The sequence below is a fragment of the Neolewinella aurantiaca genome, assembly GCF_008014675.1.
Lineage (GTDB): Bacteria > Bacteroidota > Bacteroidia > Chitinophagales > Saprospiraceae > Neolewinella > Neolewinella aurantiaca.
The window spans coordinates 1-57,413 of record NZ_VOXD01000002.1 but is presented as its reverse complement, the minus strand read 5'-3'; the positions used below and the strand labels follow the sequence as shown (position 1 = coordinate 57,413).

At 52.4% G+C, this 57,413-nt stretch carries 51 protein-coding genes (1 of these 51 running past the window's edge); 19 read left to right on the top strand and 32 right to left on the bottom strand.

The features are described from left to right. Together FUA23_RS01465 and porD are read left to right on the top strand one after the other, a co-directional pair. Window positions 1–373: the final stretch of a bifunctional phosphopantothenoylcysteine decarboxylase/phosphopantothenate synthase gene (locus tag FUA23_RS01465; protein WP_147928932.1), read on the top strand. 902 nt of this gene lie to the left of the window's left edge; 373 of the gene's 1,275 nt are visible here — the last part of the coding sequence; its start codon lies off the left edge, out of view; it ends in the stop codon at window positions 371–373. Window positions 374–449: 76 nt separating this feature from the next. Continuing rightward, window positions 450–1,448 carry a type IX secretion system protein PorD gene (gene porD / locus FUA23_RS01460; RefSeq protein WP_147928931.1) on the top strand — a complete coding sequence of 333 codons (999 nt, stop codon included), beginning with the start codon at window positions 450–452 and terminating at the stop codon, window positions 1,446–1,448. On the opposite strand, the gene FUA23_RS01455 is transcribed toward porD, so the two are convergent. From FUA23_RS01455 to FUA23_RS01445, 3 genes are all read right to left on the bottom strand, one after another. Next, on the bottom strand, window positions 1,417–2,463 hold the full coding sequence (locus FUA23_RS01455; RefSeq protein ID WP_147928930.1) for a DNA topoisomerase IB: 1,047 nt from the start codon (window positions 2,461–2,463) through the stop codon (window positions 1,417–1,419). The genes porD and FUA23_RS01455 overlap by 32 nt on opposite strands. Window positions 2,464–2,571: 108 nt before the next feature. Then, window positions 2,572–2,823: a hypothetical protein gene (locus FUA23_RS01450; protein WP_147928929.1), complete on the bottom strand. Its 252-nt coding sequence runs from the start codon at window positions 2,821–2,823 to the stop codon at window positions 2,572–2,574. 95 nt (window positions 2,824–2,918) lie between these two features. Beyond that, complete coding sequence (locus FUA23_RS01445) at window positions 2,919–3,500, bottom strand: sigma-70 family RNA polymerase sigma factor (protein ID WP_147928928.1); 582 nt, start codon at window positions 3,498–3,500, stop codon at window positions 2,919–2,921. 434 nt (window positions 3,501–3,934) lie between these two features. On the opposite strand from FUA23_RS01445, the gene FUA23_RS01440 reads away from it, so the two are divergent. After that, window positions 3,935–5,005: an aldo/keto reductase gene (locus FUA23_RS01440; protein WP_246143983.1), complete on the top strand. Its 1,071-nt coding sequence runs from the start codon at window positions 3,935–3,937 to the stop codon at window positions 5,003–5,005. 166 nt (window positions 5,006–5,171) lie between these two features. Continuing rightward, complete coding sequence (locus FUA23_RS01435; protein ID WP_147928926.1) at window positions 5,172–6,389, top strand: hypothetical protein; 1,218 nt, start codon at window positions 5,172–5,174, stop codon at window positions 6,387–6,389. Window positions 6,390–6,407: 18 nt separating this feature from the next. Here FUA23_RS01435 and radA read toward each other — a convergent pair whose 3' ends face one another. Further along, a complete protein-coding gene (gene radA / locus FUA23_RS01430) occupies window positions 6,408–7,823 on the bottom strand; it encodes a DNA repair protein RadA (protein WP_147928925.1) in 1,416 nt (471 codons plus the stop codon). A gap of 63 nt (window positions 7,824–7,886) precedes the next feature. Then, window positions 7,887–8,243 carry a helix-turn-helix transcriptional regulator gene (locus FUA23_RS01425; protein WP_147928924.1) on the bottom strand — a complete coding sequence of 119 codons (357 nt, stop codon included), beginning with the start codon at window positions 8,241–8,243 and terminating at the stop codon, window positions 7,887–7,889. A 156-nt stretch (window positions 8,244–8,399) separates the two neighbouring features. On the opposite strand from FUA23_RS01425, the gene FUA23_RS01420 reads away from it, so the two are divergent. Then, on the top strand, window positions 8,400–8,882 hold the full coding sequence (locus tag FUA23_RS01420) for a GNAT family N-acetyltransferase (protein ID WP_147928923.1): 483 nt from the start codon (window positions 8,400–8,402) through the stop codon (window positions 8,880–8,882). 14 nt (window positions 8,883–8,896) lie between these two features. Here the strand turns inward: FUA23_RS01420 and FUA23_RS01415 are convergent, their stop codons facing one another. Continuing rightward, window positions 8,897–9,631 (bottom strand): SH3 domain-containing protein, encoded by a 735-nt coding sequence (locus tag FUA23_RS01415; protein ID WP_147928922.1) that lies wholly within the window; start codon window positions 9,629–9,631, stop codon window positions 8,897–8,899. Between the two features lie 239 nt (window positions 9,632–9,870). Between FUA23_RS01415 and FUA23_RS01410 the strand changes: the two genes are divergently transcribed. Beyond that, on the top strand, window positions 9,871–11,097 hold the full coding sequence (locus FUA23_RS01410; protein WP_147928921.1) for an ABC transporter permease: 1,227 nt from the start codon (window positions 9,871–9,873) through the stop codon (window positions 11,095–11,097). Between the two features lie 17 nt (window positions 11,098–11,114). On the opposite strand, the gene FUA23_RS01405 is transcribed toward FUA23_RS01410, so the two are convergent. Continuing rightward, entirely contained in the window at window positions 11,115–12,614 is a 1,500-nt protein-coding gene (locus tag FUA23_RS01405; protein ID WP_246143980.1) for an exonuclease domain-containing protein, read from the bottom strand. Between the two features lie 24 nt (window positions 12,615–12,638). Between FUA23_RS01405 and FUA23_RS01400 the strand changes: the two genes are divergently transcribed. Next, window positions 12,639–13,892 (top strand): exo-beta-N-acetylmuramidase NamZ family protein, encoded by a 1,254-nt coding sequence (locus tag FUA23_RS01400; protein ID WP_147928920.1) that lies wholly within the window; start codon window positions 12,639–12,641, stop codon window positions 13,890–13,892. Between the two features lie 230 nt (window positions 13,893–14,122). Beyond that, window positions 14,123–14,692, top strand: a complete 570-nt coding sequence (locus FUA23_RS01395; RefSeq protein ID WP_147928919.1) for a hypothetical protein — start codon at window positions 14,123–14,125, stop codon at window positions 14,690–14,692. Between the two features lie 23 nt (window positions 14,693–14,715). Here FUA23_RS01395 and FUA23_RS01390 read toward each other — a convergent pair whose 3' ends face one another. The 8 genes from FUA23_RS01390 to yihA all read right to left on the bottom strand — a co-directional run bounded on the left by FUA23_RS01390 (window position 14,716) and on the right by yihA (window position 25,593). Continuing rightward, window positions 14,716–16,038: an ABC transporter permease gene (locus FUA23_RS01390; protein WP_147928918.1), complete on the bottom strand. Its 1,323-nt coding sequence runs from the start codon at window positions 16,036–16,038 to the stop codon at window positions 14,716–14,718. 175 nt (window positions 16,039–16,213) lie between these two features. Further along, on the bottom strand, window positions 16,214–16,378 hold the full coding sequence (locus FUA23_RS01385; RefSeq protein ID WP_147928917.1) for a DUF1328 domain-containing protein: 165 nt from the start codon (window positions 16,376–16,378) through the stop codon (window positions 16,214–16,216). Between the two features lie 84 nt (window positions 16,379–16,462). Next, the gene (locus tag FUA23_RS01380; RefSeq protein ID WP_147928916.1) at window positions 16,463–16,786 is read right to left on the bottom strand and encodes an RNA polymerase sigma factor; all 324 of its coding nucleotides are present in this window, start codon (window positions 16,784–16,786) and stop codon (window positions 16,463–16,465) included. Between the two features lie 194 nt (window positions 16,787–16,980). Next, window positions 16,981–19,476 (bottom strand): FtsK/SpoIIIE family DNA translocase, encoded by a 2,496-nt coding sequence (locus FUA23_RS01375; protein WP_147928915.1) that lies wholly within the window; start codon window positions 19,474–19,476, stop codon window positions 16,981–16,983. 245 nt (window positions 19,477–19,721) lie between these two features. After that, entirely contained in the window at window positions 19,722–22,052 is a 2,331-nt protein-coding gene (locus FUA23_RS01370; RefSeq protein WP_147928914.1) for a TonB-dependent receptor, read from the bottom strand. Between the two features lie 679 nt (window positions 22,053–22,731). Next, the gene (locus FUA23_RS01365; protein WP_147928913.1) at window positions 22,732–23,532 is read right to left on the bottom strand and encodes an ABC transporter ATP-binding protein; all 801 of its coding nucleotides are present in this window, start codon (window positions 23,530–23,532) and stop codon (window positions 22,732–22,734) included. Between the two features lie 69 nt (window positions 23,533–23,601). Then, the gene (locus FUA23_RS01360; RefSeq protein ID WP_187270843.1) at window positions 23,602–24,744 is read right to left on the bottom strand and encodes an ABC transporter permease; all 1,143 of its coding nucleotides are present in this window, start codon (window positions 24,742–24,744) and stop codon (window positions 23,602–23,604) included. Between the two features lie 234 nt (window positions 24,745–24,978). Beyond that, window positions 24,979–25,593 carry a ribosome biogenesis GTP-binding protein YihA/YsxC gene (yihA, locus tag FUA23_RS01355; RefSeq protein WP_147929092.1) on the bottom strand — a complete coding sequence of 205 codons (615 nt, stop codon included), beginning with the start codon at window positions 25,591–25,593 and terminating at the stop codon, window positions 24,979–24,981. A 298-nt stretch (window positions 25,594–25,891) separates the two neighbouring features. Here yihA and FUA23_RS01350 point away from each other — a divergent pair, with 298 nt between their 5' ends. Both FUA23_RS01350 and FUA23_RS01345 read left to right on the top strand, forming a co-directional pair. Continuing rightward, window positions 25,892–26,296, top strand: a complete 405-nt coding sequence (locus tag FUA23_RS01350; protein WP_147928911.1) for a DUF805 domain-containing protein — start codon at window positions 25,892–25,894, stop codon at window positions 26,294–26,296. A 242-nt stretch (window positions 26,297–26,538) separates the two neighbouring features. Further along, window positions 26,539–27,333 carry a glucosaminidase domain-containing protein gene (locus tag FUA23_RS01345; RefSeq protein WP_147928910.1) on the top strand — a complete coding sequence of 265 codons (795 nt, stop codon included), beginning with the start codon at window positions 26,539–26,541 and terminating at the stop codon, window positions 27,331–27,333. A gap of 277 nt (window positions 27,334–27,610) precedes the next feature. Here the strand turns inward: FUA23_RS01345 and FUA23_RS01340 are convergent, their stop codons facing one another. After that, window positions 27,611–29,632 carry a peptidylprolyl isomerase gene (locus FUA23_RS01340; RefSeq protein WP_147928909.1) on the bottom strand — a complete coding sequence of 674 codons (2,022 nt, stop codon included), beginning with the start codon at window positions 29,630–29,632 and terminating at the stop codon, window positions 27,611–27,613. A gap of 226 nt (window positions 29,633–29,858) precedes the next feature. Between FUA23_RS01340 and FUA23_RS01335 the strand changes: the two genes are divergently transcribed. The 3 genes from FUA23_RS01335 (at window position 29,859) to FUA23_RS01325 (ending at window position 32,431) form a co-directional block, all read left to right on the top strand. Continuing rightward, window positions 29,859–30,242: a YkvA family protein gene (locus tag FUA23_RS01335; RefSeq protein ID WP_147928908.1), complete on the top strand. Its 384-nt coding sequence runs from the start codon at window positions 29,859–29,861 to the stop codon at window positions 30,240–30,242. A 141-nt stretch (window positions 30,243–30,383) separates the two neighbouring features. Then, window positions 30,384–31,661 carry a Pycsar system effector family protein gene (locus FUA23_RS01330; protein ID WP_147928907.1) on the top strand — a complete coding sequence of 426 codons (1,278 nt, stop codon included), beginning with the start codon at window positions 30,384–30,386 and terminating at the stop codon, window positions 31,659–31,661. A gap of 302 nt (window positions 31,662–31,963) precedes the next feature. Beyond that, window positions 31,964–32,431: a nuclear transport factor 2 family protein gene (locus FUA23_RS01325; RefSeq protein WP_147928906.1), complete on the top strand. Its 468-nt coding sequence runs from the start codon at window positions 31,964–31,966 to the stop codon at window positions 32,429–32,431. A 102-nt stretch (window positions 32,432–32,533) separates the two neighbouring features. Here FUA23_RS01325 and porQ read toward each other — a convergent pair whose 3' ends face one another. Continuing rightward, complete coding sequence (porQ, locus tag FUA23_RS01320) at window positions 32,534–33,586, bottom strand: type IX secretion system protein PorQ (protein WP_147928905.1); 1,053 nt, start codon at window positions 33,584–33,586, stop codon at window positions 32,534–32,536. Window positions 33,587–33,753: 167 nt separating this feature from the next. Next, window positions 33,754–34,404 carry a toxin-antitoxin system YwqK family antitoxin gene (locus tag FUA23_RS01315; protein WP_147928904.1) on the bottom strand — a complete coding sequence of 217 codons (651 nt, stop codon included), beginning with the start codon at window positions 34,402–34,404 and terminating at the stop codon, window positions 33,754–33,756. Between the two features lie 31 nt (window positions 34,405–34,435). Between FUA23_RS01315 and FUA23_RS01310 the strand changes: the two genes are divergently transcribed. Together FUA23_RS01310 and FUA23_RS01305 are read left to right on the top strand one after the other, a co-directional pair. Then, a complete protein-coding gene (locus FUA23_RS01310; RefSeq protein WP_147928903.1) occupies window positions 34,436–35,149 on the top strand; it encodes a hypothetical protein in 714 nt (237 codons plus the stop codon). A gap of 110 nt (window positions 35,150–35,259) precedes the next feature. Further along, on the top strand, window positions 35,260–35,820 hold the full coding sequence (locus tag FUA23_RS01305) for an FKBP-type peptidyl-prolyl cis-trans isomerase (protein WP_147928902.1): 561 nt from the start codon (window positions 35,260–35,262) through the stop codon (window positions 35,818–35,820). Between the two features lie 58 nt (window positions 35,821–35,878). Here FUA23_RS01305 and FUA23_RS01300 read toward each other — a convergent pair whose 3' ends face one another. The 10 genes from FUA23_RS01300 to FUA23_RS01255 form a co-directional block, all read right to left on the bottom strand. Continuing rightward, the gene (locus FUA23_RS01300) at window positions 35,879–36,322 is read right to left on the bottom strand and encodes a GNAT family N-acetyltransferase (protein WP_147928901.1); all 444 of its coding nucleotides are present in this window, start codon (window positions 36,320–36,322) and stop codon (window positions 35,879–35,881) included. Then, the gene (gene rsmA, locus FUA23_RS01295) at window positions 36,300–37,103 is read right to left on the bottom strand and encodes a 16S rRNA (adenine(1518)-N(6)/adenine(1519)-N(6))-dimethyltransferase RsmA (RefSeq protein WP_147928900.1); all 804 of its coding nucleotides are present in this window, start codon (window positions 37,101–37,103) and stop codon (window positions 36,300–36,302) included. The genes FUA23_RS01300 and rsmA overlap by 23 nt, the downstream gene beginning before the upstream one ends. A 97-nt stretch (window positions 37,104–37,200) precedes the next feature. Then, window positions 37,201–38,400, bottom strand: a complete 1,200-nt coding sequence (locus tag FUA23_RS01290; protein ID WP_147928899.1) for a M20 metallopeptidase family protein — start codon at window positions 38,398–38,400, stop codon at window positions 37,201–37,203. 163 nt (window positions 38,401–38,563) lie between these two features. After that, window positions 38,564–39,562 carry a class 1 fructose-bisphosphatase gene (gene fbp / locus FUA23_RS01285; RefSeq protein WP_147928898.1) on the bottom strand — a complete coding sequence of 333 codons (999 nt, stop codon included), beginning with the start codon at window positions 39,560–39,562 and terminating at the stop codon, window positions 38,564–38,566. A 61-nt stretch (window positions 39,563–39,623) separates the two neighbouring features. Next, window positions 39,624–40,595, bottom strand: a complete 972-nt coding sequence (gene rfaD, locus FUA23_RS01280; RefSeq protein ID WP_147928897.1) for an ADP-glyceromanno-heptose 6-epimerase — start codon at window positions 40,593–40,595, stop codon at window positions 39,624–39,626. 189 nt (window positions 40,596–40,784) lie between these two features. Further along, on the bottom strand, window positions 40,785–41,582 hold the full coding sequence (epsC, locus tag FUA23_RS01275; RefSeq protein WP_147928896.1) for a serine O-acetyltransferase EpsC: 798 nt from the start codon (window positions 41,580–41,582) through the stop codon (window positions 40,785–40,787). Between the two features lie 150 nt (window positions 41,583–41,732). Further along, entirely contained in the window at window positions 41,733–42,242 is a 510-nt protein-coding gene (locus tag FUA23_RS01270) for an RNA polymerase sigma factor (RefSeq protein ID WP_147928895.1), read from the bottom strand. A 218-nt stretch (window positions 42,243–42,460) separates the two neighbouring features. Continuing rightward, window positions 42,461–42,991: a DUF4920 domain-containing protein gene (locus tag FUA23_RS01265; RefSeq protein WP_147928894.1), complete on the bottom strand. Its 531-nt coding sequence runs from the start codon at window positions 42,989–42,991 to the stop codon at window positions 42,461–42,463. Window positions 42,992–43,033: 42 nt separating this feature from the next. Further along, on the bottom strand, window positions 43,034–43,414 hold the full coding sequence (locus FUA23_RS01260; protein ID WP_246143976.1) for a hypothetical protein: 381 nt from the start codon (window positions 43,412–43,414) through the stop codon (window positions 43,034–43,036). A gap of 310 nt (window positions 43,415–43,724) precedes the next feature. After that, complete coding sequence (locus FUA23_RS01255; RefSeq protein WP_187270842.1) at window positions 43,725–45,764, bottom strand: OmpA family protein; 2,040 nt, start codon at window positions 45,762–45,764, stop codon at window positions 43,725–43,727. Between the two features lie 522 nt (window positions 45,765–46,286). Between FUA23_RS01255 and FUA23_RS23240 the strand changes: the two genes are divergently transcribed. The 3 genes from FUA23_RS23240 to FUA23_RS01240 all read left to right on the top strand — a co-directional run bounded on the left by FUA23_RS23240 (window position 46,287) and on the right by FUA23_RS01240 (window position 49,594). Then, window positions 46,287–47,219, top strand: a complete 933-nt coding sequence (locus tag FUA23_RS23240) for a hypothetical protein (protein WP_147928891.1) — start codon at window positions 46,287–46,289, stop codon at window positions 47,217–47,219. A 179-nt stretch (window positions 47,220–47,398) separates the two neighbouring features. After that, on the top strand, window positions 47,399–48,148 hold the full coding sequence (locus tag FUA23_RS01245; protein ID WP_147928890.1) for a phosphatase PAP2 family protein: 750 nt from the start codon (window positions 47,399–47,401) through the stop codon (window positions 48,146–48,148). 114 nt (window positions 48,149–48,262) lie between these two features. Continuing rightward, a complete protein-coding gene (locus FUA23_RS01240; protein WP_147928889.1) occupies window positions 48,263–49,594 on the top strand; it encodes an APC family permease in 1,332 nt (443 codons plus the stop codon). Window positions 49,595–49,698: 104 nt separating this feature from the next. Here the strand turns inward: FUA23_RS01240 and FUA23_RS01235 are convergent, their stop codons facing one another. Beyond that, on the bottom strand, window positions 49,699–52,833 hold the full coding sequence (locus tag FUA23_RS01235; RefSeq protein WP_147928888.1) for a PD40 domain-containing protein: 3,135 nt from the start codon (window positions 52,831–52,833) through the stop codon (window positions 49,699–49,701). Window positions 52,834–53,277: 444 nt separating this feature from the next. On the opposite strand from FUA23_RS01235, the gene FUA23_RS01230 reads away from it, so the two are divergent. Beyond that, window positions 53,278–55,053, top strand: coding sequence for a glycoside hydrolase family 15 protein (locus FUA23_RS01230; protein WP_147928887.1), 1,776 nt, complete (start codon window positions 53,278–53,280; stop codon window positions 55,051–55,053). A 123-nt stretch (window positions 55,054–55,176) separates the two neighbouring features. Here FUA23_RS01230 and rpsO read toward each other — a convergent pair whose 3' ends face one another. The 3 genes from rpsO to FUA23_RS01215 all read right to left on the bottom strand — a co-directional run bounded on the left by rpsO (window position 55,177) and on the right by FUA23_RS01215 (window position 57,202). Continuing rightward, window positions 55,177–55,452 (bottom strand): 30S ribosomal protein S15, encoded by a 276-nt coding sequence (rpsO, locus tag FUA23_RS01225; protein ID WP_147928886.1) that lies wholly within the window; start codon window positions 55,450–55,452, stop codon window positions 55,177–55,179. A gap of 120 nt (window positions 55,453–55,572) precedes the next feature. Further along, window positions 55,573–56,571, bottom strand: coding sequence for a sugar phosphate nucleotidyltransferase (locus FUA23_RS01220; RefSeq protein ID WP_147928885.1), 999 nt, complete (start codon window positions 56,569–56,571; stop codon window positions 55,573–55,575). Window positions 56,572–56,896: 325 nt separating this feature from the next. Then, complete coding sequence (locus FUA23_RS01215) at window positions 56,897–57,202, bottom strand: hypothetical protein (protein WP_147928884.1); 306 nt, start codon at window positions 57,200–57,202, stop codon at window positions 56,897–56,899. Window positions 57,203–57,413: the final 211 nt, after the last annotated feature.

The window sequence follows — 57,413 nt, the reverse complement described above, 5'->3', positions numbered from 1 at the left end:
GGCTGCGGTAGCAGACTACCGCCCCTCACGGACCGAAGCGGGCAAGATCAAGAAAAAGGATGGTCCGCTGACGGTAAAACTCGTCCGCAACCCAGACATCGCTGCTGAGCTCGGGCAGGAGAAAAAACCACACCAGAGACTCGTCGGCTTTGCGCTCGAGACCGAAAACGGCCTTGAAAACGCCAGAGGCAAGTTGAAAAGGAAAAATTTCGACTTTATCGTGCTGAACTCCCCCAACGATAAAGGGGCAGCCTTTGGCCACACAACCAACAAGATTCAGTTGGTAACAAACAATAAGGTGACCGACTTTGAGTTAAAAACTAAGGCCGCCGTAGCGCACGACATTTTAGATGCGCTGGTGCAAGAGTTATGAGTAACCGGTTGGCCTGGTCTGTAATTGACAAAAGACTTCACAACCCGCTGCTCGCAACCGATAATTGACAACCGACATGAATAAACATTTCTCCCTACTTTGCTCCTTCGTCCTCTTCCTTTGCACCTGCGTCAGCGCCCAGAGTGAAATTCTATGGACGATCAATATGAACACCGATCAGATTTTACAAACCGACAAGCGGGTTTTCAACGCACTAGAAAAAGACCTGATCACCTTCCTCAACAACCAGGTATGGACCGAAGACCGGTTTGAGCCCGAGGAGCGCATCGAAGCTACTTTATTCTTCACGATCAGCGAGCAGACCGAAAAATCCGCCAAAGGAGACGGCGCCCAGGTGGCTATCCCCGACGCCTACAAAGCGACGGTTGCCATCCAGAGCCTGCGCCCGGTTTACAACACCGGTGAAAAGACTCCGATCCTGAACACTCTCGATAAATTTGTGGAGTTCAGCTACAGTCAGGGCGAAGGAATACAGTACTCCGACCAGAACTACCTGAGTGACCTCGGGTCTGTTTTCGCTTTTTACAGCTACATCATTCTGGGCCTCGACTACGATAGCTTCAGCCCGCTGGGCGGAGACGCTTTTTTCCAAAAAGCCCAGGAGCTTTACAACCGCCTGCCCACCAATATCACCAACGACACCAACAACGGCTGGAGTGCGAACGGTAAGCAGCGCAACCGTTACTTCCTGCTGGAGAACATCACCAGCCCCCGAATGCTGCCGCTGCGCCGGGCTTATTACGCTTATCACCGGACGGGACTTGACCTGATGAGCCAGGACCTGGTTGCCGGGCGCAATAACGTGACCCTTGCCATCGAAGACGCCCAGAAGGCCAATCAGGCCTACCCGCAAACAGTCTACGCTCAGGCTTTTGTCGATGCAAAGCGTGACGAAATAATTGAGATTTACAAGGGAGCTACCGCGGTAGAGCAGAACGCTGTGATCCAGTCGATGTCGCGTCTGGACCCATCCAAGTCAAGTGCATACCGTAGCATCAGAAGCCGGGCTGTGCCCGGCCGCGCTACTTCGCGGAGCACAGGGAGAAGGCAATAATTTCTTCCAGGTCAAACTCCCCTGAGAAACGCTCTTCGTCTTTTGAACTGACCGATTCCGGACCAGGAACGTTGCCATCGATGATGGCCGCCATCACCGCCGGATGGATGTAGTATTTGCGGCAAACAGAGACCGTATTCCCCAGAAATTCGGCTACCCGTTCAGTTACCCTAAGGTCCGGCCTTTCAGGTACTTTACCGCCGTTTTCTTCCCGGAGCTCCCAGTATTCCCGTACTGCAGAAGAAGTTGCTGCCCAGGTACGAAAGAACTTACTGCTAAAATCTGGTCCGACCAGCTCTTTGATCATTTCGTTCACATCCCGGCTGTCGAGGTCTTTCATCTTGCCATCTGCATCCCGGTAGCGGAAAATTTTATAGCCCGGTAGTTCACTCATATTGTGCACCAGCCGTACCAGGGTTTTATCAGCGAGATCGACCGAGCGTTCGATGTTACTCTTTCCGGTATAATCGAAGTGGAGACCATCCTCATCGGTTTCGACGTGTTTGCGGCGCAGGGTGGTCAGGCCGGTGGTTCCGTTCTTTCGTTGATAGGAGGCGTTGCCAACGCGCATCCCGGTTTCGTCCAGGAGGGCTACGGCGATAGCCGAGACCCGGCGGTGGCTCCATTGCTGGCTCCGGTCGGTGATGATGGTCCGGATTCCCTGCCGGGCGGCAGGAAGCAACTCCGCAAACCCGACCAGTTGGCTGAATTTATTCAATTGCTGGTAGGCCATCCAGTCGGGATGGTAACGGTACTGTTTACGATCTGCATCGTCCCTGCCGGTACTGAGCAGGTGTCCGTTTTCGAGGGGGCAAATCCACACTTCCCTCCATGCGGGAGGGATAGCGAGTGCCTTGAGGCGGTCGCGGATGAGTTTGTCTCTGATCCGTGATCCGTCTTCCCGGAAGTAGCTGAATCCGCGCCCGCAACGTCTTCGTGTCCAACCGGGCTTATCGTCGGACACGTAAACCAAATTAGGCACATTATTGAACGTGGATTGGCGTAGGGCATCCATATCAGGACAGTTTTTATCCTAATAAAAACCAGCAAAAAAAGGTTGTCGGATTTCGCATCTTTTTTCCGACCCTCAGTAGGGTGGCGCCTGGATTTCAGGCTGCGTGCGTTACGCTTTTTGCGCGTCGATTTCTGCTAACCTCGCCTGAATGTTGGCCAATAAGTCAACGGGGGCAGCGAGAGGTTTGAGGTTACGCTTCAGGAAAACCTGATAAGCGTCGAGGTTTTTAATTTCTTCGGTATTCGGGTCTATGGATAGGTCAAGACATTCTCCTGTCGGCCCTGCGGGTTGTCTGTCGGCGACCTCTGGGAGTTGGTGGTTCCGATTCTGGTTTGACTTACGACTGTTTGAAAATGACATTTTTTGATGACTTGAATGAAGAAATTAGAAGTTATAAAGTTAAAAATGCCACCCCGTGAAGCTGGTTCGCGGGGTGGCATTGGGTGGTTGCGTAATTATGCCCCCAGGTTTCGCGTGTTGACAATCCCGTAGGTGTCTTCAGCGTAAGCGGACAGGCATTTGATGAGTGCCAGGCGGGCACGACGGATGGTGGACTTTACAGTATTCAGTTTGAGGTCCATCGCCTTGGCGATTTCTTTTTCGCTGAAGTCGTAGAGATCCGCCATGATGATAATGGCCCGGTTGTTGTCTTTGAGCAAGGCCATTGCTTTGACGATCTCGTCGGAGAAGTCCGATTCCATGGCACCGGCGATGCGGAGGTCGGTAAATCCGGCCATTGAGTGCGTTTCATCGCGCTGGTTGTAAGCTACGCGCTCATCAAGTTCCCTTTCACCACGACGTGACTTTTTACGGTAGTCGTTAATGAACAGGTTTTTGGCGAGGCGAAATAGCCATGCCCGGGCGTTGGTTCCGGATTCGTACTGATCGATTTTCACATAAGCCCGCACGAATGTTTCCTGGGTAAGGTCAGCCGCGTCGGCACCATTACCACACATTCGGTAGAGGAAGTTGTAAACGATCTGGTAGTGCTCCTGCATTTCCAGTTTGAAGATACGCTCGCGGTTATCGAGTGCCATAGATTGCCCCTTTCGGGGGTTTGTGCCGGCTTGACGGAGTTTCACGGATATCCGCCTCCCGGCTATGCCCTTTTCTCAGGCGAACTGAGTGAGGGCATGGTTTACGGTTGATGTTGTTTCATGGGGTAAATGCCATAGCTCCGGACGAAAGTTGCAGTTCAGAGAAAAAAAGAAAACTTTTTTTCTCTGAAGGTCAATTGCTGGAAATAAATCCGCATCCTACCCTAACAAATATAGCCACAGACTAAGGGCTTTCAGGGGCGGGAACGCAGGTGCCGGGGGAAGGTTAAAAAGCACAGGTAGCTTTAGCAGCGTTGGTTTGTAAAACGTTGTTTGCACCTGCGTCTGCGCCGCCTCCATATGTGTGAGAAGCGGAAAAAAAGTCGGGAGGATTGAACATTGTTCCCGTCCACGGGTACCCTCCAACGACAGCATTGTCAACCACAAACGAGCAAAACCTGATGCGGTACAATAAATTCGGAACCACCAACTTCGACATTTCTAAAGTAACCCTGGGCACCATGACCTGGGGAAAGCAAAACACCGAAGCCGAGGGCCACGCCCAAATGGATTATGCGGTAGAGCGGGGCATAAATGCTTTCGATACCGCCGAACTTTACGCCATCCCGAGTAAGCCCGAAACCTGGGGTAAGACGGAAAGCATCATTGGCACCTGGTTTAGAGCTACAGGAAAAAGGAAGGATATTTTTCTGGCCAGCAAGGTTGCGGGGCCGGCAGAATTTGCAAAACATATCCGTAACGGTAATCTTGGTTTCAGCCCGTCTCAAATAGACGAGGCATTGGGCCAGAGCCTGGACCGTCTGCAAACAGACTATCTGGACCTCTACCAGCTACACTGGCCGGAGCGAAAAGTAAATTTCTTCGGCAAACGCGGAGTGCAGTCCATCAAAAACGATCAGTGGGAGGACAACTTCCTTGATATTCTCACGAAAATGGACAGCCTGATCAAAGCCGGCACCATCAAACATTGGGGCGTGAGCAACGAAACGCCCTGGGGCCTGATGCGTATTCTCCAGCTTGCCGACGCAAACGGCCTCCCCCGCCCCGTAAGCATTCAAAACCCTTACAGTTTACTGTCCCGTGGCTTCGAAGTCGGCCTGGCGGAAGTTTGTCTCCGGGAGAACATCGCGGGTTTTCCTTACAGCCCCCTCGGCATGGGCCGCCTGACGGGCAAATACCTGGACGGAACGGCGCGCCCAGGTGCGCGGCTGAACATCTTCCCGCAATACACCCGCTACGGCAACGACAATGCGCTAGCGGCTACGGAGGCCTACGCGGCCGTCGCTAAAAAGCACGGCCTGAACATGACTCAAATGTCGTTGGCCTTTGTTAACGATCAGGATTTCAATCACAGTAACATCTTCGGTGCCACCAGTCTGGATCAGCTTAAAACTAATATCGACAGTGTCGACCTTATGCTGACCGACGAGGTGCTAAACGATTTGGAAGAAGTACAGAAACAGTGGCCTAACCCGAGTGTATAGGGCATAGGCCAGACTGGAAAATTACAAGAAATGTGATACCTGACGGCCGCTACCTTGTGCCTCGTCACCGGTTTTCGAGGATTAACCGCAATGGATTCAATTTTCCGGAGAACGTCAATACATTGGAAGAAAGAGTTTAATTTAGCCGGACATTTAACTTAAACCCATGTCCTCCAAACTCAATATTGAACGCGGCTCCGGAGAGTTACTCATATCCTATTCATGGCGTACTCCGGTGATGTGGTTTCTCCTTTTTTTCTGCATCATTTGGAACGGAATCTGTTTATTCACTCTCTTTGCCGGAGCGGGATTTTTTGTTGTATTCCACGTTATTGCAGGTTTATTCATTACCTGGTGGACGCTTACCCGGTTTATCAACAAGACCATAATCACCGTTGACCGGCAGAAGTTACTGATAAAGAATGGTCCGGTCCCCTGGCCGTTTGCGAAAGACAAGAACGTTCCGGCGCGGGCGCTGGTGCAGTTATTCGTTGCTAAAAGCAATGTGTCGCAAAACAAGCAGTCAACCTACAAGTTGATGGCCAGGCTAGATACAGGTACTGAAGTGAAGCTGATCGATGCTGAGCCCGACAAAGCGCTCCTTCTTGACCTGGAACGGACTATTGAGGCTTACCTGGACATCACGAACGACACCAGTTTAGACCTCAAGGGCCACGGTAATTTTGAAGGCCTCGACCTCAATGAATTAAGAGAGCAAATGAATAAGCTGGAGCCCATAAAAAAGTGGCTACCTAAAAGTATTACCAATAAGATGGAGGAAGCTGCGGCACGGCTTGAAGCAGAAGAGCGCCGTAATGAGTCTGGCTCACCGCAGCTCCCCCGTGAAGAAGACTGGGACGTAACGCTGACTCCCGGCAGCCGTATCGCCCGGCCACTACAAGGGTCAGAGCACGACTTTGTATTTCCGTTCTATCGCCTGCAGCAAGGCGAACCAGTGAAGTATTCAGGTAAGCCTTACCGAATGGGGCGTTCGGCCCAGATCGACTGGGACGACGAGCACATCTCTCAAGCCCGCCAAATGGAAATTGTTCCGGTCAGCGGAGGAGAACCGCTTCATTTCTACGCCCAGATCGAGCGCAACCGTTGGAGCTACTTCGAAGAGCGACGCCTGGACGACGAAGAGGTTGAGATACTTGGCTTCGTTGCCGAAAAGCACCCGCTTCGATTTGAAAACGGCCGTGATCGCTACTACCCCCGAGATGGGCAGAACGGCGTCCGTTTTATGAGTGGAACCGGACGGCAGGTAGAACAATTCATTTACTTCACTACCTCTTCGAGCACCCAGTTCCGCGCCCTGAAACCGGAAGGCAGGGGTTGGGAAGTTTACGTAATGGAAGTTGTGGACGCAGGGAATTTCGAGTAGAGCCCCATTATCCATGCATCAGGCGAAGAGGGCTTCGTACAGCTCCCGTACCGTAGCGAGGGTAATGATCCGGATGCCGTACCGATCAGGGTCAAGGCCTTTGGTGTTGTACTTCGAGACATAAATACGTTTGAAGCCGAGCCGGTCGGACTCCTGAATCCGTTGTTCGATGCGGGTTACGGCGCGAATTTCTCCGCTGAGACCAACTTCACCGGCGAAGCAGACATCGGGCGGCACCGTGACATCCATTGCACTAGAGAGTAAAGCTGAAATGATGGACAGATCGATGGCCGGGTCGTCGACCTTGAGGCCACCAGCGATGTTGAGGAAAACGTCCTGATTACCCAGTGGCAACCCGGCTCTTTTCTCGAGCACGGCCAGCAGCATGTTCAGTCGTTTGGCATCGTAGCCCGTAGACGTTCGTTGGGGGTTTCCGTAGACAGCTGCGCTGACGAGGCCTTGTACCTCGACCAGCATTGGCCGCATCCCCTCCACGGTGGCGCAAACGGCAGATCCGGACAGGTCTTCATCCCGTTCGGAGAGAAGCAACTCGCTGGGATTAGATACTTCGCGGAGGCCGGTAGTTTCCATTTGATAGATGCCCAGTTCGTCGGTAGAGCCGAAACGGTTCTTTAAGGTACGGAGGATTCGGTAGGTGTAGTTGCGGTCGCCTTCGAACTGAAGGACGGCATCGACGATGTGTTCCAGAAGTTTTGGACCGGCGATGGAGCCTTCTTTGGTAATGTGCCCGATCAGGAAAGTAGGGATCCCCGACTCCTTGGCAAAGCGCTGAAGCTCCGAGGCGCATTCTCTCACCTGGCTAACCGTACCAGCCATACTGTCTACGTGGGGGCTGGCGAGGGTTTGAATCGAGTCGATGATGAGAAGTTCCGGCTTTATGTCGGCGGCGTGTTGGAGTAGTTTGCTCGTGTTGGTTTCGGTGAGGAGGTAACACTGGCGTTTGTCTCCGCCGAGGCGATCGGCCCGCATTTTGATCTGTTGTTCGGATTCCTCGCCGGAGACGTAGAGAACCTTACGGCCGAGTTTGAGGGCCAGTTGCAGAAGCAGGGTGGATTTACCGATTCCGGGTTGTCCGCCAAAAAGAACGATACTGCCGGGGACGATGCCACCGCCAAGTACGCGGTTGAGCTCCCGATCAGGCGATTCGAGACGTTTCACATCTCCGGCCACTACATTTTCCAGTTGGATTGGCCGGGGGCCTTTGCCCACCATAGCGGCGAGCGTAGCGCCGCCGGGTGGTGATGCGTTTACCGAGCGCCAATCGGTTTTGGAATCGAGGCGCTCGTTTTTAGTCTTGACTATTTTTTCTTCGACGAGAGTATTCCATTCCTTACAGGACTGGCACTGGCCCATCCATTTGGGGGATTCCGCTCCGCAGGAGCGGCAGAAGAAGGTTGTTTTTGTTTTGGCCATTTTTTGATTTGTCGACTTGTTGACATGTCGATAAGTCGACATGTCGATATATCCGAGTTGAGATTAAACAATAGAAGCATCCTCTTCCGGCACCATACGAACGACCCGGCTGTCTTTGCGCAATAATCTGCGGGTCGCCAAAATACAATCATTGTACAGTTCAGTGTTCAGTCGATACCCTGTCGTCCCGTCCGGCAAGCTTGCCGGACGCACGAAATCCAATCGTTTGATGATTTTGAGGTGGCAATTTACCGAAGACTCCGCCAGGGGAATGTCGGCGATCAGATCAAGGTAACACATTGAGCCACCACGGATTAATCTTTGCATCATCCGGAAGCGTGCCGGATGCGCAAGTGCCATACTAAGCTGACTTCCTAACTGCTCATCGTCTTCAAATAAATAGGCTTTAGAACGGGCCATTTGTTGTTGTTTTAATCCTGCTGTTTAAATCCATCACAATTATAAACATAAAGTTTTAAATTAAAAAATATTACAACGATTCCCTCCCCTATTTCAGCGACAATGCTTCTTCAACCTTACTTTGCACCTGCGTCCGCGCCGCCCAAACAATTCCCCATGCAGTTAACCTACCTACCGGTCCATTTCCAAAACCTGACCACCAGTCAACTCTACCAACTCCTTCGCCTCCGCGCCGAGGTATTTGTAGTTGAGCAGAACTGCGTCTATCAGGACCTCGACGATAAAGACCAACAAGCCATTCACCTTCTTGGCCTCACGGAAGACGGCCGCCTGGCCGCCTACACGCGGATTCTGGAAAAAGGTATCTCTTACGATGACTACGCCAGCATCGGCAGGGTAATTACGGCCCCTTTTGCCCGTGGTACCGGTTTGGGCCGACCATTAATGCAGGAGTCATTGCGGGTTTTGTTTCGTTACTACGGAGCACAAACCGTTAAAATAAGTGCCCAGGCTCACCTGGATAAATATTACGGTAGTATCGGTTTTAAAGGAATCGGCGACGTTTACGACGAGGACGGCATTCCGCACCGGGCAATGCTCTATACTCCTCTTCCCGACTCCGGTAAAAGTGCTGGTTAAAAAGCGGGGACTCGTCAACACCCACCCTCCGAAGTGATCACCAGAACAGCTCCTATCCGGCGAATCTCAATACGTCCTAACTCGTCTTCAAACAAGAGGTGGTCATCGCCTTTACTGCTCAACACCGCCGGATCTATCCCGATGTTCTCCTCATTCCTATACTCCTCCATGGCTCCGGACAGCTGATAGAACTCATCAGCAATCAGGTAACCATGGCTCAAGCTGGTCAGTGGAATAACGATAGTCGTTGCACCCCATCCTTCTCCTCTTTCTTCCGTCCTGCTGATGCCGTTGCGGTAACGATAGAGACTCTGGTAACCGCCAAAATCAGGTAACCGGACATCGTTCAACAACGTATCCGGAGTGCCACCGATATCTTCGAGCCATTCCTCGACAGACGGGCTCTTTCGCTGAGGCACCAGGAAACGGACAAGGTACCCTCCGTACATCCAGCCCTTTTCTCCATTCCATTCCACTTCCAGGTAGTTGGCCGACATTGACCACGGTTTAGATTGCACTTCAGGGCCGATCGACAAGGCACGCAATACCTCAACCTCTGCATGCTCGCCTTCCTCTCCCGTCAACCGAACGGCAGCTCCGTAAGGGATAACCCCTGTTTTTTCTGCCCCGGCCCTCCCCTCTGCCCGTAAGGTCAGCCCTGATTTTGCCCAGACGTATCGTAATTCCGTTTGTCCGGTGGCAGAAAAAGCAAAAAGAATAAAGCACGAAAATAAGATTACTGAGCGCATGAGTTCCTTGTTTCGTACAAATGTAGCGCCCCGGCAAGCAGTCCCGACGGAACGTCTCGCATTCGATACCTGTTGAATAGTATCCGCTGCCACCATGACCGTTTCTGCTGAGCGAACCGGAAAGGTTTAAGTCGGAGAACATATGCCGTCCATCGAAAAAAGTAGTTTTAAAGCGCCCTGTACGTCAGTTTGTGCCTGTTGATTCCATCACGGGCTTCCCGGCCCCGTAAAACCGCGCCATGTTCTCCGCCTTCTCCGACGTCTTCAGCAATCTACGTACTAACTTTTTCCAGACCTTCCTCTCTGTACTCGGCATCATCATCGGGGTAGGCGCTCTTGTCGCAATGCTGTCAATGATTGATGGTTTGGAACTCTACGCGAAGGAAATGATCGCCGAAAAGAGTTCGCTGGAAAACCTGGTCGTAAAAGCAAACACCGGTACCAGAATCGATGGGATTTATACCGAAAGAGACACCGCAGTTCGGCTCGATGCTGCTATCGTCGACCAACTTCTCGACAGTCTTCCCTATAAGGCTGAAGGCCAGCTCACCTTCAATACTTCTTCCGTCGGTTATACACCAGACAGCACTAAAATCGGTTTACGCATCCAGGCGTTTAGCCTCCCCGTCCTCAATCCGCTACCGGACAGTGCGCTCTTACACGGGCGCTTGATTTCCGACAATGAGGTAACCAGTGGCGCGCGCCTTCTGCTAGCTTCCGAGAACGTAGCCCGTCGCGTGGTGGGAAAAGACGGCACAACGGCCGACGCCATCGGTCAACACCTCCACTTTTTTGGCGATTCGCTGGAAATCGCAGGAATTATCAAATCCGACGATGAAGAGAATTTCAGCATTGCATTCCCCCTGGCCGCAATGGCCGGCATGACGAAAGCTCCAACACCTGATCCTGTTCTGAACATCGCCCTCGCCGACGTCAACGATGTACTCGACGCCGAAGAATTCACCAATGCATGGTTCCGGAATCGCTATCCGGCCATCGACAAACCGGTAGAGACCTCGACCTACACGGGCTATCTCGAACAGCTTGCTCAGGGAATCTCTGTATTCCGCTGGGTGATGGGCTTCATCATTGGTATCGCCGTAGTGGTAGGAGGCGTTGGGGTTATGAATGTTCTCCTGATGTCGATTGCAGAACGCACTCCTGAAATCGGCGTTCGGAAGGCCGTTGGAGCGAACCGCCGTGACATAATCGGTCAGTTCCTGTCCGAGTCGATCGCGATTTCGGCCATCGGCAGTTTTTTCGGCGTTTTGCTCGGGATGGCCGTAGCCTTCATTGCAGCCCCCATCCTTAATATGATCGTAGACGAGCTGGAGTTCCGGGTAGTCTTTTCCTTCAACACCATCCTTGTGGTCTCTGTGGTAGCCTTACTGATTGGCGTAGTTTTTGGGACCTACCCCGCCAAAAAAGCAGCCGGCCTCGACCCGGTAGAAGCCATTCGCCGGTAAACAAGCTCCCGCCGGAGCTACACCAGACTTTTACGCTTGCCGGTTGCAAGATCAACCATCCGCCCTCCTTTATCGGACACATAGCGTTGAATAATCCGGGCAGTATCCGGATGAGATTCCAGCCATTTTACCCGGTCTACAATTTCTTCAACTCCCAGCGATTCAGTTTTGGAAACGTAGCCATAGCCTCTGTACTTTCCTTCCTGAACTAAGATCACGGCTTCTTCATCGTGGGTTCGCCCACGATCAAAGAGCAGAAAATCGTAATCGAATACATTACGAAGGTGCAGCCGGGCTTCCTCCGCCCGCATATTGTAGTCTTCGGGAGACTCTTCGTTACAACAGGCACCCCGGCACTGTTTCAAGTGATAGTAAAAGCAAATCTTCCCTGAGTTTTGCTTGGTGAAGATGCCGCAAAGATCGAGGTGTTTCCGGACAAAGTTGAGTCGCCCCTTAGCGCGCGTTAGCGTGGGAAACTCACTTATCACATCCTCCTCCTTTCTCACCTGAGCGGTGTTTTTCACGATGTCGAAACACCGGTAGCCCTTTTCGTTCAGCTTCGAGATAATGACGTAAGCAAACTTATTCCGTCGTTGCGCCCGGTTGATGCTTGGCTGCAAACGCTTTATCTCCTCGCTCTCGTGCAAAAGCGCCACCAGCTCTGAGCCGGTGAGTTCATACGTGATATCCGCAACCGTACGGGCGATCAGAGCTCCTTTGCTCGTCCGGTCGTTGAAGTGCTGAGAGACCCGGCTGCGGATGTTTACACTCTTGCCGACGTAGATCACTTTCCCGTCCTTATCGTGGAAGTAATAAACGCCACACTCCTCGGGCAGGCCCATGATCTGGTCCAGTTTCATGTTCTGAGGAAGCCTCGTTGCCGAGATGCCACGGTTTACCAGCGTCTGAACGTCTGTGTCGGATTCCGGGCCAGCAAGGCAGAATTTCAACAGTTCCGTAGTGGCCGTTGCGTCCGCAAGCGCACGGTGATGGTTATCCAGCCGGATACCGAAATGCTTCACCAGATTACCAAGACTGTAGGACTTAAGACCAGGATAGGTCTTACGGGTCAGCCGTACGGTACAGAGTTGTTTGCGGGTAAAAGTGTACCCCAAACGCCGGAACTCCTCCTTCACGAAATCGTAGTCGAAACGGCTGTTGTGGGCAACAAAAATCCGGTCTTCGGTTAATTCGATGATCCGTTTGGCTACTTCTTCGAACTTAGGAGCGCTCTTCACCATTTCCTGAGTGATTCCCGTTAGTTCCACGATTCCGGCAGGAATCCAGGTTTCGGGGTTGATCAGGGTTTCGTAAGTTTCGATTACCTTTTCGCCGTCGAAGATCACAATACCGATTTCGGTTATACGACAACGGCTGGCTTTGCCTCCCGTTGTTTCTACGTCTATAATCGCGTATTCTTTCTGCTTCATGTCTTGAGTGAAAATCTGTGCTCCCCGCAGGAAGAGAAGGTATAACCAGGCGAGTGAGCCGGGGCTGAATCCCGTTTCAATCGACAAATCCCCCACTAAATTACTAATGCAATGGCCAAGGTACTAATAATTTCTGTTTTTCTAATTTTATTTACCTCAAATTGTAGCAACAACACCGTTTCGGATACGGCGAGAACGCAGGTGCAAAGCGAACGTATCGAAGAGCAAAGCGATTTGAATACTGCTCCTTCCGAGTTCCGCGAGGCTCGTCCCGCTGCCTTCCACACAAAGTCTTACGTCCCCCGACTTAACAGGAAACGTGTCGCTCTGGTAGTCAACCAAACCTCGACCATCGGAGACGTTCACCTTGTCGACAGTCTCCAGCGCCTCGGCCTGGACCTGAAGAAGATATTTGCTCCTGAGCACGGTTTCCGGGGCGCAGCCGACGCCGGAGCCACCATAAAAGACGGCATCGACCAACAATCCGGCCTGCCCATTAAGTCGCTCTACGGCAAGAACAAAAAACCCTCCGCTCAGGACCTGGCCAACATCGACGTAATCGTCTTCGACATTCAGGACGTAGGTGCGCGCTTCTACACCTACATTTCCACTCTTTTCTACGTAATGGAAGCCGCCGCTACCCACAATAAAGAGGTGATGGTGCTGGACCGCCCTAACCCGAACGGCCACCTGATCGACGGGCCTGTCCTGAAACCGGAGTTCAGCAGTTTTGTGGGCATTGCTCCCATTCCCGTTGCTCACGGCCTTACGGTAGGTGAATTCGCCAGAATGGTGAACGGTGAAGGCTGGCTTCCGGAAGGGAAACAAGCCAGGCTGACCGTAATCCCGATGCAAAACTACAGCCACGAGCTCGCTTACGAACTCCCCGTTGCGCCGTCCCCCAACCTGCCCAACGCCCGTAGCATTTACCTCTACCCCAGCCTGTGCTTCTTCGAAGGAACTGCCGTCTCCGTTGGCCGTGGCACCTATAAGCAGTTTCAGTTGTACGGCCACCCTTCGTTTACCGCCGGAGACATACGCTTCACCCCTACCCCCGGCCCGGGCAGTGCCAGCCCTAAACTTGAAGGAAAGCTTTGTCGTGGTTTCGATCTTACTCTGCTCTCTCCTCACCTCGTCCGTCGTCCGGCCCTTCAGTTGGATTACCTGGTCGATGCCTACCGCGACCTCGACAATCAGGGTGTGGAGTTTTTCACCCGCCCCGATTTTTTCGACCTCCTGGCCGGAACCGATGAGCTCCGCCAGCGCATCATCGCCGGAGATTCCGCCGAAGCCATCCGGGCCGGATGGGCCGCAGAACTGGCCGATTACCGACTGCTGCGCAGTCGGTACACCCTTTACCCATAGGGGGGCTACTTCGCTCTTCAGCGTCTACCAAACTTCATTGTGGAGCCTGGCCGTATAGCCTCACTCCGCACCTGCGGCCGCGCCCGTTTCTTAAATATTTTCACGATAAGGCCAATGCTCCGTTAAACCGGCGTTAAGCTTGGCTCCGGAGGACCTTCCTGCTAGGAAGCCAACGGAACGACGTCTACTTTAGTGACACATTAATACACCTCATCCAAAAAGAAACCCGCATGAAGACCCTGTTCACCACCCTCTCCCTTTTATTTACACTCTGCCTGTTCGCGCAGGAAGAAATCGCTCCCACACCAGAAGCATCGATCACCAGCCTGCAAGCCAACCTTGGTACCATTCATCTGGTCCACGAAAGAAAGATATCTTCAAAATCGACGGTCCGGCTCGAAATCGGTGCCCGACAAAGGTTCCGTTACTCCTCTCCGGAGGTATCTCCGAATTACTACGGCCTGCAGCCGGTATTTGGCCTGAGCGGGCGCCATTACTACAACCTGGCCAAACGGGCAGAGCGTGGCCAAAACACGGCAAACAACAGCGGAAATTTTGTAGGTCTGACCGCTCAGTACCGTCCCGACTTCTTCCTTTACAACACCAATTCCAGCATCACGACCAACGATCACTTTAGCGCCAACGCGCACTGGGGTCTTCGCCGCCAACTCGGGCGGCGCTTCGACTTTGAATTGACCGCAGGAGTAAATCTCCGTCCGGGAAGTCGGCTCGTTGGGCGACGGTCTATCTTAGGCACGAGCCGGCCCAGCATCAACTGGCGCATCGGTTACCGCTTCTAGCGGTAGTGTACCTGCAGTTTGATTTACTTGAACCGGATTGCTTTCACCGGATCAATTCGTGTTACCAGGTAAGACGGAACGACCAAAAAGACGAGCGTAATCAGGAAGGTCCCCAAATTGAGCCCGATCACGGTCATCCAGTCTACATCTATCGGTGCCACGGAAAGGTAGTAAGACTCTTCGTCGAGCTTTACGAGTTCGAACGTTTTTTGCACCCAGCAGAGCGCAAGGCCGATAGCATTACCCAGTAGTAGCCCAACGATGATAATAAAAGCGGCGTAGTAGAGGAAAATCTGCCGGATGCTCCAGTTGTTCTGCCCCAGTGCTTTTAGGGTTCCGATCATGTTTGTCCGCTCCAGAATGAGGATCAGCAGAGCGGTCATCATATTGATAATGGCTACGATGACCATCAGGGTAAGAATCAACGCCCAGTTATAGTCCTGAATGTCCAACCAGCTGAAGAGCGTATGGATTTTCTTTCTGATGCTTTCACCGTACAGGTCCTGTGGCAGGACCTGGTAGTGGATATAACCGCTTATCGCTTCAAGGTCATCGAGATTATCGATCGTAACCTCAAAACCGCCGACCTGATCTTCTTCCCAGCCAAGCAACGCACGCGGTTGTTTGATGTCTACCAGCGCAAACTGCCGGTCGTATTCCTCGAGGCCCGTTTTGTAAATTCCCGTAACCGTGAATTTGCGGGGCCGTTCTTTCAGCGACCGGTCGATGAACGTGAAATCGACCCGATCTCCCAGGCCGACCTGCATGCGGTTAGCGGTGATGCTGCTGATGATGATTCCTCGGCTCGTGCTGTCGGGAGTAACCTCTAAACGTTCACCTTCAATCAGGTAGCGCCCGAAGTTTTCCCAATCGTAGTCTTCTGCGATTCCTTTCAGGATCAGTGCTTCCTGCACCGGCAGCCGTTCCCCTTCTTTGTATACCGAAGCAACGCCCGGCAATACGATGAACTGCTGAATATGATCGATTCCACCTTTAGTTGTGGTTGCTTCTCCACCCTTTTCGCCAAGGCCGCCGCTGTAAGCCTCAAGGGTAATCTGGCCGGTAGTATCCAGGCTGGGATAGAAATCCTGCTTATTGGAAATCGGATAGTTGTAACTGTCCAGTATCCGGTAGCTGGCAGCATCAGCGGTGATATGGATATGCCCCCAAAAGCCAAATATTTTGTCAGAAATCTCTGACTTGAAACCGAAAATGAGTGCGCTGGCCAGCACCATCGTCGCCATTGAAATAGCAACGGCTGCTACCGCGATGCCAATGATGGTTCGGGAGATCGACTTAGTGCCGCCTTTAGCGACGTTACGGGCAAGAAATAGGGGTAAGTTCATACTGAAGTGTAAACTTACGATGTTGAATCGGTATTGTCCGTTTGCCGCGCGGTAAAGCCCGCCTACCAATAAAAAAAGCCTTCCGGCAACCATCGCTGTTTGTATTGAGCGGAAGGCACCGAAAGGCTTTGTATGGTAGAATCTTCAGGCAACGCCCGAGATCGTTTTCTGTGGGTTATGCTTTCTTTAGCAGGTTCATCAGTACGCTAACTACGAGCAGTACAATGAAGATGTAAAAAAGGATTTGGGCAATTCCGGCCATAGAGCCAGCGACTCCACCGAATCCAAGGACAGCGGCGATAATGGCAATAACGAAAAAGATAAGTGCGTAGCGTAACATGATGTGATAGTTTTACTGTGTATAAATGAGAGGTAGCAAATCTGAAGATCCACTGCCCGGTTAATTCTTGTTTATTGGATGGCCTTAGCGTTTTTTGCGCTCGCAGAGCATTTGCTTGATCTTTACCCGGCCGGTAAAAATGCGGCTCTTGACTGTGCCCTCAGGCAAATTAAGCTGATTGGCTATCTCGGCACAACTGAGTCCCTTCTGATAAAGTACGTAGGGAACGCTGTACAAAGCACCTATAGAGTTCAGGATAGAAACCATGTCTCCTGTCCGTCCTTCTTTATTAACAGGTGTTGCTCTTAAAGCAGATTCAACCTGCGCACTGTTCGCTTTTCCAAAAATTAAATTGGCTTTCGTAGGTAAACTGGCGGTAGAACTAAGGAAGAATGAAGCGATAGACATAGGTAAGTTGTTTTTGTTGTTACCCTTCTCTTAGCAAGGTCCGTGCCACAAACACAAATACCTCATTTTCAGCAGTTTAAATAACATTCTTACCCAACGAAACTGTTTATATTTAAACAAACCTTCTCTTTTCAGGAAAAATCCTGTTCAAAGAGTAAAGGGAATCAGCAAAGTTTACGGAACAAAAAGCGGGTCTACCCGCGGTTACGGAGATCATCGATGAAGCGGGTAAGTTCCTGCTCATCGTACACCAGTACCTCCCGGGGTTTGGATCCTTGCGACGGACCTACGATGCCCAGTTGCTCCATCTGATCCACAATTCTGCCCGCCCGGTTGTAACCAAGCTTGAGGCGCCGTTGGATCATCGATGTAGAGCCGTGTTGTTGCTGAATGATCAGTCGGGCGGCATCCTCAAACATATCATCAAGGTCAGCATAGGAGAGGGCTCCGGAGCCCGCCAACTCTTCGTCGGTGTTGTATTCAGGCAGCAGGTAGGGTTCCACGTAGCCACGCTGGTTACCGATGAAGTCGATCACTTCCTCTACTTCGGGCGTATCGACAAAGGCGCCCTGAAGCCGCACAACATCTCCTCCGTTGCTCAACAGCATATCTCCCCTTCCGATCAGCTGGTCTGCTCCGCCAGCATCGAGGATGGTTCTTGAATCTACCTTGGCGGTAACCTTATATGCGATACGCGCCGGGAAGTTGGCCTTGATCACACCGGTAATGATGTTGACCGAGGGCCGCTGCGTAGCGATGACCAGGTGAATACCTACCGCACGGGAAAGCTGGGCCAATCGCGCAATCGGCATTTCCACTTCTTTACCGGCCGTCATGATCAGGTCGGCAAATTCGTCGATGATCAGTACTATAAACGGCAGGAATTTGTGTCCTTTCTCCGGGTTAAGGCGGCGGGCGACAAACTTCTCGTTGTACTCCTTAATGTTACGTGCGGATGCTTTTTTGAGCAGGTCGTACCGCTGGTCCATCTCTATACAAAGGCTATTCAGGATATGAATAACCTTGGTTGTCTCGGTGGTGATCGGTTCGGTCTGGCCGGGCAAAAACGCAAGGAAGTGACTCTCCAGCTTAGCGTAAGGGAAGAGTTCAACCTTCTTCGGGTCAATCATTACCAGTTTCACCTGACTGGGGTGCTTCTTGTAAAGCAACGACATGATGATCGAGTTGATACCGACCGATTTACCCTGACCGGTCGCACCCGCTACGAGCAAGTGGGGCATTTTGGCCAGATCGGCCACCAACACTTCGTTTTTGATGGTTTTACCCAGGGCGAGCGGCAGGTCCATCTTAGCGTTATTGAACTTGTCGCTCTCAATCACTTCCCGCATGGAAACCATCTGCGGGTTCTTATTCGGCACTTCAATACCGATGGTGCCACGCCCGGGAATTGGAGCGATGATACGAATACCAAGAGCTGCGAGGCTCAGAGCGATGTCGTCCTCCAGGTTTTTGATCTTGGAGATTCTGACACCGGGAGCAGGAACGATTTCATACAGCGTCACCGTTGGCCCGATGGTGGCACGGATTTTCGTGATCTCGATTTTGTAATTCAGCAGGGTTTCGATGATCTGGTCCTTATTGGCTTCCAGTTCAGACCGGTCCACTTCTGTTTTTCCGGGCTCCCGGTCCAGCAGAAGCTCGATATGCGGAGGAGCATAATTCGGCAAATCCAGGGTCGGGTCGTACGGCTCGGTGTGGTCTTTGTTTTCCGCCGTTACGGCGAGGCTGGTATCAATTCCCTCGTCCCCGTCCGCGATGGTAAGGTTGGCGTCGCCAACCGCGAGGGGATCGTGGCTCACCAGCGTGAGGTCCCCAACTGATTCCAGGGGCAGTTCGGTCTGTTCGCCGGGCACTTGCTCAATGCCCTTGTCCGAAAGCGTCGGAGGCCCGTCGATCTCAAAATCGGAACCATCTCCCGGGCTCAACGAGAGGCTAGACTTTTTAGCGGGCGCTGACGCAGGTGCAAGAACCGGTTCTTTGACAGGCTCTGGTGCTGCTTTCTTTTTGGGCTCGAAGCGTTCCGGCCTCTTCTTCCCCCGGAAGCGTATTCTTTCGGAAAAATGATCTCTGATGTCGTTACCGATTTGGCGGGGCGAACCGTTGAAGTCGATCCTTGCCTCAAAGACCAGGTACAAACCAAACAAAGCGAGTAACAGCAGAATTACACCAAAGCTCCCCAACACACCCGTAAGATGGCTGACCAGATACTGCCCGACCGCTCCACCAACCGGAAACTGCCAGACTTTACCTATCGTGAACTCAAGCAAGACCGCAAACCCGATCACCGCCAGCATAACCTTTACGAACAAGGCTCCCATCGGCTTGATGCTCTGTCTCCGCAAACGGTTAAGGCCTAACTGCCAGACCAGGTAGACGATCCCAAAACTCGGAAGCCCGAACAGAAAATACATGTAGAAATTGGAAAGGAAGGCACCTAACCGCCCCAACCAGTTATCGACCGTGGGGCCGTCGTTCAGCAGCAGTTTCCAACTAAACCTCAGCACGCGGTCCTGATCTACCTTCCAGGTAAACAGATAGGAAGTGAACGCTACAAAGAGGTACACAGCAATAAAAAGCAGGAGCAAACCGAATAGTTTCGGGATGCGCTCGTCGTTCAGCCCCATTTTGAGACCGAGCTGATTCGGGTTTTTCGCTTTTCTTTTTGCCATACAGTAAGTCGGGAATCGGTAATTCGCTTGGTGCGAAAGTACGGAAAATTACTGAGGGAATTCAATTAGATGTGAATAGGCCAGCCGGATAAGCATCTGCCAAACCAGCTTATCTTACGCCTTTTGCCGTACGTAATGTACAAGCTGTCCCCGCAATTTCACCAGGTCCGTTTCCAGTCACTCTCTGCTACGTAAAACGAAAAGCGCTCAAGCTCAGGAACTAAAAATGTATAGCAGGCTTGCTACTACCAGTAAAAAGAGGCACCCAGCGAAGGAAGAACAGGCAACTGATTGACCCTTTCGTTGCTCACCCGGTCTACGTAAAAGATATTTTCACGATTGTAGCTGTTAGTTACACTGGCCGTTACTTCCATGCGTGCACTTCCGCCGAATTCGAACTTCCGCTTCAGGCTTAGGTCGAGGCGGTGGAAATCACTCAGGCGGCCGCCGTTGCGGTCGGAACTCAGCAGTACGCCCAGGTTACCGTTACCAGTAAAGATCTCAGGCAGTACCGGACGGGTACTCAGGTCAGGCTCTTCGATGAAGCCCTGGGTCTGGGTGAAGGGGAAGGCGGAACCGAAGTTGTAACGAAAGCCAAACTCCCAGGCGTTGTTTCCGCCAAAAACGTAGGTACCGTAAGCATTGATGTTGTGACGACGGTCAAAACTCGTTGGGTACTCAGAAATATCATCGGTGCGGGTAACGTACCCAAGGCTGTAGTTGCCGGCCAGAAGGACACGACCGTAGCGGTATTCTGCAGAGATGTCTCCACCGTAGGCAAGACCCTCGGTACCAACAAAGTCAGGATCGCTTGCGCTGAGTTTGTTGCGGTTCAGCTCGATCAAACGGGTGAAGCCCTTATAGTAACCTTCTACATTGATGGTCAGCTTCTCATTGATGTCGTACTCGAAACCGGCAATACCGTGGATGGCTTTCTGCAGGTTGTCGCTCGCGGGGGTGACGCCATCTGATTCGAACAACTGACGCTCAGGACCAACGAGGTAACCGTTGAAGAAGTTAACAATATCAAGGTCGTTCTGCGTAGAAATCAGGTTCTGGCTGTACAAGCCACCCGCTGCTTTCAGACGTAATTTGTCTGTAGCATTGAATTTCAGGCCAAGCCGCGGTTCCGGTGAGATGGTGTTCTGAGAAGCATAGTACTGCACCCGGAATCCGGGCTCCAGGATCAGTTTGCCGATCGTTCTTTTGTATTTGGCAAATCCATTCAGCTCCGAAGTAAAGTCTTCCTGATTGAAGGTTACGTTAAGCGGATTGACGAAGGTGAACTTTGTGTTCAGGCCATTGAAATCGAAACCATAAGACAGTTCCGTATCTCCGCCAAAGTAGGTGAAAGTTAGTTGTGCAGTATAGTTGGAGATTTCACTGCTCCGTGGTGCTCCGGATTGCTCCTGCAATGCTACATCATAAACCGAGGCACTTACAACACCATCGATCACTACGTTGCTGCTGGGCGGTACGATGTTGAAACTCGCACCACCGCCGTTGTTGGTCCATTCCAGTTTCGCGAGGTTCGGTACTTCGAAGTCATCGCTGAAGTTGAATCCGAAGAGGTTCAACTTGGAGCCGTTACCACCTACCATGCTGATCTTACCATAGAGATCCTGGTAGTTGTACGGCAGGCCAATGTCTTCTCCGGCCAACTCAGACGAGTCGTCCTGGTTGAAGAAGTTATCCTGAACAGCATAGCCATAAAGCGTTTTGCTTGTTTCCGCCAGGAGGCTCCGCTTACCAGTCAGCAGATAGCTGATGCTGCCACCAGTGTTCGGGTCGAGCTTCTTGATTGGTCCTTCCAGCAGAACTTTAGCCTGAAACGGGCTGGCGGAAACCAGGCCTCCGAAATCAGTTTTGTTGCCTTCGCGGGTCTTGATGTCTACGATGGCCGAGATACGTCCGCCGTATTCTGCATTGAAGCCACCGGTGTAAACGTCTGCCGAACGAATCGCTTCTGTTTCGAAGACAGAGAACAGGCCGATAGAGTGAAAAGGATTATAGATCGTCATTCCGTCCAGCAGCAGTTTGTTCTGTACCGGGCTACCACCACGGATGTAGAGTTGGCCGCCCTGGTCTCCGGTACTCACCACTCCGGGAAGTACGGTCAGGTACTGAGCAATATCGGGTTCACCACCCGTAGCCGGAAGCGACATGATCTGCTCGCTGCTGAAGGTAACTTTGGAAACAGCCACGTCTGACCTGGCCTGCTCGCGCCGTGCGCTCACACTTACGGTTTCCAACTTTACACCTCCGGCCTGCATGTTAATGCGCTTGTATTCAATTTCATTTTCAACGGCAATGTTGACGTTCACCGCAACGCTGTCGTAACCGATGTAGGTTGCAATCAGTTTGAAGTCGCCGGTTGGCAAATTACCGAAGGTGTAGAACCCATCGATGTCTGTGTTCGCGCCCCGGTTTAGTCCATCGGGGCCAAGCAACTGCACGGTACCGAACGAGATGGGCTCGCCACTCTCTCCGTCAAAAACGTTGCCGCGGATTATTGCAGACTGCGCGGTAAGAACAGTAGAAAGAACAAGCAGGGAAAAAAGGAAGAGGTTCCTCATGTGGCTGGGGCGTTGGAAGGTTAAAATCCCTGAGGTTCGACTCACGACTTCTGAACTTGTCGGCAACGCCTCGTGGTGGTTGCGACCGATGAGAATCATGATCAAAATTCAAGGCTTCGGTTATTTACCGGATTCTGCGCAAAGGTAATTTGCCGAACGACAATTGCAGCCCAAACTTGCCACCCCAAGGCCCTTCTAACCGCCCGAAGTTGGTCGGAGGTCTGACATCAATGGGATACAAACCTGCATTTTAAACCTTTCCCTGCACCTGCGGTCGCGCCCCTGATATCGGTCACGCCGTAAGTCAACCTTCCGTTTTCGTCAGTAAAATAAATGAGCATCGGAATTTCGATAACGAAGTCAGGTGGTTGGACCGCTACGATTTTCATCCACGGACCGTTTATCAATTTGGCCGCCACGATTATGTATTCGCCAACATTACTCTAATAACCAGCGTCCAATCTTCATCGACTTTTCCGACATCGGGCCCTTACCTTTTATCCGTACGTACGGCGTGAACGACGACATCCGAAAAACGGTCCCCCCCGCAACGTAATCGGCACAAATGGGCCGAGCGATAAAGCAATCGCTCGGCCTGAGGGCTACTACCATATACTCGTTACCATACCGGACGGAAGCCAGTTTCTCGGTAAACTTTCTTTTTAAGGTCGTCGTAGCCCTATGTGCTGGTGATAGCGATCATCTTATCTTCCACTAATCGGACCAGATCGATATATTCCTGAGAGCGTTTTGTTTCCCGGTCGCGACTGAGCGGCAAATCTATGTGAACATGCTCGGTGAATCGGCTGGGGGCCGGCTTCATCATATAGATATCATCGGCCAGGTAAACGGCTTCGGGGATATCGTGGGTAACGAAAATGATGGTCGGGTGGATTCGGTGCCAGATCTCCATCAGCAGGTCCTGCATCTGGAGGCGGGTATTGATGTCGAGTGCGCCGAAGGGTTCGTCCATCAGCAGAATATCGGGGTTGGCGATGAGGCTGCGGGCAATCGCGATGCGCTGCAGCTGTCCGCCGGAGAGCGTCGGGTACTGCGCGAACTTATGTTCGTGGCCCGCAAGGCCGACCAGTTCGATCATCTCAAGCGCCCGCGACTGGCGCTCCTGTAGTTCAACCCCCTGGTATTCCAGCGGCAGAGCTACATTATCCAGCACCGTCCGCCAGGGCAGGCTGGAGTACTGCTGAAAAACCATACCTACGCGGGGAGCCTCCCCGAGAGGCTTTCCCTTCACCAACACCGTGCCTTCGGTGGGGCGCTGCAACCCGGCGATGTAGCGCAGAACGGTACTCTTACCGGCGCCGGAGGCGCCGAGGATCACCACGAACTGCCCCTGTGCGGGCTTGTCTTCGACGAGAAAATCGAGCCCCTTGATGATCCAGCTGTTGCCGCCGTCATAACTCTGACTGATGTTACGCAGCTCAACTATGTTGTCCAGGGGGGTATCGGTAAAATTTGGCATGGTTATGGGTTTTCCCCAGGCTTTTTGCGATGCGTACAGCGAGGGGTGAAAACGAGTATCTCAGTTGGATCAGTTGGCAGTTTCGGGTTTTGCGGTGCGCAGGCGGACTTCTCCGTAAATAATCATCAGCACCGCTGCTGCAACAATGACAGCGACGATGAGGCCGAGGATAGGGATGCTGCCGGTCAAGGCCGTAAGCAGCAAGTAGCCCATCACAACACCGAGGATGATGAGGAAACCGGTACGGGTTTCCTTCAAACCCGGGCTTACGGCCTTTACGTCGCGGTACGGGAAGAGGCGGCGGTTCATGTAAGCGAAGAGTTGGTCCTGGCAGTAGCCGATGATAACGATGGTGATGAGTACAGCGAACACTCCCGCTACGTTGCCCTGCCGGCCAAGGATGTAACTCAGTGATCCCAGCCCATCATCGCGGTAATAAACCTCGGCGATGATGATGTACGTCCAGCTGATCGCCGTAAGCACCCGGATATCGTCGATGAGTTTGCTCAGTACGGCGGGTACGTAAACAGACTTTACGAGTTGCCAGTCTGAAGCCCCGAGGGTATAGGCTGTTTTCAGGTAAACGTCCTCGGTTTCCCAGAGTCGTTGCATGACCACCGGAAGCAGGTACACCAAAATACCGAAGGCAAGGAAGCTCACCTTCATCGCTTCCGATGATTCCGGGCGGAAGAGAATAAGGAAAAGCGGAGTCAGCGCCGTAAGCGGAACGTACCGCAAAGTATCGATCTGGCGGCTGAACATCGCCTTTGCTACCGGGCTGATGGCAATTGGTATACCGATCAATAAAGCAAAGAAAACCGCCCAGAAATAGCCCTGCAGGTTGCGCCACACCGAAACCCGCGCGTGAGTGAGCAGGCTTTTATTGATGGAGCCATCCGCGGGGTTTATCAGTTCGGGGAAAGCACCAAAGACCTTGAGTGGTGGCGCCAACAGGGGATAGACCTTTTTGAACTCACGGGCATCCGCGTAGGCGATGGAATCTTTAAGCAGGAGCTCTTTCCGCAAAGCGATTGAGTCCGGGTCGGTACTCAGACTGGATGGCATTCGTGAATTCTGGAACCCGACGGGCGACTGCACCGATAGTTGCTCGGCCAGTAACCACCAGACAGCCAGAAACAGAACCAGGCCAGCGACGGCAAACAGGCTCTTTTGTAAACTCGTGAAACGATATGGGGCATCCAGTAAGGACATGGGCGGTTGATGGTCTTGGTGATCGGGGGCGTAAGATAGTAGAATTCGGGGTTTGTAAGTAGTAATTAGTGGGTAGTAGGTATTACTGCCGCTGATGCCACTCATTTCGCTCCGCTCATTCGCCTTCGACGAGTAAACGCCGCGAGCTACGCTTGCTCATCATGGGTAAACCAAGCGTAACACCGTGCCCTGATGCACGATAACTGCGGCAGCACTGCCTGTTTGCTCTTCTTACTACTTAGAAAAAGGCCAGGGAACGTCTTCGAGGGCCTCCTCCATAAAGTCGATCAATTCCTGGCGGCCGGTCTCGTTGACAGCGCTGGTGATGAATATCCGGGGTAGTTCGGCCCATGTTTCGAGGAGTTTAGCCTTGAAATCTTCCACTGAGCCTCCGTCCCGGGATTTCTTCCGGTCGGTTTTGGTGAATACGATCACGAAGGGGACTCCGTGCTCTCCAAGCCAGTTGATGAAGTCCAGGTCGATCTTCTGAGGAGGTACATTGGCGTCAACGAGCACCATGGCGCACAGCATCTGGTGGCGGTTACGAAAATAGTCTTCGGTTCGGCGCTCCCACTTTGCGCGGGTGGATTTGCTACGCTTAGCGTAGCCGTAGCCGGGCAGGTCAGTCAGGTACCAGCTATCGTTGATCATAAAGAGGTTGATCAACTGCGTTTTGCCAGGCGTGCCGGAAGTCCGGGCCATCTCTTTGCGTCGGCACAGCATATTGATCAGGCTGCTTTTGCCCACGTTAGAGCGGCCGATGAAGGCGAACTCGGGGCGATCGCTCTTGGGTGCCTGCTTGATCTGGGCGTGCGAGCTTGAAAATTTTGAAGTAACGATGTCTGACATGATCAGGATTTGAGGGGGCAAAGCTAAGGTTTAAGGAGTCTGTTTAATCAAACAAACCGATTTTCCGGTATAATCTGTTCACAAAGCGATACGGATATATTGGCGGGGACGCGGGTGCAAAGAAGGTTGATGGCTCCCCTACCCTTCTTATCATATACGCTCCTCCGGTACAGGAAGCGCTGTTGCCCCAACCGGATACCGGTTTGTCGGCCCGCGCCTTGCCTTCGTCGATCAAACTTTGCACCTGCGGCCCCGCCCCGCATATTTGTAGCATCAACAACAAATAATAACCCACCAAATGATCTGGAATAACTTCATCCTCGCACTAAACAATGCCTTCAAACTCAACGGCCGTAGCCGCCGCGCAGAGTTTTGGTCCTTTGCACTTGTATCAGGTCTTTTCGGGATGGTTGCTTCGTTTTGGGACGGGGTTTTCTTCGAGGCCGAAGTACTGGAGAATATGTTGGAAATTGCATTCTTCATTCCATCGATTGCCGTATCAACCCGCCGCCTCCACGACGTGAACCGCAGCGGCTGGTGGCAGCTCATCGCCTTTACCGGTATCGGCCTGTTCGTACTCCTGTACTGGTACGCCAAGGACAGCGATATCCACAGTAACGATTATGGTGTAGGCCCCAAATATGGCCATAACACCCTCGACGACATGGTTTCGGACACCTATTCCGACGATCAGATAGTATAACACTGACACCCTGTAACCCCTGAAACTCACCTACACCCATTTATATTACTAGTCATCCTTATCTGTTTTCTCTGCGCCGTCTCCCCCCTGGGAAGCGGCGTTGCTTTTTTTAAGAAGACGCTGTTTTGATTTTCAAACAAATTGAAACAAAAAATTGAAAACAATTTGCAATAACAAACAAATTGATTTACTTTTGTAATCGTCACTGGCATTAGTGGCAGGTTGCAAAAAGTTACAGTGTTATGTCTTCTCCATCTTCTGCCCCGGCTCCGCGTCGTGGGAACAAAAATGCTATTACTATTGACTGGCGCCTTCTGTGGCACCGCCTGCTGGCCCGTACCGGTCAGTTGTTCACTTCTCTACGACATAAGGCGGGGCGTACAGAATACATCCCTCCCGCCTGGATGCAACGCTTCCGCATCAGTTGGTTCCGCCTTGGCCTTATGGGCCTTGCCGCCTTCATCTTCACCCAAAAGCAGGTAGACTTCACCCTCAGTGTGGGTAAGGAGGGCCTGGCGATTGGTGCGAGTGAGGGTCGCCACTCCGCTCTTAATACCGGAGATAAAAGTGCTGCGACCGCTACAATGGGTATTTTGCCCGTCAGCAATCATCCGTCAGCGGCCACCGGGCCTGCCACCAGCGCCTGGAACGTAAACGACCTCGACGCTGCTCAAGTCCGCGCATACGTTAATCGTTTCGAAAAAGTAGCTCAGGGCGAAGAGCAAAAATTCAGCATTCCGGCCCCAGCTGCAATGGCTCTGGCAATCCTTAACAGTAAGGCTGGCCAGTCGACTGCCGCCAAACGTGATAACAATCACTTCGGCACCATCACTTCAGACCGGTACTACGAGAACGCCTGGATGAACTGGCGCGCGCATTCCGAAATCGTCGACAAGCGCTTCCCTGAACTCGCCGACAACTCCGTCAACTACCAACAATGGGTGGCCGCGCTGGCCAAAACCAACTACAGCTCCGACCGTCAACTGTCCTCTAAGCTGATGGACATTGTTGAGCGGTTTAACCTGGACCGGCTGTAGAGCAATCGCAGTATCGCTTCCAAAGGGCCTCTCCCCCTGCAGCACTCTCCCGGTCAACGAACAGGCTGATGAACAAAAAGGGCATTCATCTTCTTCCAACCTCAGACGCGTTTCTGAAAACTGGTTTGCAGGGTACTTTTCAGGGGGTCCGGAACGAGCTCTTTTCAAGAATTTTCTCTAAGTGGTTTTTTCCCGGGCCGCTTCACCACTGGTGAAGCGGCCTTAATTGTTCTACCTGTACTGAATCTGCTACAAGGCGTCACTATCCGCCTTAAGGTTACCTGAGTTCTATTCTTTCAATGACCGTCCCTACGGTAACCCCATCCAGTATGTTTTGTCCTTCCGTTACCTCTCCAAAGATGGTGTAATTCCCATCCAGGTGCGGCGTGGCCCGGTGCGTAATGAAAAACTGCACACCTTCGGTATCCTTTCCTGCGCTGGCCATGCCAATCAATCCCGGCCGGTCCCAACGGACACCGGGTGTTTCTGTCCTGAGGTTGAATTCTTCGCTCCCAAAGCCATCCCCTAGTGGTCCGCCGCCCTGGGCGACAAAATTGGGTACTACGCGGTGGAAAACTTTCCCGTTGTAATACCCTGCCCCTACGAGCTCCAGAAAGCTGGAAACAGTAGCCGGAGCCATGTCTGGCCACAGTTTCAGCACTACCCTTCCCGCGGGTAGCCGGATAACGACCTCCTTGCCTGCTCCTTCACCGATGATGTTCCAATCTATAGGTTTTGCGTCAGCATCAACGGAGTACGGCTCCGGAACGGGCTCGCCCGCCAAAGCAGCGCGGGCGGCGTCGACCGCCCGGTATGCCTCAATGTCACGGGGCAACTGAAACCCCAGCAGTGCGGTATTCATCCAGTCCAGTTCAGTATAAAAAGGCTGATACAGTTCAGGGTTGTCCGTCAGGGCTCCTGCCGCAGCGTATGCCGGCCCTACTTCCTTACTGTAAATCATCTCCCTGAAGTAAAGGGATAGATCATAGCGCACTCTCCGGCTGCTTTTCTTGAAAAAAGCATTGAAGTCCTCGCGGTTACTTATTTTCTGGAGTGCTTCAGCGGCCGCACTCCTCACTGCCGGCTGATCGGTCTTTTTGTAGAGTTCATAGATATTGCGGTAATTCCACGGATACTCGGACAAAGCTGCCAGAATATCGGTCCGCTCGTACGCATTGGTTGTTTTGCTGTAAGCTTGCTGGAGGTCATAGTTCAGAAAACCACGGTGATCAGCAAAGTAAACCGGCAGGTGCCGCTGCGCGGCAGCGTACAAAACGTACCGGACGTTGTTCTCGAAAGAGTCACGCGACAGTTTGCGGTAGAATGTAGCGTCGGTATCCAGGCCGTTATCGCGCAGAAATTCTGCGGCGGTACGCCGCACCAACGGATGGCTGTCCTTGAGTTTTTCAACGACGGGCTCTCTGATACTTGCGTAGTCGAAATCAGCCAGTGATCGGATAATTTCGGTACGCACCCGCCAGTCCTTTTGGCTTCTCAGCGCCCGCAGCAATGCTACCCTGCCGGCGGGCTCCTTCTGGCGGCCAATTGTACGGGCCACCCCCATCAGGATTTCCGGGTCAGTTTCGATGCGTAACAATTCACGCAAAGACCTGTCTGATGCGGAATCTACGGCGACTTTAAAACGGTGCAGGTAAAAGGCTGCAGGGTGCCGTGCCTCCATCGGCGCAGACCGGTCGAGCACCAACTCCAGAATTCGTTTATCCCCCTCGGGCGACTGCAGGCTCCTGCGCGCAAAATAGAAGAGGCTCCATGCCTGCCCTGCAATAAGGGCCGTATCCTGATTGGTATAGGTAGAGATACTACTGATACTTTTCTGGAGCCCGGCGTCCCCCGTTTTTCCTACGGCAGCCAGCAGGGTTGCATTATAATCACGGTAAACGCCATCCGCGTCAAAAGCTGCTGTCAGCGTATCGGCAACTCTTTCGGTGCCGGATTGCCCCAGAGCATAAGCAGCAGCCTCGCGGATCAGCTCGCTTCTGCTCTGAAGTAAGCCGGACAGTTCTTTGATCACTTCGTCGTTCAACGTCGGGAAACTACCGAACGCCCGGGTAGACAGGTAACGATAACTGGGGTCTTCGTGGGCCAGATAAGTCAGCAAGCTATCGGTATTTCGTGTATTCTGATGCTCATAAATCCGTTGGCTTACCGCATCGTTAAGGTCTATGACAACACCTTCCACGACCTCTTCATCGGAAGGAGGGACACAGGACAGCGCAACGCCTGAAAGAAGCAGGCAGGTAAGGAAGCGGAAAATTTGCACCATAAATTCAGGACGCATAAGTCGGGTTTGATTTAAAATCCAGGGCTAAGTTAGTCCATCAGCCACCAATGCTCTACCCCCTTTGCTTTAAACAGCCGAAATCTTCCTGAGAAGCTTCAAAAGGCCAGGCACTTTGCATTTTGTCGTCCTGACAACTGTATCACAGCAATCACGATTCAGATGCGACCATAAAGCCTAAAGCCACTTTCAAACGTTATTAAGTTGCAACCAACTTACGGCCAGGATGAAAAAACTAAGTAATTACCGTCGCTTTTTCAGCGAATCAGCCTTTTGGGGAAAGCTACGTCGCTTTGCCTCTGCGGCAGGAGTGAAGACCGTTTACTCCGCGCTGTTGCTGTATTACGCCTTCAAGCGTGACGAGACTCCAGCCTGGGCCAAGCGTTCCATTGTTGGTGTATTGGGCTATCTCATCACCCCGCTTGATGTTTTACCTGACCTCACACCTCTCGTTGGATACACCGATGATATCGGCGTTCTGGGGATGTGTCTGGTAATGGTTGCGGCCTACATTAACGATGATGTCCGCATGCAGGCCCGGGAACACCTGGCCAGGTGGTTCCCATCTGTTCAGGAATCTGATTTGATCGAGGTTGAGGAAAAGCTTTAGTTTTCAGGTTCGGGAACAGCGCTATTCATAGCCGGTTTCCATCCAGAATAATTTAAGCATTGGCGGTTGGACGGCTATTCCCGACAACTCCGCTGTTCATTCTACCCACTACTATTATAATTACTTAACTTGCGCTTCAACATGAGCATAGTCGAAGATACCGACGTCCTGCTACAGGATGTGGAGGCACATATAGAGAAATACATTCAGGAGGAAATCAATTCAGATTTCGTCTACCACAACTTCCAGCATACTTATGCCGTCGTAGAAGCCGCGACCGAGTTAGCGGAGCACTATGAGGTGAGTAAAAATGATCGCCTGGCCATTATTCTGGCGGCCTGGTTTCATGACACCGGCTACGCGGAAGGCTGGGAGGACCACGAAGAGCGCGGTGTTCGGAATGCCACCAACTGGTTGGCGTCTAAAGGAGTTACCGATCAGCAACTGATCGATAACATCGCAGGATGTATCCGCGCCACCAAGATGCCCCAACAGCCGCAGAATTTCCTCGAAGAGATCGTCGGCGACGCCGACCTCAGCCACTTGGGAGACCTCAGTTATTGGGACCGTTGCGGTCGCGTTCGTCAGGAATTTGCCATTACCCGGAACATGATTATGTCGGACCAGGAATGGATCGATTTTGAACTCGGCTTCATGCTCAACCATGAGTTCCACACCGAGGCTGCGCGGGAGATGTTCGGCGAACGCAAAAGCAAGCACGTCAAACAGCTCTATAAAAGAAAAAAAGCGTTGTTTCCCGACCAAACGCCTTCCAACCTGGAAGAACTTGAGGATGCCAAGCGGCGCAAAAAAGAGCTGAAAAAGCTAAAAAAAGCAGTCGCGAAAGCCGAACAGAGAAGGGACCCTGAATTCAAACCGGGGCGGGGGGTAGAAACCATGTACCGGGCGACTTACCGCACCCACGTTAACCTGAGTAGTATTGCCGATAATAAGGCCAACATCATGTTGTCGGTCAATGCTATTATCCTCAGTATTTGTGCGGCAAACCTGTTTCCCAGTCTCGATAAAAACCCACACCTCGTCGTCCCGTCCGTCATTTTAGTAGGGGTATGCCTTGCTTCTCTGTTTTATGCTATTCAGGCTACACGCCCCAAAGTAACGGAAGGGAAAAGCAGCATGGAGGATATTAAAGCCCGCCGCAGTAACCTGCTCTTCTTTGGCAATTTTTACAATATGCCGATCGATGATTTCCATTATGGCATGATGGAGATGATCAGAGACGAGGACTTCCTCTATTCGTCCATGACAAGAGACCTCTACTACCTGGGTGTTGTTCTTGCCAAAAAATATGAGTTCTTGAGAATTTGCTACAATGTCTTTCTATTCGGCCTGATTGCCGCAGTGATCGCTTTTGTAGCCGCGGCGGTGATTTACAACATCAACCACCCCATCAAGTAAGCGGTCAAAGGCCGGTTGTCTCCCCCCCCACTGCGAATCACTTTACGGGTACTTTTGCTCTGCAAAAGGTGACCGGCCACTTGAAGACCCGACTACGTCAGGACGCTTCAAGACCCTGGTAGTCAGCACCGGATTTACGTATAAATAAAAGGTTACAGGTAATGGATTCGTCTCCCTCTCCTCGGAAAAGGGAGACGGCCCGGAAGGGGAAAAGTACTCAGACCTGCAATTCGACACCCACTTCAGGATCTGCCCGACAAACCGGTAGTTTTAATTTTACCTACCTTTCCCAAAATTGAGCCATGACAAACTCCGAACTCATCAGCACCTTCTACGAGGCATTTAGCAATCAGGATGCCGAAGCGATGGTGGCCTGCTATTCTCCCGACGTTGTTTTTGAAGACCCCGCCTTCGGACGGTTGGAAGGAAAGGATGCCCACGACATGTGGCGAATGCTGATGAGCCGGGGCGGAGCTGCTACCGAAGTCTCCTACGGAAATGTACAGAGCAAAGGCCAGCAAGCTTCGGCAGACTGGTGGGCACGCTACAACTACGGCCCGAAAGGTCGGGCGGTAATCAATGAGATTCACGCTGAATTTATCATTGAAGACGGAAAGATCGTTAAGCACACCGACTCCTTCAATCTTTGGCGCTGGGCCAGACAGGCCCTCGGCCTGAACGGTATGCTGCTCGGATGGTCGGCATTCTTCAAAGCCCGGATGCAGGAAACCACCCGCGGAATGCTTACTGACTTCCAGGCGAAACAATAAGCCATCAGCTCTGGCTACAAAGAAGAAAGGTTAGACGAGCCGGAAGCTGTTCAGGATCATTTGTTCCCTCCGGAAAACAACGTACCTGACGAGGCAAAAGGATTACCTTTTGCCCAAACCGAAGTCAAGACCCAACTGATTGACTCCGCCGCCGAGATGATAAGTCGTTCGGCCGTAAGCAACCGAAAAACGCCTGGTCCGGAAAGCGAAGCCGAAAGAATAGCCGGCGCCGCTCCGAAAGTCACTTAGGCTCAGTTCCCGACGAAGGCCGTGGTTATAGCCCGCACGGAGGCGCAGGTTGCGCTGTTTGCCGATCATGAGTTCACCGTTGAAGACAAAGTGACGGGCGAGGTTATCGAGGAAGACTGCGCCGGCCCCCCGCTGGGTTTCTTCTTCACCGAAAGCAAGGAAGATCGATTCGTTTTCGGCGTCGGGATCGTCGTAGAGAACATTCCAGCGGTCCAGGTACCGGTAGATGATACTGAAGCGAAAAGGTAAGTGGCGCAGTTGTTTATTTATCCCGATCTGGAGTTCGAACGGAAGTGGTTCGTTACCACTCAATTCGTCGTACGTGCTTATCTGACGCCCGGCATTGCGGGCAAGAAGCGTAATACCAAACAGACCGGAGGTGTCTTTGTAATGCACAGCCAGATCCATGCCCAGGCCAATGCTGTTGTAGCCTGCCAACTGCGAGGAAATGAGCTTGAGGTTGGCCCCTACGCTGAGTCGGTTCTCGAAGGATCGTGCGACACCCGCATGCAGAGCGAAATCTGAAGCAGAGAAGGTTCCGGTACTCTGTCCCGTATTATCTCGGCGGACCAAATCTCCTCCGTAAGAAGCGTACTGAAGTCCTCCCTGAAAAGTAAGGTCCAACTTATTGCTGTGGTGACCATATGCCAGCGAACTGTTACTAATCCCTGCGGGATGAAAAGCATGACTGAGGGCGGCCCGCTGGTGCATCATTGGGTTCAACAGACTCGGATTTCTGGTAGCCAGGCTCAGGTCATCGTCCATCAAAGCAATGTGGTGACCTCCCATTCCTGCGACAGTTGCGGAGTTAGGCAGGTTCAAAAACTCGTAAGCAGAGATGCCTCCAACCTGCCCATTCAGGGCGCAGGAGCAGACTAAAAGCAGTAAAGAAATGTAGTTTCTCATCGTTAGTGGCAAGGTACGACGGTAAGATGGTACTTGACGGACAAACGTTGCCTTACCTCCTTGTCGGGAAACTTACAATCCCGTCATTATGATTTAAAGAAAAAAGAAACCGGCCATTAGCAGCAAGTGTCAGGGGCCTTCTCTCTGAGAGGGGGGAGTTAAGCGAATTACTTCAACACCTCCGGCATAGTCATATCTACTCCTTCTGGAGCAACGAAGGTGGAATCCGGGGACCAAATCGTATTGCATACACCTACCTCGCAGTTCATTACCCGCTCGAGCTGGCCGGCCTCTGTATAGAGGTGTAATTTACCGTGTTCTTTGTCTCCGTTGAGGTAGGCTCCACTCGCTTTAGGCTGACCGTTTTGGTACCATTCCCGAAATGGTCCGTTTTCGGCATTGTCGACAAACGTAACGACCTCCTGCACCTTTCCGTTCGGGTAGAAGCGGTACCACGCACGGTTCATGGCACCATCGATGTATTGCCCCTTACCGGAAATAACACCGGTAGAATCATAGGTGATGTAATCCCCGTCAAATTCATCTGCCTTGTAGTTTTCCTCTACGATTACCTTTCCTTCGGGCGTGAAGACTTTCCGTTTCCCTTCCAGTTTTCCCTCGAGGTAGTTCTCTTCTATAGCCAGGTTACCCTGCGGATCATAGCGCCGCAACGCGCCCTCCTTCAACCCTGTTTCAGGATCAACTTTGTATTCCACCCGAAACCCCAGCGCATCCGTTTCTTCTTTTTGTTCCAATCCATCACCGCAGGCGTAGAAGAATAAAGCGAGCAAAGCGAAAATGGGAACCAAGCGTTTCATAACGTAAATTTACGGGTAAAATAAGTGAACTATGCTTCCAAGAACGTTTCTACTCCTGCTCATGTTATGCTCCGGGCTCTTCTTAATCGCTCAGAATACCGACCAGGAAATGGGCGATCAACGGACAGCTCAGGAAATTGCCGGCGATCTGCAATACCTTCTCGAAGCCAGCCGCCTGGCAGACACCGCCCGCTACGAGGGCATCCGGGGTACTCCTTACCGTTACGAACAATTCGGAGCGTTGTTGCTCTTCGATACGGCAATGAATCCCTACCCCGTCGACAAAGCAAATTACAACGGCTTCTCTAACCAGTTTGAGTTTTACCACAATGGTAAGCTCCGGGAAATTAACGGAAATAACTTCATGAGGGTCGAAGTCCTTCAGGCGGAAGGCCCTGATCATATTTATGTTCGTGGCCTCAACCGAAAGTTTCCGTCGAGCTACGCCCGGGTCATCTTCCAGGGCGACAATATTGTCGCTACGTTGATTTACAATGTAATCAATGACGAAAAGGTAGTCGAAAACCCCGGGCAAACCCTGAAGCTTCGCCGCTTCAGCGCGAAGTCGCTGTATTACGCAATGGTAGACGGAGAGTTTGTCACGCTTAAGCTCAGCGCCAAAGCCCTGGCAGAAAGCCTCGGCCACCCCGCTGAACTCAGAAAATTCATAAAGGCGCAAAAGCTAAAGCCCGGGCGGGATGAAGACCTAATCAAGATCTTCGAAAAGGCCGACGAGCTGTTTTAGCCCGTCCCCGTAAAACAGGGCCGGCTTTCGCCGGCCTAAGCGAACGGCGCTCTACAGCGGCAGGCCGAAGGCCTGCTCAAACTCTATCGCCCCACAAAACAAGCCCATCCATGACCAGGTACTTTATTACAGCACTTTTCCTCCTAACTATCTTTTCCTGTAACTCTTCCTCTGCACCTGCGGCCGCGCCCGAAAAAGACGCTGCCACAAAATCTGCCATTGAAGAGCGGTTGATTCTTGAGCTTGCACCTACCGAAGACCGGGCCGGACGTGAACGAAACGCCATCATCAACCGTGCAATCGACCAGAATTACGATGTTGTGGCTGCGCCTGAAGGCTATTTCTACGAAATCCTGGCCCCTGGCGAATACGATAATCTGGTGGAGGGCGATATTGTTTCGGCCCATTACATCGGTAATTTCCTTGACGGTACAGAATTCGACAATAGCCACAAAAGAGGTAAACCGCTGCGGTTTTTCGTCGGCGGTCTCATCCCTGCCTGGAACCTTGCACTGACCAAAGTGAAGCCGGGAGGCCGCATCAGGATTCTCAGTCCCAGCGCATTGGCTTATGGGGGCGACGGGCTCGTGAGCCCCCGCGGAGATACGCTCGTGCCCGCGCACACCGTTCTTGAGTTCGTGATCGAGGACATCGAAATCCATGAAGAATAGCTACCTCAAACCGCGTGAGCGAAGTAGCGATGAGCCATCAGTACCAATTCGCTAATCCTTACAACTTCCTCCGCAACCAAATCCGGTAGTTGATTTCCCCAGGCTCACTTTGTTCCTGCTCGACTTTGATAATATTGAAGCCACGGTCGATCCCAAATTTCAGCATGCCCCGCAGGCGATTTATCGTCTTGAAGGTGACGTGCGTGTACCCCCGGTTGCGAGCCCATTCGTCCTGGCGGTCAGCTAACCGCCTGGCAATTCCCGATCGTCTGTGATCGGGGAGGACACCGCCAAGCCAGCTGTACCAGTATCCATCGCGTTCGTATCCGACCTTGAAGCCAGCGGGGATTCCATCCACCTCTGCAACCAGCAGCAAACGTGGGCTGTCTCCCATTTTTTCATGATACACTTCTTCTCTGGGCGTTGCGCCCAGCTCAGGGATCATATCAGCGACTGATATCACTTCCTGAACCGATGCTTCACGAATCTGTATTTTTTTCATTCTGCGGCTTTAAGGTGAGTGCTACGAAATCTTCGAGCGAAACCTGCTCGGGCCGGCGCTGAAAGAACTCATCCTTAAGCTGATCGTCGTTAAAAGCCGATTTCAGGCTGTTGCGCAGCATTTTGCGGCGCATCCCGAAGGCTGACTTAACGATGTGTTTGAAACGTCCCCACAGTTCATCGGGAACCAGAGGTTCAGGGCGGCGAACAAGCCTGATAACCGCGCTATCCACCCTCGGCGGCGGGTTAAAGTTGCCCGGGCTTACGTTGAGCACCAGAGAAGGGATGTAGCGACACTGCACCAGAACACCGATGACGCCGTAGGTTTTCGATCCGTTCCCCGCAATCACACGATCGGCAACCTCCTTTTGGAACATCCCCACCATTTCGGGGATTTGCTGGTAATTGTCCAGCATCTTAATCATAATCTGACTACTGATATTGTAGGGGTAGTTTCCGATTAACCCGAAGGGTTTGTTGTCGAAAATGCGATCGAGTTTTGCCTTGAGGAAATCTCCCGGCACAATGCGGTCGGTAAGTTCCGGGAAATGATTTTCCAGGTGCTCGATCATATCCTTATCTGCTTCACTGACGGTTAGCTCGAAGTCGTCCGACCGTTCCAGGAGGTGCTTGGTCAGCATTCCCTGCCCGGGCCCGACCTCGAGTACGTGGTCGTACTGGTCGGTCAGTTCCAGCGCAAAAGCGATCTGGTGCGCGTAGTGTTCGTTGGTCAGGAAGTGCTGACCGTAGGATTTTTTAGCGCGGGTTTTTCTTTCACTCATGGTATCGTAGTTGGGGCAAAGATACGCAGGGGGGCGCTGACGCAGGTGCAAAGTACGGTTCAGGGTACGGTTTAGATTACGGATGCGGGGCTCACGACTATGCGCCAAGCGCCTTCACCGCCAGCCACGCCATCAGGCCGCTACCTGTTTCTAGGCAGGCTTCGTCGACATCAAAGGTGTCGGTGTGTACTGGTCGCTCGCCGCCCAGGGCCGGGCTACCGACCCCCAACCGGTAGAAGCAGGCCGGCACGTGGTGGGTGTAAAACGCAAAGTCTTCGCCCGTCATCCGGATAGGAAGTTCGACCACACGGTCTTCGCCGAGGAACCGGCGCGCGTCATCGAAAGCCTTACGCGTAAGGGCTTCGTCGTTTTTCAGGAAAGGATAGCCATGCGCGATGGTGAGCTCAGCGGTAGCCCCCATGGAAGCCGCCATTTCGGTCACGAGTTTATTGAGCCTTACGTGAAGTTCTTTGCGCCAGGCTTCGTCCAGCGTCCGTAAAGTTCCCTCCAGTGATACCGAGTTGGGGATTACATTGGTGGCTCCCCCATCGGAGGCGATGCGACCGAAGGTGATCACGGCTGGCAGCGTCGGGTCTGTGTTCCGACTAATGAGTTGCTGAATTGCCGTAATAATGTAGGACGTAATCACAACGGGGTCTACCGCGTTATGGGGCATTGCTCCGTGCCCTCCCCTACCCCGGACTGTCAGGAACAGTTCGTCCGTACTGGCCATGTAAATCCCGGGTCTGAAACCGACCTTCCCCGCTTCCAGCGGGGGGTGTACATGCTGACCGAAGATGGCCGCCGGCACCGGGTCTTTGAGCGCTCCGTCACGAATCATCAGGGTTGCACCGCCGGGGAGCTTTTCCTCTCCGGGCTGAAACAACAAGCGGGTCGTTCCTGGCGTAAACGAGCGCACCTTATTGAGGATCTCAGCGGTGGCCAGAAGGCTGCTGGTGTGGACATCGTGCCCGCAGGCGTGCATCACGCCTTCGTTCGTCGAACGATATGGTACATCGTTGGCTTCTGTGATGGGCAAAGCATCGATATCGGCCCGCAGTGCCACTACGGGGCCAGCGCCTTGCTCTCCCTTTATTTCGGCCAGTAAGCCGGTACCTGCAATCTCCTTGTACGGGATACCCATTTCATCTAACTGCCCGGCGATGTAACGCTGGGTGGCATGTTCTTCGAAACTGAGTTCCGGATTTGCATGAAGGTGACGGCGGTGAACGGAAGCACGGCCAGAAGCAGCTTTTGCCGCTTCAGTAATCCGGGCCTGGAGATCGTTATTTGACACTAAGGGAGTGGGGTTTGACGAGGCGGGCTAAGGTAGGCATTGCGCCCGCCAGCCACCCGCTCAGAGGTCAATGGATTTCGCAGATTGCGCTACAACTTCCAGGCGGGCACCCGGATGATCACCTTGTTTGGTTTCCGGATGCCCGCTCGGGGGAAGTGGGTTATTACTTCATAAAAGTCATGGCCTTCTCCACCATTTCTTTACTGCCGCCAAAGAACGGCATGCGCTGGTGAATGTCGGTGGGCTTAATGTCCAGTATCCGCTGGGTTCCGTCAGTGGCCACACCACCAGCCTGTTCGAGCAGGAAGGCAAAAGGGTTACACTCGTAAAGCAGGCGTAACTTCCCGTCGGGTTTGCCCGTGCTCGGAGGGTAAAAGTAGATTCCTCCCAGAAGGATCGTTCGCCAAACATCAGCGACCATACTGCCTACGTAGCGGCTGGTATAGGGCCGGTCTTCTTCCTCCTGCTGAACGTACTTGATGTAATTCTTGACTCCCTGAGGGAAGTGAACGTAACCACCTTCGTTGACGCTGTAAATGTTTCCTTTCGTAGGAACCTGAATGTTGGGGTGAGACAGGTAGTAAGTACCAATTGCCGGGTTGAGCGTAAAGCCGTTCACCCCGTTTCCGGTAGTGTACACCATCATTGTGGAGGTACCGTAAGCGATGAAGCCGGCAGCCACCTGCAGATTACCCGGCTGCAGAAAATCCTCTTCGGTTACCGGAGTTCCAACCGGGGAAACCCGGCGGTAGATCCCGAAGATCGTTCCTACCGTAATGTTTACGTCGATGTTCGAGCTGCCGTCGAGCGGGTCCATCACCACCACATATTTGTTGCGGTTGCGGTTATCGCTGCCGGAGATAGAAATCATCTCATCGTTTTCTTCAGAAACGATACCACACACGATGTCCCGGTTGGTGAGGGTATTGATGAATGCTTCGTTCGCAAAAACATCGAGCTTCTTCTGTTCTTCTCCCTGAACATTAGTACTGCCGATCGTACCGGTTATATCTACCAGTCCTGCTTTCCTGATTTCGTGACTCACCACCTTACCCGCCAGGCGGATGGCATTGAGCAACTGCCCCAGTTCTGCATTGTCGTATTCGAATTCTTCGGGCCGGTCGATCAAAAATTCTCCCAGAGTGAGTGTTCTGTTGGGCATCGTTGTTGGTTTTTAATTCTTTTATCTGTTGATTAATGTGAGTGAGTGTTGTGTAATCCTTTTACCACCGAAGGCCAGGAATGAGGTATGATTTCACGTAGTCTTCCACTCCTTCTTCAAGGCTGAAGAAAGGCCGGTCGTATCCGGCCGCACGCAGTTTGCCCATTTCTGCTTCGGTAAAGTACTGATATTTATCCCGAATATCCTCAGGAGTATCAATAAAGGAGATGTCGGGCTCGACGTCCATCGCCGCAAAGGTAGCCTTCGCCAGGTCGAGGAAAGTGCGGCTTTCTCCCGTCCCCAGGTTGTAAAGACCGCTCGGTTCGGGCAGGTTTTCCATTAGCCAGTAGTTGACCGCCACCAGGTCTTTGACGTAGATAAAATCCCGCCGTTGGTGGCCGTTGGCGTAGTCCGGGTTGTGGCTGCGGAACAACTTCATGGCGCCGGTTTTCTGCACCTGATTAAAGGTATGCCAGATTACACTCGCCATGCGGCCTTTGTGGTTTTCGTTGGGGCCGTAGACGTTAAAGAACTTCAATCCGTAATAGTGGGGAGGAGTTTCGAGGCGCCCCAGTACCCAACGGTCGAATTCGTTTTTGCTACGTCCGTACTCATTCAGGGGCACCAGGATCTCGGCCAACTCGTCTTCATCCTTATAGCCGTGTTCCCCGAGGCCGTAGGTAGCACCGCTGCTGGCGTAGATCAGCGGAATCTCGTGGGTGGTACAGCGGTTCCATATCTCTTTGGAGTAGTTGAGGTTCAGGCGGTCGAAGATGGCTCTGTCCGGCTCAGTCGTATCGGTGCGGGCACCGAGGTGGTACACACCTTCCAGTGGCCATTGTTCGGCATCCCAACGGGCAAACAGCTCGTCACGCTCCACTTTCGAGTGAAACTTTTTGCCGGCCAGGTTAGGTTTTTTAGCCGGGTACTGCTGGAAATCGTCAACTAAAATCAGGTCTTCGACGCCCGCTGCGTTGAGGTGAGATACGAGCGCGCTTGCAATGAAGCCTGCGGCTCCGGTTATTAGGTACATATATTTCGGAATAGGTAATTGAAGCTATTGTTTTTGAGCCGATGCAGGTGTTGATCGGCAGGATATTGTTCGGTGCGCAGACGCAGGTACAGGCTTAGGTCTCATCCGGGTTGACCCCGGGATGCCCGGAACGCGGCTTCGCCGGACAACCTTGTGTTGCACCCGCGTGCCCGCCCGGGAAAAAGACCGTTAACGTTTGACCGGAGCCGGTACGCGGTAATATTCCCGGCTACCAGCAGGGAGGCTCTTCACGATCCAGGTATTACCGCCGATGATGGAATCTTCGCCGATGACCGTATCTCCGCCGAGGATCGTTGCGCCGGCATAAATAACTACGCGGTCACGGATGGTCGGGTGGCGCTTGGTCCGCGCCATATCTTTGGCAACACTCAGTGCGCCCAGCGTTACGCCCTGGTACATTTTGACGTCATCACCGATTTCGACTGTTTCACCAATAACGACACCCGTGCCGTGATCGATGCAGAAACGCCGCCCAATACGTGCACCGGGATGAATTTCTATGCCCGTTTCGCGGTGAGCAATCTCACTGAGCATGCGGGGGACGAGCGGAACCCCCAAACCACACAGCCGGTGTGCGATGCGGTGCACAGCCAGCGCATAAAAGCCGGGGTAAGTACTGATTACCTCAGTCCGGTCAGGTGCTGCAGGGTCTCCGGCCAGAATTGCATCTGCATCTTCGGAAAGCGCAGCGAAAACAGACGGCAGCCCCGCTTCGAAGGCATCCCGGATATCAGCGGGGGTGGTTTTCAACCTGTCCTCCAACGACTCCAGCAGGTTGAACAGTTTAAGGTCATTGGTCTGGTACTGCAACTTAAATGCCCGGTGGCTCGCAAAACGGACAGGGCAGTGCTCCGGAAACAGGAACTGGAGAAGCCCTTCAAGCCATTCTTTGGTCAATTTAGGAGACGGGAGGCAGCCCGCACGCTGGTGATCGTTAAAACGGTTCAGCAGAAAGTCTTCGTCCATGGTTCTGACTTGAGTTATATACTTCACGTAAAAACCTAAGTCACCACGAAGGTTGAACCCTTACCAAAAAAGGAAAGGACCAGCCGGGAAGGCTGGTCCTGAAAACCGGGTCAATTTGGTAATGTTAACTCTCTCAGTTATTTGTTGGTCTTAGTTTTGGTAGCGGTCGCCGATAGCGATTTTCATCCGTTGGCGGGCAAGGAAGATCCGGCTCTTCACCGTACCGATCGGAATGTCCAGGTGATTGGCAATTTCTTTGTATTCGTAACCACGGTAGAACATCAGAAAGGGCACGCTGTACAACTCTCCGATTTCGTTGAGCATCAGCTTCAGTTCATTCATCCGCATATCGTGCTCCCCTTTATTGGGGATAGCGTTTCTGCTTTCGAGCGCAAAGGAAAAATCCTCGATCGGCTGGTTTACGTGTTTCCGGCTTTTCATTTTCCGGTAACGATTGATGTATGTATTCCGCATGATGGTAGACACCCAACTCTTGAAATTAGTCCCCATCGTGAATTTTTCGCGGTGGCGGAACGCCCGCAGGCTGGTTTCCTGCATAAGGTCCTGAGCATCCTGACGATTTCGGGTCAGCCTCAGAGCAAATGAGAAAAGAAGGTTCTCTAATTGATCAATTTGCTGAGTAAACTCTTTATTAGTCATCTTAGTGGTTAATGTGTAGTGAAAGGTAGAATTCTGAACTATTACGCACCCTCAAAACCTCAAACACCGTGCCAAAAGGCTAACCTGCTGAATTGCAGCCATATACAAATACAAAGCTTTGAAAAATTACCTTTATTAAATCAAATGATTTAATAAAAACAAAAGCGCCGATCAGATTGCTTAGCATCTGACCGGCGCTTTCACCACTTAGGTATCGTTTACATTTTACCGGGGAGGAGCTTTACCCCGTCGGCCAGGAACCGGAGTTCCTGTTTCGGCTCGGTAATTTCTGCGATTTCTTCCTCGGATTTCCCGGCGTCTTCGGCGTAGTGGCGCAGTTCATCGACCGGGGTGATCTGGTAGTACGCCATACCGTGCATAACAACCTCACGGCCGCTAATGTCTTTAGGCATGAAGAAGCCGTAATCTTTGAACTTCACCATCATTTCTTCTCCGTTGCCTGCGGCGATGGTCATCCAGCAGCCTTTCGCCTGGCAAACCTCGTTGACTTCTCCCTGGAGAGTGATCTGTACGGTATCCACCAGTTTTGTTTCACTGTAAGAAGTGAGCAGCGTATTAGCGGGAACTACTTCTTCGGGAGTGAAATCGGCACCAAAGGTGCCGGCAACTGCGGATTCTTCGCTGACGGCGGTGTCTGCAGTGTCTGCGGCAGCCTGTTGGGTACCGCTACACGCGCTGAGTACCACCAAAAAGGCAGCCACGAAAAGGAGGGAGAATACGTTTTTCATTATGAACTGTTTTTAGAACGCCAAAGATACGACTACTGAAAATTATTGGTAGCCGAGCAATTCGGTGATGTAAGAACCGCTGTAACCCAAGCCTTTGAGTTTTTCCTGAAGTGCTACTGCATCGGTACGGTTGGGGTAACTCTCACGGCTTTCAACCACCCAGATTTGTTCACAGGGGCGGTAACGCGCTACCAGGTCGGGGTGGAAAGGGTAGTCAGCGGGATCGGTGTACCGAAGAATCGCTACCTGCACCTTGTATTCTTTGGTCGGAGTGGTGGTGAAGCGCGGCAGCGGTGGAGCGGTTGTAGCCCCGGGGATGGCGGCAACACTTCCGTAGGTTGCCGGGCCTTCTTCGCAATACGGCGGCTTAACGTCCTGCGCCCCAAGAGCCAGAGTTACGGAGATAAAAAGTAGTGTGAACATAGTTTTCATAAACCTGGATATCAGTTGGTTAATATATACATTTAGCACAACGCAGCGCCCCTCGAGGGGTGTTCGCAAATCGTGCTTACAATTGTACAAATATAAGGGTTTTGCGACGTTGCAGGTTTATATTGAGTTATTACTAACGTTAATTCCCTGCAAAATTAAACCCGGGAGAGCGCTGAAAAACCGGGCTTCAAAATTTAATCGACCAGCTACGGCAGCCTGCCCCCTAAATATTTCCAACCGGAACTTCTATTGCATTAGAAGCGGCAATTACAACTTGACATCAGATAGGGACGTAAAGCGCTCAGTTTATTTTAACAATTTCACGATAAGTCACGGTAATCTCTACCTTTCTGTTCAGCGCCCTCTGCGATGCTCCCGGCAATTCTCCTGCCCCCACAATATTGAATCCGTTAGCCTTCACTCCTGCTGTTTGTAAATGAATACCTACTGCTTTTGCCCGTTCCTGGCTAAGCCTGAGGTTGAACTCCGCATCTCCGGTACTGTCCGTGAATCCCGTCACACTGATGTTAACGATGTTACGTCCCTTCACTTCATTAACAAATATCTGGAGTCCCTCAATCGCCCGTGGGGTCAGGCTGGCGTCCTCAAAGTTGAAGAGCACCGTATAATTTCTCTTCTTGATGCGGGTCCTCCGTTGGATGGTGTCAATATCTGCCTCTTCCATTGCCGGTGGTGGTGGCGGCGGGGGTGGCGGTGGTGCCACTACTTTGTCTTTACTCAGGAAAAGATCGATCCGGTAAGGAGCTACATTGTCCCAACGCGGCACGGCGAAGGTCCGTGCGTAAGGTAAGTAATCCGGGTGCTCCACTCCTACCGGAAGCGGTTCGCCTGATGGTGCACAAACGAAGAACCTTCCCTCGTAATTGGTACGATATACTTTCCCGTTGCCAACTTTAACGACCTGATCAACGATCGGCTCGCCCGTCAGGCTATCGGTCACAAACCCGGAGACGTAAGTGATCGGCCGGGAGCTCAGGCGCTCAGACAGTTTGAAGCCATAGATATCGAGCTTGCCTAACCCTCCGGGTCGGTCGCTGGCGACGTAGCCTGTTTTCCCGTCCGCACTCAGGTGGAAGCCAAGCTCGCGGTGAGGTCCGTTAACGGGTGGGCCCAGATTGAGGGCGCGGGTGAAGCGCCCCTGGCTGTTGTCCCACCAGCTGGCGAAGATGTCTTCGTCGCCCAGGCTGTAATGTCCCGTACTGCTGAAGTACAGTGTCTGCCCGTCATCGCTCAGAAAGGGGGCCTCTTCTGCTTCCGGCGTATTGACGCCATCCCCCAGGTTACGGGGTTCGCTCCACGACCCGTCGGGGAGGCGGTCGCAGACAAAAATATCGGTCATCCCAAAACTCGGCTCCCGTTCGGAAACGAAGAAAAGTTGCTGCTCATCGCAACTAATGGCCGCCTGGGTTTCCCAACTTTCCGGGGAATTGATGTAATCAGGAAGAGGGATGATATCCTGAATCTTTCCGTCTACCAGCCACCCGGCGTAAAGGTCACAGTTCCCTGTTCGCCTGAATCCTTTTGCCACTACTACTTCATCGCCCTTACAGCTCGTGAAGTATATCCGTTGTCCGTCGCGCACAATCGAGCACATCCCCTCGGGCCGCAGGGTATTGAAACTACCGAAACGTGAAGTAAACCACTCCGACTCGGCGTCTTTCCTCCGGCCAATCAGCAGGTCTTCGTCCTGCCCTTGTCCCTGGCGGGTGAAAAGGAACCGGTTGGGGTCGTTGGCGAAGAAGGGGAAATAATCGTTTTGCTGGGTGTTCACCGGGAAGCCCAGGTTGAACAGTTTTGTGACATTAATAAATTGCGAACTGTCCTGGGTTATTCTGGCAGCCTTTATTTCGCCGTCCAGGCGGCTCAACACCTTGCGTTCTTCCGCTGCTTCTTCCTCACCGTTGCGGCCGAAGTCGCCGATATCACGCTTTTGCAGTTCCTGAAATTGCTCGAGATAATGCAGCGCCAATTCTGGCCGGGACATCTTATAGTACACTCTGCCAAGCTGATAATAGAGCAGCCGGGAAAAAGTGGAATCGCGGTTGACAACGTGCAGATAAGCATCGGCGGCCGCTGAATAGTTGCCGAGCAGATCATATGACAATCCCAGAAAGCGGTAGGCAGCGATGTAACCGGTGTCCTGTTTTATTGCTTCGTTGAACGGTTTAATGGCCCGCTTTGGTTTACCGGCCAGCAGTAGCTGCACTCCTTCGTCAAACGCGACGTTGGCCGCCGCAAAGTTGCTGCCTTTCTGAGCACGGGCGGGCAAAACCACTGCCAGGCCACAGAGTAAGATGATGGATAAAGCGGTTCTAAACATGATGATCGGTAGATAGAGTAGAAACAAGACGGGTAAAACCCAAACGAAATTCGGTTGTAGGATCAGCGGTGCAACACCAATACCCTCCATCATGTTATCTGAAATGACTAAAAAAAGCTTGGGCCCCGCCAAAGGCGGAGCCGCAAGATAAAATGAGTGCATTAGTAAACTATCGCCGCTAAGGTAGTAAGTTTTTATAATTGGTTGAGCTCTAGAATCATTCAGTCCGTTCCTTCGGGTATGGTACCTGCTTCGTTTGCCGTTGGGCTTTAGCCGCTAAGCGGGATCGAACCGCTCCTGATTCGCTTAAATTATCATCCCGTACCCCGGCCCAAACCATCCACTTCAGCGTATATACCTTACGGTTGTGCCGGGGAGCACCTACCCTATCCTTTTTTTGCACCTGCGCCCGCGCCAGCCCTTTCCCGGAAGTTTCAGGGCGCAATCGCAGGTGCACAATTGGTTGAATTGCAAAGCGTAACCAGCGCTGAACCCTCCTCTCATGCCCGCGTTAAGACATTTATGAACAAGTTCTTTTTACTGATGACCTTTACAGTGCTTTTTGCCTGTAACACCTCCCAGGACCGGGTTAAAAGGCCCGCCCCCCCCGAAAAACCAGCTCCAGGCTACTTTTCAGGCAGCCTCGAAGACTACTGGTACGAGGGCAAAGCCGAAATAAATACGTACACCCTCGAGCAGGCCCGCTACGGAGAAATCCGCCCAGGCCAGGTCACCGCCATCTTCGTTTCCGAAGATTTCCTAACCGATAAACAGGTGAAAAATGACGAGTACACCAACCAAAATTCCACCCCCGTCCTTAAAACCAACATCATCCGTCGTTTCGTAACCGGCGTCTATGATTATTCGATCATGAGTTCGGTGTTCACGCCCACGAAAACCACCGAAGCGCCTCACACCCTGAAAGTGACCACATCGAGTCAGGACTGGTGCGGCCAGACCTTCACTCAGCTCAACTACACTGGCGGCGGCAAGTGGGCCAAACAACTTCGCTCCTACTTCGAGCGGGAGGGCGACGTCAATGAAGAAATTAAAGCGGACTTTCTGGAAGACGAGCTCTTCAACCGTATCCGTTTCGGATGGGAAAAACTCCCGGTTGGAGAATTCAACATCATCCCCAATACGGGTTACCTCCTGATGAGCCACCAGCCCTACCGAAGTCAGAAGGCTACAGCCAGACTCAATGATTACCCCGGCAATGAGGAAACAGAAACCATAATGGGTTATGAGATCAATTACGGGGATAGTGGGAGGAGACTCGAGATTTTCTTTGATCCTGCTCCGCCATATGTCATCAGCGGCTGGGAAGAGACTTACCCCGGCAGAGACAATGCGCTGGTCACCAAAGCCCGCCTGACGCATCAGAAAAGAGCGCCTTATTGGAAGCAAAACTCAGTAGCGGACGAAGAGTTACGCGCAGAGATCGGATTGAAATAACCCTGCCGGCCACCAAATGATGTCAGCGTTGTGCTACATTTGAGGATGTGAAACCAATAGCGATATCGCCATCAGATGACGAGCAATACGGAGTTTTGCTCCGCTTTACGATCGCTCACCTGGAAAACACCGAACCACGAAACAGCCTATCCGTTACATCCTCAAATCCTTCCAGCTGTATGACCACACGCTATACTTTTCCTTCACTGCTCCTTTTAATCCTTCTATTCATTTCCTGTTGCCTTCCCGCACAGGGATTGAGGCCCTACAACCCAAGCAATGCTACAAACGGAATATTACTGGGGTTAGGTGGTAGTATTACGGTAGGATCGATGCTGATCGACAGAAAAGTCGTACCCATGTCCGAGTTGGAGGTAAAAGGACTCGACGCCGCCAATATCTGGCCCGTCGATCGTTTCTCCCTGCGCCACCTCTCCTTCGAGGCAGATGAGTTTACCGACAAATTGCTCCTGACCGGCTTCGCCGGTCCCTTCTTTCTGATGCTGGACAAAACGGGACGCGACAACTTCGACGAGATGGCGATGATTGTCTTTCAGGGAGCCCTGCTCAACTCCGCGCTCATCAACCTCACCAAATCCACGGTCAAGCGCGCACGACCTTACAATTACAATCCTGATGCTCCGCTGGATCTGAAGCTGCGTAAATCCAGCCGCTACTCCTTCTACAGCGGCCACGTTGCCACCGCAGCTTACTTCAGTTTCACTACCGCACAGTTGTACTCCGATCTTCACCCCAACGGCAAAGCCCGCCCCTACATCTGGGCTGCAGCGGGTATGATCCCGGCTGCAGTAGCCTACGGGCGAATGCGGGCAGGCAAGCACTTTTTCACCGATGTACTTATCGGTTTTGCAGCCGGTACGGCCATTGCACTTACGGTGCCTGCTCTTCACCGTGCAGGAGGAGAGTAACATCTATAGCACACTCAACAGTTGTCTTTTCCGCAAAGCCTGAATCGTTAAAACTTAGTTACCATTATCTGTTCTTAACAGGATTCATCCTTCAATTCTGTTTCTTGCTGTGATATGTCAACAGCCCCCACTAAAATAGGCTGGCGTAGCGCCGCAGCTTTGGTGCTGGCCAATATGATCGGTACCGGTGCTTTCACAACCCTCGGTCTCCAGCTTGAATGGATATCAAGCGGTCCTGTCCTCCTGATGCTTTGGGCCATCGGAGGCCTCGTGGCCTGGTGCGGCGCGGTCAGCTATGCCGAATTGGGCACCCGCCTGCCGCGTTCCGGCGGAGAAGCTCACTTCCTTTCTGAGATTTTCCATCCACTTCTAGGCTTTCTCAGTGGCTGGGTCAGCCTAACGGTTGGCTTTGCCGCAGCGGTCGCACTTTCTGCCATGGCGGTGGGGCATTACCTGGCCGCGTGGACCGGCTGGCCTCCCGTTTTCATTGCAGCGGGCAGCATCATTCTGCTGAGTCTTGCTCACAGTTTTGGCACGAGGCAATCCAGCAGATTACAAAACGGGCTGACTGCCGTGAAACTCCTGGTGGTTTTCGCGCTGGGCATTGCCGGAGCTTTGTTACCCGTCCCTCCGGGTACCCAGGTGAATTGGTCGTGGAGCGGAGCCGACGCGATCTGGTCTCCCGGAGCGGCCATTGCTATGATCAGTGTCTTCTACGCCTTTTCCGGCTGGAACGCCGCCGCTTACATTGTGGAAGAAATCAGGGAACCCCGAAAAAACCTGCCCAAAGCACTGGTGGTCGGCACCCTGCTGGTCAGCGGCCTTTTCCTCTTACTACAGTACGGTTTTTTGCGGCAGGCGGGCAGTGAAGCGCTTACGGGACAGATAGACGTAGCTCAGATTGCCGCAGGAGCGATGTTTGGCGAGCGGGCCGGGCAGATGGTCAGCGTTCTGATTGGAGTTCTTCTGCTCACCGGAATTTCAGCGATGATATGGGTTGGCCCCAGAGTGGTGCGCGCGATGGGCAACAGCCATCAGCTTTGGCGTACTTTCGGAGAGCTCAGCCGCAACGGGTTGCCCCTGCGGGCAACCTGGCTGCAGGGTGGCATCAGCCTTTTTCTGGTCTTCACTTCAAGCTTTGAACGTGTATTGATGTACAGCGGCTTTGTCCTCCAACTTTTCACTTTCCTTGCTGTTGCCGGCTTACTGTTGCTTCGGCTCCGTTCTCCCAAAGAAGCGGGCTATTCTTCGCCTCTCTATCCTTTACCGCAGCTCATTTTCCTCGCTTTCAGTGCATGGTCATTACTTTATCTGCTCAAGCATCAGCCACTGGAAAGTCTGCTTGGTCTCCTGAATGTAGTAGCCGGGTTAGTAGCATATTATTTCGATGTTCCTTCCTCCAAAGACCAGAAGGCGCAGACGCAGGATGCAGGGCGGAGTTCTTAGGAGCCTGCCCTTGCCGATCCGGATAAGCCCCAAAAAAAGCGCGGGACAGAGGCAATAGCCTCCACCCCGCGCGCACTAATACACACTAAAAACCTAAGTAGTTCTTACCAGCCTGGCAGCAGGTTCAGGCCGAAGCTCCATGCTCCGCCCTTCACCATTGGCCGTGCCAAATAAGGCTCTACGACCAACTGTCCGAAGACATTGACCCGGGCCGAAACACCCGCCGTGAAGATGGGCTTCACCCCAAAGCGGGCAACGTACGGTTGCCCGGTCACAGGGTTTATCAGCGGCTCTCCGTTCTGATCCGTTGTAAATTCTGCGCCCCCGAACTGATCGAAAGTAGTGAACGCGGCTCCACCGTCGACGAAAAAGTTCAGATCGGTCAGCAGCAGTTTACTCTTGATCAGTGCCAGCTGCTTCGGACCGGTAAAGGGGATACGGATTTCGGCGTTGGCTACGAGCAATTTGCTGCCCAGCAGTTCGTTGATGTCGCGGCCGCCAGCCTGCAGGGCTGGCAACACATCGTTGCCCGAAAGACCACGGATGTACCAGGGGCTGCCAAGATAGAGGGGAAAAAGATCGTTCCCGTTGCCACCGTAACGTCCCTGATGCATTACCCGCAAAGCCAGCGCTCCCTTACCGAACCAGAGGTAGTGGCGGTAGTCTGCAGTAACACTCGTAAAGTCAAATTCTCCCATGTACTGGTCCACGCCCAGGCGGTAGCGGTAGCCACTGATCGGAGCCGTCAGGCCGAAGCGCGAATCATCACCTACCAAGGCCAGGCCTGCAGTCCCCAGAAAGAAAGACTCTCCCTCAAGGTCTTCACGCCGTTCCGGGCGGTTACCGGTTACGGTTACCTGCAGGCCGGTGACTGGGTCGAAATACCGATTGTACTGATCTACCCGATCGGAGAACAGGCTCATACTGGCCGAGGCTTCCAGCCGAAGCTTGGTGCTAAAGGCATACTGACCAAAAACACTAGCCTGATCCTGGTAAAGCCGACGGATCAGGTAGGGCGAATTGCCTACCTCTACGAAAGCATCGTCGCCGTACTGCAAAGAATCCAATCGTGGTGTCAGCAAGCCAAAACTGCGGTAAGGCGTGCGGCCAAGGGACGCGCCGTAATTGATCCGGTGTTTCCGGTTAAGCCACCCGACACTACCGCCGAAATCACTGATTTCTCCGTTAGCGGCAAGACTTCCGAAGAGTTGGTTATTACCCAGTACATCACTAAAGATTGCCTGTACTCCGCCGGCAAGGCCGGCGTTGGTCCCGAAGACCGGGTTAGAGCCCACTCCTACTCCGGAGGAACCAGTAATGTAGTCCAGCTTGAAGTTGGACTCATATGGTTTTTCGATAATTGAGTCGGCGCTTAAAACTTCGTCTTTGTCCATATTTGCCAGCAGTTCATCGACGACCACGGTAGCCCGCTTGTTGAGCCGCGGCAGCGTGGCCGGGGTGAGGTCTACCGCATTTTTATCAACCGGTTTTGCGTCCAGCCTGTCGGCCAGAGCTCCGTATATACGGTACCCTTTCTGGTTGAAATAGGTATAGACCAGACGATTGTTGGCGCGATCGATGCTCATCGCAGGAGCATAGTGCGTAATTCCGGAAACACCAGTGATCAGGTCGGTTACCTGTTCCAGGGAATCGGAGGCCAGGTCGTAGCGGTAAATATTCCGGAAACCATCCCGGTTACTGAGGAAGTAGAGTCTGCCATCCCGGGCCTGTACCGGGTTAAGATTATCGGCACCGGGAAAGAGGTCAAGATCGGTTGAGGCTCCCGTATTGACGTTCAGGCTTGCAAGGTTGAACCGAAGGGCGCCGTGGGGACGGTTCTTCGTTTTCATCCCTACGCGGTCGGTGCTGTAGAAAATAGTTTCTCCGTCCGTGCCCCAATGAGGATGGCTTTCGCTGAACCGATCGTTGGTCAGGCGGGTAACCCGCTCGCTCCGCAGGTCAATACTAAACAAGTCCGAATAGCCATCTACCAAACCGGAAACAACGATAGATTTCCCGTCCGGGCTCCAGGCAGGGTCGGTAAAGGCAGGAACGCCTTCGGGGAAAATTGTCCGGGTTGCCTGACCTTTCCGTACATCGGCAATTGCGAGGCCGGTTTTACCCTTACCGACAAAAGTATAGGCGAACTGCCGGCTGTCCGGAGACCAGGTTCCACTGTTCTCGATGTAGCTTAACTCATCGATATGGCTGCTAACTTTATTGGAGCGGATTTTGCGGATAATCTTACCACTCCTCGCATCGGCCAGGAACAAGTCGATATTGAACAAGTCTCGTTCCGATAAAAAGATGAGGTATTTTCCGTTAGGGCTGATCTCGGGAGCGATGTTGATCCTGCCACCATTCTTCTCGGCAGCAGAGATCAGCTCCCGGCCAACGTTGCGGTCTTCCGTAGCACCACCGATGTTGTCTTCGTACGTTTTACGGAGCGCATCCTGCCAGAGCTGGCTGAAAGCCTCAAAATCGTAACCGAGTATTAGTTTGGTACTTTTCTCGATACCGTGTTTAGCCGTAGCCCGAAAGTAAGGCGCAATGATTTCGTCGCCCTTCAGCCCCGTCACGAACGCCCAGAAAGCCTGACCGTAGCGGTAGGGAAAATACTTTCCGGAGTCGAGTTGTTTGAGCGTCGGGATGTCATCGTTCAAAACAGCATCCCTCATCCACATAGCCGTGAACGGGTCTACTGCTCCGATACTGAGGTATTCGGCGAGGCCTTCCACCATCCACAAAGGGAGGTTACTGAGGTCGTTGAGTTTGGTCCCGTCGCCCCTGATGATCATATCGTACTGAAAAGCGTGCACCAGTTCGTGACCCAGTACGTGATGGGTTTGTTGGTTGGTATGCGCAACGGGCAGAATAACCCGGTTCTTGAAGGCTTCGGTAACACCCCCTGTACCGGTGCCGATGGCACCGTTGATGGCGTTCGTTTGCTGAAAGTCCGGATGGTTGGCGTAGATAATCATCGGGTTCCTGAAGTCAATCGTATCCTTCAAGACCCGCTGGTGTACCCGGTACCATTCTTCAGAATCATTAAGAAAATCCTGTAGCCACTCCGCATTGTCGATGTAGCTGTAGAGCTCGAAATGGGGGCTTTCGTGCACTTTGAAGTCAAAATTTTCGTAGTGCGGCTTGTTGCGGCCAAAGCCGCCGGTCTGGGCCGCCACAAAGGCGGGCAGGAGCAGTGCTGCGAGCACTGTCCAGAGGTGATAGTTCTTTTTCATTTGGTTTATTTGCACTCTAAAATTAAGTCCGGCCTATAGTCGTCTGTCAAATCTGAATATGGTAGTACTGACAGAATATAAGGGCCTTCACTTACTTAACACAGATACTTGCCTCTTCCCCCCAACTTCCAACTATTAAGAAAAAGTTATGGTCAGGATGCCGATTTCTTAAGGGAATAAGCCCGAGTCCTCCTACCCTGCTACTTACCGGACCTCATCACTCAGGCTTTCGAGCGTACGCAATCGACAAACTTTAAAATCCGGCCTACGAACCCCCATTACACGATTTTAACCCCAATCAACACAGATTAATACGCCATTTAAACCACTTTATCAGCTCTTCGCATCCAACCTTCCCGGCACCTGCGATCGCGCCCCTTGAACATACTTGCTAAGATTTCCTTATAGGTAGGATTCAAAGACAAAAGACCAACCTACTCTACTATGCCGTACCACCCAATAGCCGATTACGGCATAATCGGAAATCTCCACACCACCGCATTGGTCAGCCTTCGGGGAAGCATAGACTTTCTTTGCCTGCCCCGCTTCGACTCGCCGACAGTATTTGCCTCTATCCTTGACGACCAGAAGGGAGGAAGCTTCACCTTTACCGGTCTGGACAAGGACACCAATTACAAGCAACTCTACTTACCGGGCACCAATATCCTGCTCACCCGTTTTCTGAGTAAAGACGGTATTGCGGAGGTCACCGATTTCATGCCAATTGCGGAAAACAAAGAAGACTTTGCCATATTCCGGCGGCTGAAAGGTGTACACGGGAGCCATACCTTCAACGTTGAGATCAACCCAGCCTTCGACTACGCACGCTCAGGCTGCAAGGCGGAAAAACGGGAGGATGGCACTGGCTACACCCTTCACGATCCTTCCGGACAGCAACCAAGTATCGTGGTACTGACCGATGCGGAGCTCGAAATCACTGATACCGGCCTCGCCGGAGAAATAAAACTGTTTGCAGAACAGGACGTGGACTTCATCCTCACCCTCGAAAGCGGCAAACAATACAAAAACAACTTCTTCCACTATTTCAATAAAACCCGGGAGTACTGGATGAAGTGGTCCTCGAGATGTACCTACAACGGCCGTTGGAAAGAGTCTGTCCACCGCAGCGCGCTGGCCCTTAAGTTGCTCACCTCGGCCGAGTTTGGCAGCACGGTAGCTGCCGCAACCTTCGGGTTACCGGAAGTTGTTGGCGGAGAGCGCAACTGGGACTATCGCTTTACCTGGATCAGGGATTCCGCCTTTACGATGTACGCTTTCCTGAGACTAGGCTACCGAGAAGAAGCCGAAGGCTTCATTGAGTGGATTCAGAAACAGTGCATGGAGGAGCTCCAACTCATGTACGGCATCGATGGTGCGACTGAATTGACAGAAATCAGCCTCGACCACCTTGAAGGATACAAGAAGAGCCAGCCCGTACGCATCGGAAACGGAGCTTTCGATCAGAAGCAGATGGACATCTACGGCGAACTGATCGATACCATTTACCTCTACGATCAGGCTGGTGGCAGCATCACTAATCAGTTTTGGGTCGGCATCAGCGGGCTCGTCGAATACGTCATTGAGCACTGGAAAGACAAAGACCACGGAATTTGGGAAGTCCGCAGTGGCAAGCAGCGTTTCCTGCACTCAGCTGTTTGCTGTTGGGTCGCCATTGATCGGGCCATGAAGATTGCCGAAGCGCGGTCGTTGCCCCACCCCCGATCAGAGTGGCGTAAGGTGCGTGATGAGATACATGCCGACATATTCGAGAACTTCTGGAACGAAGACCTTCAGTCTTACGCACAATTCGAAGGCAGCGACACCGTCGATGCAAGTGCTCTGCTTATGCCGCTGCTCCGCTTTGTGTCCAGCAAAGAGCCACGTTGGTTGAAAACCCTGGAAGCGATAGAGAATCAGCTGCTGGCCGACGTACTCGTATTCCGGTATAAAAACGAAGGCGGATCAGCTGATGGCCTCGAAGGGGAAGAGGCCTCTTTCACCATTTGTTCTTTCTGGTACGCAGAGTGCCTTGCCCGCATCGGGCGGGTAGACGAAGCTACTCTGGTAATGCAGAAGCTACTCGGCTACGGCAACCACCTCGGCCTTTTCAGCGAAGAAATTGGCATCCACGGTGAGCAGCTCGGAAACTTCCCTCAGGCATTTTCTCACCTGAGCCTCATTTCAGCAGCTTTCCAGATTGATAAAAAAGAGAATCGCTAACGGTTTCTCTCTTTTTGCTTCGCAAAAGAGGAGCCGCCCCTCAGGAAACAGCCCAAAAGAAAAGAACCCCTTCGTACACGGTGTACGAAGGGGTTCTCTCTTTTGGACTTGTAAAAGCCGTAATTACTTACGGATACCAAGTTTCGCGATCAGTGCACGGTAACCGTTCAGGTCTTTCTTCTGAAGGTAGGCCAGGTGACGACGGCGCTGACCTACGAGGCTGAGCAGCGCTTTACGGCTGCTGTGGTCTTTGCGGTGACGCTGAAGGTGGTCGCTCAGTTCCTTAATACGGAACGTGAAAAGAGCAATCTGGCCCTCTGTGGAACCGGTGTTGGTGGCAGAGCCACCGTATTCAGTGAAGATTTCTTCAATCTTCTCCTTTGGCATATATACTGGCATAATAAAAAAGCCTTTAAAGATCTCTTGGATCAGGTAAAGCAAAATTTGCGGCTGCAAAGGTACGAATGTTCTGTTACATAGACAAATCATCGTACTAACGCTGTTTTTTTATTCGGACGCTTACCCCCCGAAGTCGATCTCGGTGTTGTCTCCGATGTTCAGGCTTTGGCGCAGCCCACCAATGGAGGCGTCGTTACCGACTACGGAGTTTCGCAGCACGATGTCGTGGATCGATGCGAACTCGCCGATTATCGAATCAGCTACAATTGCGTGTTCCAGGCGGGTATTAGCGCCGAGGGTTACGTACGGCCCAACAATGGAGTTCATTATATCGCAGTTCGGCCCGATGTGTACCGGATGGATGATGATCGAGTTGTCGTAGGGTGGCGGGTCTTCGGTCGCGAAGCCATCCCGGTCGAGGAAGATGGCGTTGGTCTCCAGAAGTATCTCACGGCGGCCGCAGTCGAACCAGTTGTCGACCGTTATGGTGGAGAATTCGGTTCCCCACTCCAGCATCCGGTTCAGGGCGTCGGTGAGGTGGTATTCATCCAGGCTTTTAAGTTCGTTCTCGATGTTGTAGGCGCAGGCTTTGATGAACTGCTCCACTTCACGCACCTTGTAGCAACCAACCATTGCCATGTTGGACTTCGGAATCCGGGGTTTTTCCACCAGTTCACGGATATTCCCGTCGATGTCATGTTCTACGACCCCGAATTTACGGGGATCATCCACCGTTCTGACACCAAGACAGGAGGTAGGGCTGTTTTTGAATTCTTCGAGGTCAGCGTCGATGATCGCATCGCCGAAAAAAATGATGATCTCATCCGCATCTTTGTAGTGCTCGCGGGCCAGCCAGATCGCGTGGGCGGACCCGATGCGCTCATCCTGGTTCACGAAGACAGTATCCAGTTCGGGATAAGTTCTTTCGATATACTCCCGGATCTTATCGCCGAGATAACCGATAATGAACACAAAATCCCTTACTCCCAGCTCGATGAGTTGATCTACGATAAAGCTTATGATGGGCTTACCCGCTACCGGAATCAGCGGCTTAGGCTGAGTGTAAGTGAGCGGACGCAACCGCATACCGGTACCGGCTACTGGAATAATTGCTTTCATACGGCACGCAAGATAGTTTATTGTGGGTAGTTTGTTGCAGCGAGCACGGGCGCATTTTCACCAGCCCGACCACCGGGGTGCTCCGCCCCCGCGGTTGAACTTCGGGCATCCGGGCTGTAAAGGGGGACGAGCCTGCAGACGTAAAGCCTCTTAGAGCGTATCTGAAAATTTCGAGAACTTATATTCAGCGATTTACGGTGCTGGTTAAATAGAAAAGTTCCTGCATAGCGATCTACGTGAGTACTTTTTCAGAACGTCAGACTCGTAAAGCAATGGGAAGCAGGGAGCAAAACCTCAGGCACCCCTTAACTCCGCCGATCACCCGTTATTTGCGCTCCCAGGCTTCCATACGGTAAGTCCATCCGCCTTTCCCTTTTTTCCATTTACCGGGCACGTACTCCTGTCCCGGGCGTACCTTGAGGTAGCGGGAAGGTAAAAAAGTGTACTTACCATCCTTGATGGCCCATCCATCCGGGGCAACGATGAAGCCTTCTTTGGCGGGGAGTTCCCGCTTTTCCATCCCTGCCGGTGCTTCAGGTTTTTCTTTTACTGTCAGTTGTTGAGCAGCAAGAGAGGCGAGGCCGCAGGTGCAAAGAAGGGTTAGAAGGAAGAGGCGGATCAGCTTTGGCATACATCTGTAATTTAAAGGGTTGGTTTACAAAACTAAGGTACGTCGTATTAACTCTGGTAGCCCCCGACATATTTCACCGTGTGTATCACAATGGTCCGCTACGATTTTAGGCTTCTAAAAAAGGGTAGGCCCTTAACTTGGTGATTCTCACACCTACCAAGAATGACCTACCCGACGAAAATCGAAACTCTCGCTGCCCAAATATTGCAAA

What these genes read in the sequence shown, in the direction of transcription:
- porD (WP_147928931.1), top strand. Translation starts at nt 450, where the DNA reads ATGAATAAACATTTCTCCCTACTTTGCTCCTTCGTCCTCTTCCTTTGC.
- FUA23_RS01455 (WP_147928930.1), bottom strand. Translation starts at nt 2,463, where the DNA reads ATGGATGCCCTACGCCAATCCACGTTCAATAATGTGCCTAATTTGGTT.
- FUA23_RS01450 (WP_147928929.1), bottom strand. Translation starts at nt 2,823, where the DNA reads ATGTCATTTTCAAACAGTCGTAAGTCAAACCAGAATCGGAACCACCAA.
- FUA23_RS01445 (WP_147928928.1), bottom strand. Translation starts at nt 3,500, where the DNA reads ATGGCACTCGATAACCGCGAGCGTATCTTCAAACTGGAAATGCAGGAG.
- FUA23_RS01435 (WP_147928926.1), top strand. Translation starts at nt 5,172, where the DNA reads ATGTCCTCCAAACTCAATATTGAACGCGGCTCCGGAGAGTTACTCATA.
- radA (WP_147928925.1), bottom strand. Translation starts at nt 7,823, where the DNA reads ATGGCCAAAACAAAAACAACCTTCTTCTGCCGCTCCTGCGGAGCGGAA.
- FUA23_RS01425 (WP_147928924.1), bottom strand. Translation starts at nt 8,243, where the DNA reads ATGGCCCGTTCTAAAGCCTATTTATTTGAAGACGATGAGCAGTTAGGA.
- FUA23_RS01420 (WP_147928923.1), top strand. Translation starts at nt 8,400, where the DNA reads ATGCAGTTAACCTACCTACCGGTCCATTTCCAAAACCTGACCACCAGT.
- FUA23_RS01415 (WP_147928922.1), bottom strand. Translation starts at nt 9,631, where the DNA reads ATGCGCTCAGTAATCTTATTTTCGTGCTTTATTCTTTTTGCTTTTTCT.
- FUA23_RS01410 (WP_147928921.1), top strand. Translation starts at nt 9,871, where the DNA reads ATGTTCTCCGCCTTCTCCGACGTCTTCAGCAATCTACGTACTAACTTT.
- FUA23_RS01400 (WP_147928920.1), top strand. Translation starts at nt 12,639, where the DNA reads ATGGCCAAGGTACTAATAATTTCTGTTTTTCTAATTTTATTTACCTCA.
- FUA23_RS01395 (WP_147928919.1), top strand. Translation starts at nt 14,123, where the DNA reads ATGAAGACCCTGTTCACCACCCTCTCCCTTTTATTTACACTCTGCCTG.
- FUA23_RS01390 (WP_147928918.1), bottom strand. Translation starts at nt 16,038, where the DNA reads ATGAACTTACCCCTATTTCTTGCCCGTAACGTCGCTAAAGGCGGCACT.
- FUA23_RS01385 (WP_147928917.1), bottom strand. Translation starts at nt 16,378, where the DNA reads ATGTTACGCTACGCACTTATCTTTTTCGTTATTGCCATTATCGCCGCT.
- FUA23_RS01380 (WP_147928916.1), bottom strand. Translation starts at nt 16,786, where the DNA reads ATGTCTATCGCTTCATTCTTCCTTAGTTCTACCGCCAGTTTACCTACG.
- FUA23_RS01375 (WP_147928915.1), bottom strand. Translation starts at nt 19,476, where the DNA reads ATGGCAAAAAGAAAAGCGAAAAACCCGAATCAGCTCGGTCTCAAAATG.
- FUA23_RS01370 (WP_147928914.1), bottom strand. Translation starts at nt 22,052, where the DNA reads ATGAGGAACCTCTTCCTTTTTTCCCTGCTTGTTCTTTCTACTGTTCTT.
- FUA23_RS01365 (WP_147928913.1), bottom strand. Translation starts at nt 23,532, where the DNA reads ATGCCAAATTTTACCGATACCCCCCTGGACAACATAGTTGAGCTGCGT.
- FUA23_RS01360 (WP_187270843.1), bottom strand. Translation starts at nt 24,744, where the DNA reads ATGTCCTTACTGGATGCCCCATATCGTTTCACGAGTTTACAAAAGAGC.
- yihA (WP_147929092.1), bottom strand. Translation starts at nt 25,593, where the DNA reads ATGTCAGACATCGTTACTTCAAAATTTTCAAGCTCGCACGCCCAGATC.
- FUA23_RS01350 (WP_147928911.1), top strand. Translation starts at nt 25,892, where the DNA reads ATGATCTGGAATAACTTCATCCTCGCACTAAACAATGCCTTCAAACTC.
- FUA23_RS01345 (WP_147928910.1), top strand. Translation starts at nt 26,539, where the DNA reads ATGTCTTCTCCATCTTCTGCCCCGGCTCCGCGTCGTGGGAACAAAAAT.
- FUA23_RS01340 (WP_147928909.1), bottom strand. Translation starts at nt 29,632, where the DNA reads ATGCGTCCTGAATTTATGGTGCAAATTTTCCGCTTCCTTACCTGCCTG.
- FUA23_RS01335 (WP_147928908.1), top strand. Translation starts at nt 29,859, where the DNA reads ATGAAAAAACTAAGTAATTACCGTCGCTTTTTCAGCGAATCAGCCTTT.
- FUA23_RS01330 (WP_147928907.1), top strand. Translation starts at nt 30,384, where the DNA reads ATGAGCATAGTCGAAGATACCGACGTCCTGCTACAGGATGTGGAGGCA.
- FUA23_RS01325 (WP_147928906.1), top strand. Translation starts at nt 31,964, where the DNA reads ATGACAAACTCCGAACTCATCAGCACCTTCTACGAGGCATTTAGCAAT.
- porQ (WP_147928905.1), bottom strand. Translation starts at nt 33,586, where the DNA reads ATGAGAAACTACATTTCTTTACTGCTTTTAGTCTGCTCCTGCGCCCTG.
- FUA23_RS01315 (WP_147928904.1), bottom strand. Translation starts at nt 34,404, where the DNA reads ATGAAACGCTTGGTTCCCATTTTCGCTTTGCTCGCTTTATTCTTCTAC.
- FUA23_RS01310 (WP_147928903.1), top strand. Translation starts at nt 34,436, where the DNA reads ATGCTTCCAAGAACGTTTCTACTCCTGCTCATGTTATGCTCCGGGCTC.
- FUA23_RS01305 (WP_147928902.1), top strand. Translation starts at nt 35,260, where the DNA reads ATGACCAGGTACTTTATTACAGCACTTTTCCTCCTAACTATCTTTTCC.
- FUA23_RS01300 (WP_147928901.1), bottom strand. Translation starts at nt 36,322, where the DNA reads ATGAAAAAAATACAGATTCGTGAAGCATCGGTTCAGGAAGTGATATCA.
- rsmA (WP_147928900.1), bottom strand. Translation starts at nt 37,103, where the DNA reads ATGAGTGAAAGAAAAACCCGCGCTAAAAAATCCTACGGTCAGCACTTC.
- fbp (WP_147928898.1), bottom strand. Translation starts at nt 39,562, where the DNA reads ATGCCCAACAGAACACTCACTCTGGGAGAATTTTTGATCGACCGGCCC.
- rfaD (WP_147928897.1), bottom strand. Translation starts at nt 40,595, where the DNA reads ATGTACCTAATAACCGGAGCCGCAGGCTTCATTGCAAGCGCGCTCGTA.
- epsC (WP_147928896.1), bottom strand. Translation starts at nt 41,582, where the DNA reads ATGGACGAAGACTTTCTGCTGAACCGTTTTAACGATCACCAGCGTGCG.
- FUA23_RS01270 (WP_147928895.1), bottom strand. Translation starts at nt 42,242, where the DNA reads ATGACTAATAAAGAGTTTACTCAGCAAATTGATCAATTAGAGAACCTT.
- FUA23_RS01265 (WP_147928894.1), bottom strand. Translation starts at nt 42,991, where the DNA reads ATGAAAAACGTATTCTCCCTCCTTTTCGTGGCTGCCTTTTTGGTGGTA.
- FUA23_RS01260 (WP_246143976.1), bottom strand. Translation starts at nt 43,414, where the DNA reads ATGTTCACACTACTTTTTATCTCCGTAACTCTGGCTCTTGGGGCGCAG.
- FUA23_RS01255 (WP_187270842.1), bottom strand. Translation starts at nt 45,764, where the DNA reads ATGTTTAGAACCGCTTTATCCATCATCTTACTCTGTGGCCTGGCAGTG.
- FUA23_RS23240 (WP_147928891.1), top strand. Translation starts at nt 46,287, where the DNA reads ATGAACAAGTTCTTTTTACTGATGACCTTTACAGTGCTTTTTGCCTGT.
- FUA23_RS01245 (WP_147928890.1), top strand. Translation starts at nt 47,399, where the DNA reads ATGACCACACGCTATACTTTTCCTTCACTGCTCCTTTTAATCCTTCTA.
- FUA23_RS01240 (WP_147928889.1), top strand. Translation starts at nt 48,263, where the DNA reads ATGTCAACAGCCCCCACTAAAATAGGCTGGCGTAGCGCCGCAGCTTTG.
- FUA23_RS01235 (WP_147928888.1), bottom strand. Translation starts at nt 52,833, where the DNA reads ATGAAAAAGAACTATCACCTCTGGACAGTGCTCGCAGCACTGCTCCTG.
- FUA23_RS01230 (WP_147928887.1), top strand. Translation starts at nt 53,278, where the DNA reads ATGCCGTACCACCCAATAGCCGATTACGGCATAATCGGAAATCTCCAC.
- rpsO (WP_147928886.1), bottom strand. Translation starts at nt 55,452, where the DNA reads ATGCCAGTATATATGCCAAAGGAGAAGATTGAAGAAATCTTCACTGAA.
- FUA23_RS01220 (WP_147928885.1), bottom strand. Translation starts at nt 56,571, where the DNA reads ATGAAAGCAATTATTCCAGTAGCCGGTACCGGTATGCGGTTGCGTCCG.
- FUA23_RS01215 (WP_147928884.1), bottom strand. Translation starts at nt 57,202, where the DNA reads ATGCCAAAGCTGATCCGCCTCTTCCTTCTAACCCTTCTTTGCACCTGC.